This window comes from Amycolatopsis sp. 505, from assembly GCF_031625235.1.
In the GTDB taxonomy this organism is placed as follows: Bacteria; Actinomycetota; Actinomycetes; order Mycobacteriales; family Pseudonocardiaceae; genus Amycolatopsis.
This window is the reverse complement of record NZ_JACKQP010000009.1, coordinates 338,248-395,918: the sequence shown is the minus strand read 5'-3', so window position 1 is coordinate 395,918 and position 57,671 is coordinate 338,248. Positions and strand designations below refer to the sequence as shown.

Below are 57,671 nucleotides of genomic sequence, written 5' to 3'. Positions count from 1 at the left end.
GGTGCGGTGATCGCGGGCGGTGGCGGCTGGGCGGCGGCGGTGTTCTGCACCGGTCCGGGTTCGAACCGCCAGACCGCGATGAACCCGGCGATCGACAGCGCGACGACGAAGATGGTCTTCTTCACAACGTTCCCCTAGGCCGCGAGACTGAAGCGTTCGGCGTGGACCTGGGAGTTCGGCACGCGCAGCTCGCGCAGGCTGCGCAGCACGGCCGAAGTCATCCCCGGCGGGCCGCAGACGAACACGTCCCGCTCGTGCACGTCCGGCACCATCATGTGCAGGTTCGCCGGTCCGAGCAGCACGCCGCGCGGGCCCACCGCCTGGTCCGGCCCGGTGAGCACGTTGACGACGGCGCCGCGCGCCTTGGCCAGTTCGTTCAGTTCCGGCAGCAGCACGGCGTCGGCCTGGTTGCGGACGCGGTAGAGCACCACGACGTGGCCGTCGATGTCCTCCAGCAGCGCGCGGATCGGCGTGATCCCGACACCGCCCGCCACGAGCAGCGCGTCGGGCCGCCGCTGGTGGATCGTCGTGAACGCGCCGTACGGGCCTTCGGCGAACACGCGCGTCCCGACGGGCAGGTTGCGCAGCCCGGCGCTCGACTCGCCGAGGGCTTTCGCCGTCAGCCGCAGGGAACGGCCGTCCGGCGCGGCCGACAGCGAGAACGGATTGGCCTGCCACCAACGGTCCTTGGTCAGGAACCGCCACAGGAAGAACTGCCCCGCCTTGGCCGGCAGCTTGTCCAGGTGCTTGCCGGACATGTACACCGAAACGACGTCCGGGGATTCGGAAACCACCGCCGTGACGCGCAGCTGGTGGCGCAGGTTCCGCCAGAGCGGCAGCACGACGCGCCCGGCGAGCACGGCGGCGCCGGCCCCGAGCCAGAGCGTCCACCAGTACGCCTTCGCCGCTTCCGTGCCGGCGAACGACTGGCCCAGCGCGATCTGGTGGGTGAACGCGAGCAGCACCGCGGCGTAGGTGTAGAGGTGGATGAAGTGCCACGTCTCGTAGGCGAGCCGCTTGCGCGCGAACTTCGCCGAAACGGCGCCGACGACGAGGATCACGGCGAAGGCGACCAGCGCCCGCAGGATGCCTTCGAGCGTGTTGGCCATCTCGACCAGTTCGTCGACGACGCCTTTGTCCGAAACCTCCGCGTAGCCCATGGTGATGAACACCAGGTGCGCCAGCAGGGTCCACAGGAGCGTGAAGCCGGTCCACCGGTGCCAGGTGGTCAGCCGGTCCATCCCGAGCCGGCGGTCCAGCCAGGGCAGCCGGGCCACCAGCAGCAGCTGGAACGCCATCGCCAGCGCGCCGTAGAGGCCGGCCAGCCTGCCGATCGTGATCAGCACGTTCTGCGAAACCCCGGCCTGCACGAACAGGACGGTGACGGCGGCCACATTGGCGCCGAGGAAGAGGAAGAGGCCGGATTTCGCGGCGATCCGGGGGCGGATCGCCGGGCGCGCGGCCTCGACGGTCTGCGTCATGGTGCTCACACGGATCCCCCTTTGATTCGGTTCACAAGGCTAGCGTCGGCACCGAGCCTGTGGGGAGGCTTTGCCCCGACTGTCGGAATACTGTCGGCGGGTCCTCCGGGCACGCCGATCGGCGTGCGCCGGGAGATGATGCAGTGGTGCAGACCCCCGATCCCGTGCGCCTGCTCGTCGTCGACGACGAGCCGCACATCGCCGACCTCGTCGCCACCGTCGCCCGGTACGAGGGCTGGCAGGCGGTCACGGCCGGGACCGGCCAGGCGGCGCTGACCCGGGCCGCGGAGTTCGGGCCGGACATCGTCGTGCTCGACCTGATGCTGCCCGACCTCGACGGCTTCACCGTGCTCGACCGCCTGCGCGCAGGCGGCAACGCGGTGCCGGTGGTCTTCCTCACGGCCAAGGACGCGACGGCCGACCGGATCGCCGGGCTCACCCGCGGGGGTGACGACTACCTGGTCAAACCGTTCTCCGTCGAGGAGCTGATGGCGCGGCTGCGGGCGGTGCTGCGGCGCAGCGCCGGCGTCGCGCACCGGCCCGAAGCGCGCGGCGCCGTGCTGAAGGTCGGCGACCTGACCCTGGACGAGGACACCCGCGAGGTCCGCCGCGGCGACCTCCTGGCCGAGCTGACGCCGACCGAGTACGAGCTGTTGCGGTACCTGATGCGCCGCTCGCCCGCGGTGCTGACGAAGGCGCAGATCCTCGACCACGTCTGGGAATACGACTTCGGCGGCCGGTCCAACGTGGTGGAACTGGTCATTTCGCACCTGCGGCGCAAGGTCGACGCGGGTGACGGCGAACCGCTGATCCACACCGTGCGCGGCGTCGGGTACGTCGTGCGGCAGGCCCACCGGTGACGCGCGCGGTCCGCCGGTGGTACGGGGCGTGGCAGCGCACCCGCCTCGGTACCCGCATCACCCTCGGCCTCGGCGCGCTCGCGCTGGTCGTGTTCGCGGCCGTCGGCGTCACCACGGTCGGGATCATGCACGACTACCTCGACCGGCGGCTCGACGAACAACTGTCCAAGAGCCAGAACACCCAGCTGCCGCTGCTGCGCGAAACGCACGGCTCGCCGCAGTCGGTGTACTCGTGGTACTCGGCGCTGTACCAGGTCCAGGGCGGGATCGCCGTCCCCGAACCGGGCGGACGGCTGCCCGGCGACGCCAAGCAGCTGGCGAAGATCGCCGCCGAAGCGGTGAACGGCGACGTCACCCGCACCGTCTACCTGCACGACGACGGCCCGTACCGGGTGCGCGCGTGCCCGGTGGACACGGATTCGGTGCTGCTGTCCGCCGCGCCGCAGCAGGACCTCGACGCCACGGTCCGGCAGCTGATCGCGGTCGAGGTCGGGGCGTTCGCGCTCGCGCTGGGCGTGCTGGTGGTCGTGGGACGGCTGGTGCTGCGCCGCGGCCTGCGCCCGCTGGCCGACATGGCCGGCACCGCGCACGACATCGCCTCCCACGACCTCACCGCCAACCCGGACCTGCCGGTGCGGGCGGCGGGCACCGGCGGCGGCGCCGAAGTCGAGGAGCTGCGGACGGCGTTCAACGTGATGCTGGCCCACATTGACACGTCACTGGCCGCGAAGACCGAGGCCACCGAGCGGCTGCGCCGGTTCGTCGCGGACGCCTCGCACGAGCTGCGCACGCCGCTGACGTCGATCCGCGGGTACGCCGACCTCTTCCGCTACGCGGCGGCGAACGAGCCGGCCGAGCGCGAGGCGCACCTGGCGAAGATCCGCGAGGAGACGGCGCGGATGACCGTGCTCGTCGACGACCTGCTGCTGCTGGCCCGGCTCGACGCGCGGGCCGCCGAGACGCCGTTGCGGCCCGAGCGCGTCGACCTGGCCGAGCTGGCCGGGGACGCGGCGGACGCGTTCGCCGCCGGCCGGCCCGACCACCCGCTGACCTCGGCGCTTTCGGCGGCGTTCGTGGACGCCGATCCGGTGCGGCTGCGGCAGGTACTGGACAACCTGCTGGCCAACGCGGCCGTGCACACCCCACCCGGGACGTCGGTGCACGTCTCGGTGGCGGCCTCGGGTGGTTCCGCCGTGGTGGAGGTCACCGACAGCGGGCCCGGCATCGCCCCGGCGGACCAGGAGCGGATCTTCGACCGGTTCTTCCGGGTGGACGACTCCCGCACCCGCGGCAACGGCGGCACCGGGCTCGGGCTGTCGGTGGTCCAGTCCTTGGTCACCGCGCACGGCGGCACCGTGGCGGTGTCCTCGGTGCCGGGCCGGACGACGTTCAGCGTGCGGTTGCCGCTCGCGCGGTGACGTGTTCCGGGGTGGCCCAGCCGGGGGAGAGGTCCGCGGACGGCTCGGGCGCGCCGTAGACGGTCCGCACCGGCAGGACGCCGGCCCAGGCGGTGTCGGCCTCGACGTCCTCCGGCTCGTCGTCCGGGCCCTCGGCGCGCATCTTCACCGACGCCTCGGCGAGGTCCAGCGCGAGCACGGACACCGCGGCGAACTCCTTGGCGTTGACTTCGCGCGCGTGCTCCCACGAGCCGGGCGCGAGGTGGTCGGTGAGCACCTTGAGGCCGTGCATCTTCGCTTCGGCGTCGAGGACCGGCTTGGCCTGACCGAGGATGACGGCGCTGCGGTAGTTCATTGAGTGGTTGTTGACCGAGCGCGAGTAGACGATGCCGTCGAGGAGGGTGACGGTCACGCAGACGTCGAGGCCGTGCGCGGCGGTGCGGAGGCTGGCGGCGCCGGTCGAGCCGTGCAGGTAGAGCGTGTCGCCGTCGCGGCCGTAGCCGGTGGGCAGGACCAGCGGCACCCCGTCGCGGACGATCCCGAGGTGGCAGATCAGGCCTTCGTCCAGGACGGCGTGCAGCGCGGAGCGGTCGGTGACGGCGCGGTGCTTCTTGCGGCCGAGCGTGGTGCGGGGCGTGGTCGACAACATGCGACCAGCGTCTCCCGGCATAGTGGCCTCGGAAAACATCCACTTCTCGTACACTTGGGAAGTCCACTCTTTCGTCCGGGGAGGTTCCGTGTCCGACACCGCGCTCCCGGTCAGCCTCGACCGTTCGGCGGTGACGCCGCTGGCCGTGCAATTGGCGGACGCGTTGCGCGAAGCGGCGGCGAGCGGCCACCTGCGCGGCGGCGACCGGCTGCCGTCGACCCGGGCCCTGGCCGGCCGCCTCGGCGTCAGCCGCACGGTGACGTCGGCGGCGTACGAGCAGCTGCACGCCGAGGGCTGGATCGCCGGCCGGCACGGCTCCGGCACATACGTGACGACGCCGCCTTCTTCCACGGCTTCGTCGGTCCCGGTACCCGCGGTCGCGGCTCCCGAGGCGGCTTTGCCGTCGCTGCTGGACCTCGGCCCGGGCACACCGTGGGCGGCCGGGCTGGACCGAGCGGCCTGGCGCCGCGCCTGGCGGGCGGCGGCGGACCCGGAGCCCTTGGTCCGGGCGCACCGGGCGGGCCTGCCGGAGTACCGCGCGGCGGTGTCGGAGCACCTGCTGCGCCACCGGGGGTTGGCGGCGGGCTCGGTCCTGGCGACCGGCGGCACGACGGCGGCGGTGGTCGAGCTGGCGGCGGCGGTGCTGGAGCGCGGGGACGTCGTCGCCGTCGAAGAGCCGGGGTACCAGCGGGCGGTCCAGGCGTTCCTGCGGGCGGGGATGCGGGTGGTGGGAGTGCCGGTGGATTCCGAGGGGCTGCGGCCGTCCGCGATCCCTTCGGACGCTAGGGCGGTGTATTGCTCGCCGGCCCACCAGTACCCGATGGGCAGCAGGCTGAGCGCGGCCCGGCGGGTCTCGCTGGTGGAGCGGGCGCGCTCGTCCGGAATGCTGGTGATCGAGGACGACTACGACGGCGAGCTGCGGTTCGACGTGGCCCCGCTGCCGATGCTGGCCTCGCTGGCCCCGGACGTCGTGGTGCACCTGGGAACGACGTCGAAGATCCTCACCCCGACGCTGGGGGCGGGGTGGATGGTGGCGCCGGAGGCGATCACATCGGCGGTACTGGCGTACCGCGACCTGACGGGAACACGCCCATCGCCGGCGGGGCAGCGGGTGCTGTACGAGTTCGCGCGGAACGGAGATCTGGGTCGTCACCTGCGGAAACTGCGCCGGGAGATGGCCGAGAGGCGCACGTTGCTGGCGGGGGCATTGTCGGGGGCGGGAATCCCGGTGCGGGGGGATGATGCCGGGGCGCACCTGGTGGTGCCGTTTTCGTCGGCGGCGGTGGAGGCATCGGTGATCGCTTCCGCCGAGAGGCGAGGGATCCGGCTGGACGGGCTGGCGCGGCATTTCACCGGGGAGCCTTCGGTGTTCGGGGTGGCAATCGGGTACGCGGGATGTTCGCGGGAGGCGTTGGTGGCGGCTTTGCCGACGCTGGTGGCGCTGCTGCGCTGAGACGCCCGCCGCCGGAGCCCAGCAGGAAAGACGTCACTGGCCGGAACGGGACGTTGACCCCGGACTTGCACCCCGCCCAGACCTGCCCGGCCACCCCGATCCGAAGCCAGCACGCGGACGGTGGTGCCGGGTCAAGGCACGCTTTCCCGCCTTGACGCGGTACCACCGGCCGTAGTGACAATCACGGCTTCGGGGTGGTGGGCACCCGAGCTGCTCGTCGCCCAAAGCGACCCGAAACCGCCCAACTCAGCCGCACCTCCGGCAGAAACCCAACCGGCAGACCCACAGCAGCAGCGACCGACTTCGCCGAAGCCTCACTGGGGGAGGCCGAGCGGGGGGAGGCTGGGCAGGGAGGAGCGGGGAAGGCCGGGCGGGAAAGGCCAAGCGGGGGAGCTTCACCGGGGGAGGTCAAGCGGGGGAGGCGGGGCGGGGAGGAGCGGGGAAGGCCAGCCGGGGGAGGCCAAGCGGCGAGCCTCACCGGGCGAGATCAAGCGGGGGAGGCCGGGCGGGAAAGGCCAAGCGGCGAGCCTCACCGGGGGAGGTCAAGCGGGGCAGGCGGGGCGGGGAGGAGCGGGGAAGGCCGGGCGGGAAAGGCCAAGCGGGGGAGCTTCACCGGGGGAGGTCAAGCGGGGCAGGCCGAGCAGGGAAGGCCAGCCGGGGAAGCCTCACCGGCGGAGGCCAAGCGCGGAAGGTCAAGCAGACCCACCGACCCCTCGATGCACAAGACGTGCCACCCCCGTCACCGGTTGCGTTCACCGCCCACCACGCCCCACCCACCGCACCGGGCTCGGCTGTTCCCCGAGGTCACCGGGTACGGTGGCTCACCATGAGCGAGAAGATCCGGGTGGCCGTCGTGTTCGGTGGGCGTAGCAGCGAGCACACCATCTCGTGCCTTTCCGCCGGCAGTGTCCTGGCCCACCTCGATCCCGCGCGGTTCGAGGCCGTGCCCGTCGGGATCACGCGCGAAGGCCGGTGGGTGCTCGGCACCGGCGACTCCGCCCAGCTCGCCATCCGCGGCCGGGAGCTGCCCTCCGTCGACGGCGGCCAGGGGCTCGTCCTCGCCGGGGATCCGTCCAGCCAAGGGCTCGTCGCCGTGGAACCCGGGCGGGAAAGCGCACTGCTCTCGCAGGTCGACGTCGTCTTCCCCGTCCTGCACGGGGCCTTCGGCGAAGACGGCACCATCCAGGGCCTGCTCGAACTCGCCGGCATCCCCTACGTCGGGCCCGGCGTGCTCGCCAGTGCCGCCGCCATGGACAAGGAAACCGCCAAGAAACTCCTGGCCGCCGAGGGGCTTCCGGTCGGGACCTACATCGGCCTCAAGCGCGATCAGTCCACTTTGGACGACCAGGACAGGGAAACCCTCGGTCTCCCCGTCTTCGTCAAGCCGTCGCGGGCGGGCAGTTCGGTCGGGATCTCGCGCGTCGCGGACTGGGCCGGGCTCGATGCCGCCGTCGAACTCGCCCGCGCGACCGATCCCAAGGTGCTCGTCGAGGCCGCCGTCGTCGGGCGCGAGGTCGAATGCGGTGTCCTCGAATTCCCCGACGGCCGCGTCGAAGCCTCGCTGCCCGCCGAGATCCGCGTGCTCTCCGAAGACGAGAACGCCTGGTACGACTTCGAAACCAAGTACCTCGGCGACGACGCCGAACTCGACATCCCCGCCAAGCTCGACGACGCCCTGACCGAGAAGCTGCGCGCGATGGCCGTCGAAGCCTTCCGGGCGTTGGACTGCCAGGGCCTCGCCCGCGTCGACTTCTTCGTCACCGAAGACCACGAGCTGATCATCAACGAGGTCAACACCATGCCGGGCTTCACGACGAAGTCCGCCTACCCGAAGATGTGGGAGGTCACCGGCATGGACTACGCCACGCTGCTGACCACCCTCGTCGAGACGGCCATCGCCCGCGGAACGGGACTGCGCTAGGAGAACCGCAGCGGCCGCGGAGCCAGCTTCGCGGCCACCGCGTCCGAAATCGCCTGCAGCGGCCCGGTCCCGGCGCTGTCCGGCACCGTCAGCGCCGCGTAGACCTCGCGGTCCACCACGTACCACGTCGACGCGCCCTCGCCCGGCACCTGCAGCCACTGGACCTTGTTCACCAGCCGCAGCTGCGCCGTCGGCGTCAGCTCCGGGGGACGGTCGAGGCCGCACCGCAACACCACGGGATCCGGGGAACCCCAGGCCACCGTGGCGGGCGGCGCCGGGGACGCCAGCGCACGGACCTTCAAAGCCGTCCCGTTCGACGTCAGCTCGGTGGGCACCGCGCCGAGCAGCGTCGTGCAGCCCGGCGAACCCGCCGCCGGCGCCGGCACGGCGACCAACGGGAGCGGGCCTTCGGAATCCGCGGGGGACGGCCGGGTCAGCGCGAACACGGCGACGGCGACCGCCAAGGCCACGGCGAGCGCGGCCGCGGTGACGAGCACCACCCGGGGCGGCGCACCGGTGTCGGAGTCAGGCACCCGACCATGACACCACTGGTCAGAGATGGACCACCGGGCAGGTCAGCGTCCGAGTGATCCCCTCCACGTTCTGCACCTTCGCGACCACGAGCTGGCCCAGCTGGTCCACGTTGTCGGCGGCCGCGCGGACGATCACGTCGTACGGTCCGGTGACATCCTCCGAGCTGGTCACACCCGGGATGCTGGAGATCTCGGCAGCCACCGCGGCCGCCTTGCCGACCTCGGTCTGGATGAGGATGTATGCGTGGACCACGGCGCGCCCTTTCGTCGGGATCGAAAGCTCAAGGTAGGAACGTCTTCAGCAACGTATCGCCAGCTCACGGAAAAACATAGGGCATCCGACTATCGGTGATCGATCTTTGTCCCGGTAGAGAAAGCAGAGGTGACCGGTGTCACCGAACGACGGAACGGTCGCCGAGACCGGCGAGTTCGCGCTCATCCGAGCCGTCACCGAAGGACGGCGCCAGCCCCCGGGCACCCTGCTCGGCCCGGGGGACGACGCCGCCGTCGTCGCGGCCCCGGACGGCCGCGTGGTCGCCAGCACCGACGTGCTCGTCCAGGGCGTCCACTTCCGCCTGGACTGGTCCACGCCCGAGCACGTCGGGCGCAAGGCCGTCGCGGTCAACCTCGCCGACATCGCCGCCATGGGCGCCACCCCGACCACCGTCCTGGTCGGACTCGCCTGCCCGCCCGAGACACCCAGCGACGTCGTGAAGGGGCTCACCGACGGCATGTGGGCCGAAGCCGAACGCGCCGGGATCGGCGTCTCCGGCGGCGACATGGTCCGCGCCGACCAGCTCGTGATCAGCGTCACGGCGCTGGGCGACCTCGGCGACCGCGAGCCGGTGACGCGCTCCGGCGCCCGGCCCGGCGACGTCGTCGCGGTCAACGGGCGGCTCGGCTGGGCGGCGGCCGGCCTGGCCGTGCTCGGCCGCGGCTTCCGGTCCCCGGTCGGCGTCGTCAACGCCCAGCGCTGCCCGGAACCGCCCTACGAGGCCGGGCCGCGGGCCGCGCTCGCCGGGGCCACGGCGATGATCGACGTCTCCGACGGCCTGCTCGCCGACCTGGGCCACCTCGGCGAGGCCTCCGGGGTCGGCATCGACGTGCGCACCGCCGACCTCGACGTCCCCGCCCGGCTCACCGAGGTCGGCGCCGCCCTCGGCGCGGACCCCCTGGACTGGGTGCTCACCGGCGGCGAGGACCACGCGCTGGCCGCCACCTTCCCGCCGTTCACCGAGCTCCCGGACGGCTGGCGCACGATCGGCGTCGTCACCATGGCCGGCTCCGGGATCACCGTCGACGGGAAACCGTTTTCGCGAGAAGGCGGATGGACGCACTGGCGCTGATCTAGGCTCCGGAAGCGTGAGAATCGTTCCAGTCCCCTACGACCACCCCGACGCGGCCAAGCTCATGGCCGCGGTGCAGCAGGTCTACGTCGAGCGCTACGGCAGCGAGGACGCCACGCCGATGAGCCCCGCGGACTTCGACCCGCCGGAAGGCCTGTTCCTCGTCGGCTACCAGGGCGCGGAGGCGGTCGCCTGCGGGGCGTGGCGCGCCCACGACGGCCCCGCGCCCGACTTCCGGGACGGCGACGCCGAGTTCAAGCGCATGTACGTCGCCGATTCCGCCCGCGGCCGCGGGTTCGCGCGGATGATCCTGTCCGAGCTGGAACGCACGGCGGCGCTGTGCGGCCGCAAGCGCGCGGTCCTGGAAACCGGCACCAAGCAGCCGGAGGCCATCGCGCTCTACACGTCGTCGGGCTACGCCGAGATCCCGAACTTCGGCGTCTACAAGAACGAGCCGGAAAGCCGCTGCTTCGGCAAGGACCTCACCTCGGCGTGAGCTTCAGCAGGGCCGCCGCGTGCGGCCGCAGGGTGGCCGCGACGTCCGTGCCGACGTCCTGGTGGGCCCACAGGTCGCGGACGGTCCACGACCCCGGGATCGACGCGGAGACGGTCGCGGTGGTGCTGCCGGTGTTGAGCAGCACCACCGCGAAACCGCCGTCGCTCAACGGTTTCCCCCACACCTGCCGGCCGGGACCCGCGGCGAGCCGCCGCCCCTGGCTGCCGGCGAAGTCCTGGTCGACGGCGATCGCCTCGGCGTTGCCCAGCGTCGCGAGGTCGGTGTCGCTCAGCTTCGCCGGGTCGGTGCCGGCGAACAGCGGCGCGTTCAGCACGGCCCAGACGCTGAAGTGCGCGCGGGATTCGTCGGCGGTCAGCGTGCCGTTGCCGACCTGGAGCATGTCCGGGTCGTTCCAGCCGCCGGGGGAGCCGCTGTGCGCGGCGACGCCGGCCTGCTGGTCGATCGTCGCGAGCACCGAGTCCCAGGTCGGGACCAGGTCGTAGGTGGTGCGCCAGAGGTTCGCCACCGGCCGCGCCCAGGTCCAGGGGCTGGAGACGCCGTACTCGGAGATCGCGTAGACGATCGGGCGCGGCAGCGCGGCCAGTTCGTCGCGCATCTTCTCGAACGCGGCCTTGCGGTCGAGGCCGTCGACGGTGTCGGCGTTGCACCAGTCGTACTTGAGGTAGTCGACGCCCCAGCGGTCGAACGTCTCGGCGTCCTGGCGTTCGTGGCCGAGCGAGCCGATGCCGGAGGCCGGGTAGGCGTCGTTCGCCATCGCGCAGGTCCGGCTGCCGGGCACGGCGTAGATGCCGAACAGCAGGCCGCGCGAGTGCACGTAGTCGGCGAGCTCGGCGATGCCGTGCGGGAACCGCTTCGGATCCGGCTGCAGCGAGCCGTCGGCGGCCCGGGCAGGTGCCTGCCAGCAGTCGTCGACGACGACGTACTCGTAACCCGCGTCCCGCAGGCCGGTGTCCGCCAGCGCGTCGGCGGCCCGCTTCACGACGTCCTCGGTGAGGTCGTAGCAGCGGACCTGGTTCCAGCTGTTCCAGCCCATCGGCGGCGTGCCGGCCAGGCCGTTCGCCAGGGCCGGCGTGGCGACGGGCAGGCTGAGCAGCCACGTCAGCACGACGAGGAGGAGCACGAGCAGGCTGGTTTTCGGCTTGGCGGCGATGGCGTGATCCAATCGCAGAACACGTGAAACCGCAGTCACCCGGAGGCGGCATGCCGATCTACGCACTCGGATCCCTCGAGCCGACGATCCACCCCGACGCCTACGTCCACCCGGACGCGACGGTCATCGGCGACGTCCGGATCGGCGCGCTCGCGTCCGTCTGGCCGCAGACCGTCCTGCGCGGAGACCACGGCTACATCGAGATCGGCGAGCGCTCGAACGTCCAGGACGGCTGCGTCGTGCACTGCACCGAGCGGCACCCGACGATCCTCGGGCCGTCGTCGGCGGTCGGCCACGCGGTGCACATCGAGGGCGCGACGATCGGCACCGGCTGCCTCATCGCGTCCGGGTCGGTGGTGCTGAACGGCTCGGTCATCGAGGACGGCGGCATGGTCGGCGCGGGCGCGGTGCTGTCCTACGGCTCCCACGTCAAGACCGGCGAGATCGCCCTCGGCGTCCCGGGCAAGACGCGGGAGAACAAGTCGTTCAGCGCGGAGAACATCGCCCTCGTCGTCGAGTCCTACGTCGAGCGCGGCCGCCGGTTCAAGGCGGAACTGAGGCGGCTCGACCCGCTCGGGTGACGCCGGCCACGCCCGGTAGGCTTGCGCGCCGTGACCGCACGACCGCTGCAGGACATCGTCGAGGCAGGCTGGGCGAAGGCCCTCGAACCGGTGGCGCCGCAGGTCGCCGCGATGGGAGAGTTCCTCCGCGCGGAGATCGCCGCGGGCCGCACCTACCTGCCGGCGGGTGAACACGTGCTGCGGGCGTTCAAGCAGCCGTTCCACGACGTCCGCGTGCTGATCGTCGGCCAGGACCCGTACCCGACACCGGGTCACGCGGTCGGCCTGAGCTTCTCGGTGGCGCCCGACGTCCGGCCGATCCCGAAGAGCCTGATCAACATCTACAAGGAGTACACCGAGGACCTCGGCCACCCGTTGCCCTCGAACGGCGACCTGACGCCGTGGGCCGAGCAGGGCGTGCTGCTGCTCAACCGGTCGCTGACCGTGCAGCCGGGGAAGTCCAACTCGCACCAGGGCAAGGGCTGGGAAGCGGTCACCGAGCAGGCGATCAAGGCCCTCGCGGCCCGGTCCGAGCCGATGGTGGCGATCCTGTGGGGCCGCAACGCCCGCAACCTGCGCCCGATGCTGGGTGACGTCCCGTGCATCGAGTCCGCGCACCCGAGCCCGCTCTCGGCGCACAACGGCTTCTTCGGGTCCCGGCCGTTCAGCCGGGCCAACCAGCTCCTGGAGCAGCAGGGCGCGGCGCCGGTCGACTGGAAACTCCCGTAGGTTCGGTGTCCGGATCGGGGTGGCGGCTCCGACCGAGGGGAAACGCACCCTTCCCGGAGGAAACCATGAACGTCACCTCGGCCGACGGCACGTCCATCTTCTTCGAGCAGCGCGGCGACGGCCCGCCGGTGATCCTCGTCGGTGGCGCCTTCAACGACCGGACGACCACGGTGGGCCTGGCCGACGTGCTGGCCGGGGACTTCACGACGGTCGTCTACGACCGGCGCGGCCGCGGCGACTCCGGAGACGCGCCCGAGTACGCGATGGAACGCGAGATCGAGGACATCGCGGCGCTGATCGCCCACGTGGGCGGCACGGCGTCGGTGTTCGGCCACTCGTCAGGCGCGATCCTGGCGCTGGAGGCGGCCGCGGCGGGCATCGGCATCGATCGCGTGGTGGCGTACGAGCCGCCGTACGCGACCGACGAGCACCCGCGGGCCGACATCGTGGCGGAGGTCCGGGCGCAGCTGGCGGCGGGCGACCGGGACGCCGCGGCGGCGACGTTCCTGCAGGTCGCGGGCACCCCGGCGGAGATGATCGAGGGGATGAAGTCCGCCCCGGTGTGGGGCTGGTTCACCGCGCTGGCGCACACGCTGCCGTACGACCTGACGATCTGCGGCCCGGACGCCCGCCCGCGGGCCTCCCTGGCCCGCATCGCGATCCCGGCCTTGGTGATCGGCGGCGGCGCGAGCGACGACGCCCTCCGGTCCGGCGCCCGCGCGGCGGCCGCGGCGGTGCCGGGCGCTCGTCACGAGGTCCTGGAGGGCCAGGACCACGGCGTGCTGCAGTACCCGGAAACCCTCCGTCCCCTCCTGCTGGATTTCCTCAAGTGAGCTGAAGCGGCGGCCAGGAAGGTCGCGAATGACTCATTCGGGACCTCCGACGTCCCGAATGAGTCATTCGCGACACTTGCCGGCCCCCGCGCCACCGGGGTGGGGACATGAAAATGGCGGGTGCTCTCGCGAGCACCCGCCACCCAAACTTTCAGCTTCAGCCGCGAACGACCTTGCCCGCCTTGATGCACGAGGTGCACACGTTCAGGCGCTTGCGCTGGGACACACCCACCTTGGCGTGGACGGTCTGGATGTTCGGGTTCCACCGGCGGTTGGTACGGCGGTGGGAGTGCGAGACCGACTTGCCGAAGCCGGGTCCCTTGCCACAGACGTCGCACACGGCAGCCACGTCGAACTCCTTTGGATCTGGGTCATAGAAATGAGCCCAGATGCACTGGGCAACTCGACCATAGTAACTACTGCGTTCCGGGCCCCCGGCACCGGGTCGATACGCTGCCCGGGGACCGGTCAGGAGGTTACGGGGTGCGGGTGCTGGACGCGGCGGCGGTGTCGGCCTGGGCGGCGGGCTGTGTGCACAGTCTTGCGAGCCTGCGGCCGGCCATCGACGAGATCAACGTCTACCCCGTCGCCGATTCCGACACCGGCTCCAACATGCTCTTCACGATGACCGGCGCCGCCCGCGAACTTTCCGGAGCCGTCCCGGAAACCGCCGCCGAGGCGCTGAAGATCCTCGCGCGGGGCGCGGTCGCCTCCGCCAAGGGCAACTCCGGCGTGATCCTCTCCCAGGTCGTGCGCGGGCTGGCCGACCGCGCCGAAGGCGACCTGGACGGCGCGTGGCTGGCTCGGGCGCTGGGGCACGCCGACGAGGTCGCCACCGGCGCCGTCAGCCGCCCGGTCGCCGGGACCATCCTGACCGTCCTGCACGCCGTCGCCCTCGCCGTGCGCGGGGACACGAGCCCGCTGCCCGAAGTCGCCGCGAAAGCCGCGAAAGAGGCCGCGCACGCCCTCGAGAAGACGCCCGAGCAGCTGCCCGCGCTGGCCCGGGCCGGGGTCGTCGACGCCGGCGCCCGCGGCCTGGTCGCCGTGCTCGACGCGCTGGTCGGCGTGCTCACCGGCGCCCCCGTCGAGCACAACCACGCCCTCGAGGCCCCCGCGCACGCCGAGGCCTACGCCTGGGAGGTCATGTACCTCCTGGACGGGGTCGAGGAAGCGAGCCTGCCGACCCTGCGCAAGGAGCTGAGCGGCCTCGGCGACAGCGTCACCGTGGCCGGCGACGGCTCGGGCAGCCACGCCGTGCACGTCCACTGCGCCGACATCGGAGCCGCCATCGAGGCCGGGCTGGCGCTGGGCCGCCCGCGCAAGATCCGGGTCGAACCCTTGCTCACGCCGACGCCGATCGAGCCGGGCGGCGGGATCGACCGCACGGTCGTCGCCGTCGTCCACGGCGGGGCACTGGCCGAGCTGCTGCGCGCCGAAAGCATCCCGGTGCTGGCCGTGCCCGAGGGCGGGACGCCGAGCGTCGAGGACATGATCGGCCTGCTCAACGAGGCCGCCGGGCAGCAGGTGACCGTGCTCCCGGGCAGCGTCGCCCTCACCGCCGCGGCCGACACCGCGGCCGGGCACGCGATGGCCGCCGACCGGGACGTCGTCGTCATCCCGTGCGCTTCGCCGGTGCAGGTGCTGGCCGCCCTGGCCGTGCACGACGCCGGGCGCCGCACCAACGACGACGTCGTCGCGATGGCCGAAGCGGCCGCCGCCACCAGGCGTGGCGAACTGCGGATCGCCCAGGAGGAGTCGCTAACCTGGGTGGGCCGGGCCCAGTCCGGTGACGTGGTCGGCCTGGTCGACGACGAGGTGGTGCTGATCGAGCCCGCGCCCGCGTCCGAGACGAACCTGGTCGCGGCCGCGATGAAGGTGCTGAACCGGATGCTGGCGCTCGGCGGCGAGCTGGTGACGGTGCTGAGCGGGGCGGCGGCCCCACCCGGGGTCGCCGGGGAACTCGCGGAGCAGCTGCGGGTGGAGCACCCGGAGGTGGAACTGACCAGCTACGCCAGCGGCCAGGCGGACGCCGTGCTGCTGATGGGAGTCGAATAGCGGATGGCCGGACTGCGCGACAAGCTGCCGTTGCTGCTGGGCGCCAAGACGGCGAAGGCGCTCGCCACGTCGCTGGACATCGAGACGGTCAGCGACCTGCTGCGCCACTACCCGCGCCGCTACGCCGAGCGCGGCGAGCTCACCGACATCCACGGCCTCGAGCTGGGCGAGCACGCCACCGTGCTGGCGCGTATCGAAAAGGTGAGCAAGCGGCGGATGAAGGCCCGCAACGGGACCATCCTCGACATGGTCATCACCGACGGCAAACGCCGGCTGACCTGCGCGTTCTTCAACCAGGCGTGGCGCGAGAAGGACCTCGTGCCGGGCAAGACCGGCCTGTTCGCCGGCAAGGTGTCGGCCTTCCGCGACACCCTGCAGCTGACCAACCCCGAGTACGAGCTGTTCGACGCCGAGAACGAAGCCGAGGCGATGGACAACTTCCTCGCCGCGATCATCCCGGTCTACCCGGCGGCGCAGGGCATGCCGACCTGGTCGATCGCCAAGTGCGTGCGGCAGGTCCTCGACGTCCTCGAGGTCGGCGACGACCCGATGCCCGCCGAGCTGCGGCGGCTGCACAAGCTGGCCGACCTCGACAACGCGCTGCGCGGCATCCACCGCCCGGAGAACTGGGCGCACCTGGAGGCGTCCCGCAAACGCCTGAAGTGGGACGAAGCGATGGCCGTCCAGCTGATCTTCGCGCAGCGGCGCCACTCGGCCATCTCGCGCCCGGCGAAGGCGAACGCGCACGTCAGCGGCGGCCTCTTGGACGCCTTCGACAAGCGGCTGCCCTTCGACCTGACCGCGGGCCAGCGGGGGATCGGCGACGAGATCGCCGCGGACCTGGCGTCCGAGCACCCGATGAACCGGCTGCTCCAGGGTGAGGTCGGCTCGGGCAAGACGGTCGTGGCGCTGCGGGCGATGCTGCAGGTCGTCGACAACGGGCGGCAGGCCGCCATGCTGGCCCCGACCGAAGTCCTCGCCGCGCAGCACGCGCGGTCGCTGCGGGAGATGCTCGGCGACCTCGGCCAGGCCGGCGAGCTGGGCGCGGCGGAGAACGCGACGAAGGTCACGCTGCTCACCGGGTCGATGGGCGCGAAGGAACGCAAGAAGGCGCTGCTGGAGATCGTCAGCGGCGAGGCGGGCATCGTCGTCGGCACGCACGCGCTGATCCAGGACCACGTCGAGTTCGCCGACCTCGGCCTCGCCGTCGTCGACGAGCAGCACCGCTTCGGTGTCGAGCAGCGGGACGCGCTGCGCACCCGAGGGTCCGGCGACACCAGCCCGCACGTCCTGGTCATGACCGCGACGCCGATCCCGCGCACGGTCGCGATGACCGTGTACGGCGACCTGGAAGTGTCGGCGCTGCGCGAGATGCCGGTCGGGCGGTCGCCGATCGCCACCACGGTCGTGCCGGTCGCCGAGAAACCCGCCTGGTTCGAGCGGATCTGGCAGCGCGTGCGCGAGGAGGTCGGCAAGGGGCACCAGGCGTACGTCGTCTGCCCGCGGATCGGCGACGAGCCGCCGTCGGACAAGAGCGACAAGCGCCCGCCGCTGGCGGTCCTCGAAGTCGCCCCCGAGCTGGAGCACGGGCCGCTGCAGGGCCTGAAGATCGGCGTGCTGCACGGCCGGATGCCGCCCGACGACAAGGACGCCGTGATGCGCGCGTTCTCGGCGGCCCAGCTGGACGTCCTGGTGGCCACCACGGTGATCGAGGTCGGCGTGAACGTGCCGAACGCCACCGCGATGGTGATCATGGACGCCGACCGGTTCGGCGTCAGCCAGCTGCACCAGCTGCGCGGCCGCGTCGGCCGGGGCAGCGTGCCGGGGCTGTGCCTGCTGGTCACCGAAACCTTGGACGGCACGGCGACTCGCGAGCGGCTGGCGGCGGTCGAGTCCACGACGGACGGCTTCGAGCTGTCCCGCCTCGACCTGGAGCTGCGTCGCGAAGGCGACATCCTCGGCGCCGCGCAGTCCGGGAAGCGGTCCACGCTCAAGCTGCTCTCGCTGCTGCGGGACGAGGACGTGATCGCCGCGTCCCGGGCGCTGGCGCAGGAGCTCGTCACGCAGGACCCGGAGCTGACGAAGTACCGCGGCCTCGCGCAGATGGTCGCCGACGTCGTCGACGTCGAGCGCGCGGAATACCTGGAGAAGAGCTGATCCGCGCGGCCACGGCCGCCGACGCCCCGGCGATCGGGCAGGTCCACGTGGCGTCCTGGCAGGCCGCGTACGCGGGTCAATTGCCGGACGACTTCCTCGCGGGCCTCTCGGCCGAGGAACGGGCCGTTTCCTGGGAACGGCGCATCCGCGACGGTGTCGGGCAGGTGCTGGTCCTCGAGGAGGACGGCGTCGTCGAGGGCTTCGCCGCCTTCTCGCCTTCGCAGCTGTACGCGCTGTACCTGCTGCCGCGCTGCTGGGGCCGCGGTCTCGGCCGGGCGCTGCACGACCGCGTCGTCGAAGCGATGTCCGGTGACCGCGCGATCCTGTGGGTGCTCGCGACCAACGAGCGGGCGAAGGCCTTCTACCGGCGGCAGCGCTGGGCGGACGACGGCGAGACCGCGACCGAGACCCTAGAAGGCGTCACCCTGGACGTGGTGCGGTTCAGCCGTCCGCTGCCGTGAAGACGCCGGCTTTCGCGGCAGCCGCGGCGGCCTTGGCGGCGAGGTCGGCGTCCCGCGGCGTCACGCCTTCCCGGGAGACGAACAGGCGGTAGAAGACCGGCCCGCAGGCCACGCGCACCGGCTCCACGGGATCGGTGCCGGGCGGGACTTCGCCGCGCTCGATCGCCCGGGCCACCGCGGCTCCGGAACGGGCGTGGCGGTCGACGTAGAACTCGCGCAGGGCGTCGGCCGCGCGCGGGGAGAGGAAGGCCGCCGAAACCGACGCCGTGGGCAGCTCGCGCTCGCCCGGGGTGGTGAAGTAGCGCACCAGCTCCAGGTTGATCGCGCGCAGGTCGCCTTCGAGGGACCCGGTGTCCGGCACCGCCCACTCCTGCTCGGCGCCCATCAGCAGGGCGGCCGCGACCAGGCCTTCGGCGGACTCCCAGCGGCGGTAGAGCGTCGTCTTGTGCACGCCGGAGCGTTCGGCGACCGCTTCGACGGTGAGTTCCAGGTACCCGCGTTCGCCGAGCAGCTCCAAGGTGGCGTTGAGCGCGGCGAGGCGGGTCCGCTCGGTGCGGCCGCCCGGACGCTTGATCCCGGAAATCTCGGTTGCCAACTGCTACTCCTGTTGCGTTAGTGTGCCCAGTATGACAGGAACCGTCGCCGTTGCCGAAATCGCCGAGCTGATCGGCGACGCCGAAGTCGTCGCCATCGGCGAGAACAACCATCACATCCGCGAGTTCGGTGTGCTGCGCGACCGCCTCCTGCGTCACCTGGTCACCGAACGCGGGTTCACCGTGCTCGGGTTCGAAGGCGGCTTCGCGGAGGGGCACCTGGTCGACGCGTGGCTGCAGGGCGGCCCGGGCGAGGTCGCCGACATCGCCCGGGACGGGTTCACGTTCGGTCTCGGCGACTCGGCCGAGGTGCACGAGATGCTGACCTGGCTGCGCGGCCGGGGCGTCCGGTTCTCCGGCCTCGACGTGCCGAGCTCGGCGGGCTCGCCGGTGCCGTCCCTGCAGGCGTTACGGGCGGAGGTCCTGCGCGTGGACCCGGCCAATGTGTCGCTTGTGGACAACGCACTGGCCGCGTGCGAGCCGTATGCGTCGGTGAGCAGCGCGGTCGCGCCGGGGCGCTACGGTGCCATGAGCACGGAAGCGCGGGATGCCGCGACGACGGCGTTGACTGTCCTCAAAGGACACGTGGCGTCCCTCGGCTACGGTGCGGTGGCCGCGCACCACGCGGAGGGCGCGCTGCGCGTCGACCTGTACCTGCGGGAGCTCGACGCGCTGATGGCGGGCCGCGCACCCGAGCCGCAGAGCTCGTCGCGGGACACGTACATGGCGGCCACCGTCCGCCTGCTGCGGCGGCGGTTCCCGGGCGAGAAGATCGTGCTGATGATCCACAACGGACACCTCCAGCGCGTCCCGTTCTCGCCGATGCCGGGCATGACGGCGCCGTCGGCGGGCACCCACCTGGCCGCGGAGCTGGGGGACCGCTATTTCGCGCTGGCCCTGACCGCCGTCTCGGGGACGACGACCGGCCTGGCCCCCGACCCGGCGTACCCGCTGGGGTTCCGGATGTTCGAGCAGGCCTTGGGCGAGCCGGTTTCCGGGAGTGTCGAGGCGGTGCTGGCTCCGCGGGCACCGTGCGTGGTGGCGCACCCCGCGGCGTCGAGCATCCGGCACGCGCACATGACGCCCGCGGTGGACGTCGCGGCCGCCTGGGACGCCGTCGTCTGCCTGGAGGAGCAGGAAACGATTTTCGCGGGCACTGCCGAATAGGTGTGCCCGTTCGGCTGATTGCCGCAGCGCGCGCGAAGGGCGTTTCCTACCGGTATGGCCGGGCGGAGGCGCGCGCTGATCGTCGCCAACGGCGAGTACGACAACGCGGGGTTGCAGCGGCTGGGCTCGCCCGCGGCGGACGCCGACGCCCTGGCCGGGGTGCTCGCCGACCGGGCGATCAGCGACTTCGAGGTTTCCGTGGTGCGGAACGAGACCGCACACGTGGTCCAGGCGGAGATCGAGGACCTCTGCCTGGAGGGCAAGCCCGACGACGTCCTCCTGATGCACTTCTCGTGCCACGGGTTGAAGGACGACGCGGGCGGGCTCTATTTCGCGGCCCGCAACACGCGCCCGGACCGCCTGCGGTCGACGGCGGTGCCGGCGGACTTCGTGCAGCAGTGCATCCGGCAGAGCCGGTCGCGCAGCATCGTGCTGCTGCTGGACTGCTGTTACGGAGGGGCGTTCGGCCAGGGCGTGGCGGTCCGCGCGTCGGGCGACGCGAACGTCCTGGACAGCTTCCGCGGCGGCCGTGGGCGCGCGGTGATCACGGCGTCCAATTCGATCGAGTACGCGTTCGAGGGGGCGACGCTGGCCTCGGACCAGCCGGCCCGGCCATCGGTGTTCACCTCGGCGTTGGTGGAGGGCTTGCGCACGGGCGAAGCGGACCGCGACGAGGACGGCTTGATCGCGCTGGGCGAGCTGTACGAGTACTTGTTCGACCGCGTCCGCGAGCGCAATCCCAAGCAGACGCCGAGCCGCGACATCGAGATGCAGGGCGAGCTGTACCTGGCCAAGAGCAGGCGCCGCCGCATCAAGCCGTCCCCGATCCCCCCGGACCTGGCGGCGGCGATCGCGGCGGAGAACCCGTTCACCAGGCTGGGCGCGGTGGCAGAGTTGCGCCGGCGCTTGTCGAGCCCGAACCTCCCGGTGGCCATGGGGGCATTCGAGGCGCTCCGGGCAATGGCCTCGACGGACATCGAGCACGTGGCAGCGGCGGCTTCGGACGCGCTGTCGTCCGCGGTGGTGCGGGTGGACGTTCCGTCGGTGCGCTTGTCGGCTGCGGCGGGATCGTCGGCATCGGGGACGTTGAGGGTGCTGGGCCCACCGGTGGCGCGGGAGGTGCGGTTCGAGGCCGCGGAGCCGTGGATCGGAGTGAGGGAGGTGCCCGGCGGGGCGGAGCTCGCGGTGACGGCGGGGTCGTCGGGGGTGCGGAGCGGGCAGGTGGTGGTGCGCGGGCCGACCGGGGATGTCGTGGTGGCGGTGGAGATCGAGGCGCTGCCGGTGGTGGGGCCGGAGGTGGTCGCGGGGGAAGCCGCGCCTGCGCCCGCGACCGCTGGGGAGGCTGAGCCCGCGCGAGCCTCCGGCCCGCCCGCCACCGGCCCCGCGGCGACCGCGGCCGCGACCGCGGCCGCGGCGGAGCCGGCGCCGGTGACACCCGAGCGCCCGCAAGCCTCCGAACCGCCCACCACCGCGCCGGGCACCGTGGCCGCGCCGGTGGCGGCCGGGGAAGCCGCACCTGCGGTCCCCGGCAAAGTCGAGCCCGCGCGAGCCTCCGAACCGCCCGTCACCCAAGCCCTTGCTTCCGGGCTACCCAGCCGGCCGGGTGCCGTGGATCCCGTGGGCGGGTTCGCCGGGGTGGCCGCGGTCGCCGGCTCGGTGTTCGCCGTGGTCGGGTTGCCGCTCAAGTACCGCTGGGACAGCTACACCCTCGCCGAATACCGCCCCGGCATGGAGTACTACGTGTGGCTCGTGGCCGCCTGCGCCCTGCTCGCCGGGCTGCTCACCCTCGCCCCGCGAACAAGAGCGCGGACCGGCCCCGCCCTCCTGGTCGGCGTCGGGCTCGGCGCGCTGTTCGGGCTGGCCCGGTTCGTCGGCGAGAGCGTCACCCTGTCCGCGGCCACGGCCGCCGGCCCGCCGGGCACCGGGATCACCCTGGCCGGGTTCGTCGCCTCCGACTCTTCGGGCACCGGGCTGAACGCCGGCTTCACCTTCGTCCTCCTCGCGCACATCGCGTGGGTGCTCGCCGGGGCCTGCGCGCTGGTGGCGCTGCGCCGGAACCGCGCCGTCGCGCTGGGGCCGGTGCGCGGGTGGGCGGCCTGGGCGGCGATCGGGCTCGGCGTGCTGCTCGGCGCCGGGTGGATCGCCCAGCTCGTCGAACTGTCCGCCTACGACGCCGACAGCGCCGGCCGCAACGCCGCCTACTACGTGCTCGGCGCCCTGCTGGCCGTCCTCGTTCCCGTCGTCGCCGTGGTGCTGAGCCCGCGTCCGGTCGGCTGCCTGGTGCTGGCGTCGGGCGTCGCCGGCCTGGCCGGGATCCTCGGGCCGACCTTCGCCGTGCTGGTGGACTACTCCTCGCTGACCTACGCGGGCCAGGTGATCGCCGTGTCGGCGCTCGTGCTGCTGGCCGTCGACACCGCGGTGCTCGCGCGGCGGAATCAGCCGAACGGGCGACAGGCCTGAGTTGTCCCCCGGGGCCCACCGGGGTACCACGACGATCATGAGGATGCTTCTCGCGGCGGTGGCCGTGCTCGCCGGGCAGGTCTCGACCGGCGGGGTGCAGCCCGATCCGCCCAGCTGGGGGCTCGACCGGATCGACCAGCGGACCGGCCTCGACCACGCCTACCACTACGCGAGCGACGCCTCGGGCGTCACGATCTACGTCATCGACAGCGGCGTCGACGCGAAGCACCCCGACTTCCAGGGCCGCGTCGCGCCCGGGCGGGACTTCCTCAAGGGTGGGTCCGACACGTCCGACGTCAACGGCCACGGCACCCGCCTCGCCGGCATCGCCGCGGGCAAGGACTACGGCGTCGCGAAGGGCGCGCAGATCGTGCCGGTGCGGGTGCTCGACAAGGACGGCGGCGGCGCGACCGACCAGATCATCGCGGGCATCGACTGGGTCGCGCAAAACGCCCAGCAGCCGGCGGTCGCGGTCCTGGGCATCGGCGGTGTGCCGAACGACCAGCTCGACGCGGCGGTGAAGCGCCTGGCGGCGGTGGTCCCGATCGCGGTGCCGGCGGGCAGCGAGACGGCCGACGCGAGCGGCTTCTCTCCGGGCCGGGTGCCGGAGGCCCTGACGGTGGCGGCCGCCGACGCCCAGGACCGCCCGGACAAGACCTCGAACTCGGGCCAGGACGTCGACCTGTACGCGCCGGGGAGCGACATCCCGTCCCCGATCGCGGGCGGGACGAGCGCCGGGCCGGAATCGGGCACCTCGATGGCGGCGGCCTTCGCGGCGGGGGTGGCGGCGGTGTACCGGGCCCAGCACCCGGAGGAGACGCCGGCGCGGGTGGACGAGGCGTTGGTCCGCGCGGCGACGCCGGACGTGCTGACGGGCGTTCCGGACGGGACGGCAAACCGGCTGCTGTACGCGCCGCCGGCGGGCTGAGGTGCGGTATCGGCACCGCCGACCGGCTCCGGCTCGGGGTTGTCCACAACGCGGCCGAGGTGTGGACGGTCTGCCTGATCTGCGACTTTTCTGGCTTCAGTGGCGGTCGAGCCCGATAGGATGGACCTCGTTCAGGACTGCCACCAGGGCTGACCACCGAACCCCCTGGTCCGCATGATGTCCATCACCCGGGACTGAACTCCCGCAGAGCGGGAAGAACCGGGTAACGTGCGTTGACTTACCGATCCAAGAGGGAAGGACCGGGCATGTTCCGCAAGGTTCTGGTGGCCAACCGCGGGGAGATCGCGATCCGGGCGTTCCGCGCCGGCTACGAACTCGGTGCCGGCACGGTTGCCGTGTTTCCGCACGAAGACCGCAACTCGCTGCACCGCCTGAAGGCCGATGAGGCGTACGAGATCGGCGAACCCGGTCACCCCGTGCGCGCCTACCTCTCGGTCGACGAGATCGTCGCCGCCGCGAAGAAGGCGAAAGCCGATGCCGTCTACCCCGGCTACGGCTTCCTCTCCGAGAACCCCGATCTCGCGCGCGCGTGCGAAGAAGCGGGTATCACCTTCGTGGGCCCGAGCGCCGAGATTCTCGAACTCACCGGTAACAAAGCCCGTGCCGTCAAGGCCGCGCGCGAGGCCGGTGTTCCGGTGCTCGGTTCGTCCGAACCCTCCAGCGACGTCGACGCCCTGGTCGCGGCGGCCGACGAGCTCGGCTTCCCCGTCTTCGTCAAGGCCGTCGCCGGCGGTGGCGGGCGCGGCATGCGCCGCGTCGAGGACCCCGCCCAGCTGCGGGAGTCCATCGAGGCCGCCGCGCGGGAGGCCGAGTCCGCCTTCGGCGATCCGACCGTCTTCCTCGAGAAGGCCGTCGTCGAGCCGCGGCACATCGAGGTGCAGATCCTCGCCGACGGCGAAGGCAACGTCATCCACCTCTTCGAGCGCGACTGCTCCGTGCAGCGGCGCCACCAGAAGGTCGTCGAGCTCGCCCCCGCCCCGAACCTCGACCCCGAGCTGCGCGACCGCATCTGCGCCGACGCCGTCAAGTTCGCCCGGCAGATCGGCTACCGCAACGCCGGCACCGTGGAGTTCCTGCTCGACAAGCACGGCAAGCACGTCTTCATCGAGATGAACCCGCGCATCCAGGTCGAGCACACGGTCACCGAAGAGGTCACCGACGTCGACCTCGTGCAGTCGCAGCTGCGGATCGCCTCCGGCGAGACCCTCGCCGACCTCGGGCTGTCGCAGGACAAGATCTACCTGCGCGGCGCCGCCCTCCAGTGCCGCATCACCACCGAAGACCCGGCCAACGGCTTCCGCCCGGACACCGGCATGATCTCCGCCTACCGCTCGCCGGGCGGCTCCGGCATCCGGCTCGACGGCGGCACCGCTTTCTCCGGCACCGAGATCAGCGCCCACTTCGACTCGCTGCTGGTCAAGCTCACCTGCCGCGGCCGCGACTTCAAGACCGCCGTCGGCCGCGCGCGCCGGGCCGTCGCCGAGTTCCGGATCCGCGGCGTCGCCACGAACATCCCGTTCCTGCAGGCCGTCCTCGACGACCCGGACTTCCGCGCCGGCCGCGTCACGACGTCGTTCATCGAACAGCGCCCGCAGCTGCTCACCGCGCGGCAGTCCGCCGACCGCGGCACGCGGCTGCTGACCTACCTCGCCGACCAGACGGTCAACAAGCCGCACGGCGAGCGCCCGAAGACGCCGGACGCCACGATCAAGCTGCCGAAGCTCCCGAAGGACGCCCAGCCCGCGCCCGGGTCGAAGCAGAAGCTCGCCGAGCTGGGCCCGGCCGGGTTCGCCGAGTGGCTGCGGAAGTCGCCGCACATCGGCGTCACCGACACGACCTTCCGCGACGCGCACCAGTCGCTGCTCGCCACCCGCGTCCGCACCAAGGACCTCCTGGCGGTGGCGCCGGTCGTCGCGAACACGCTCCCCGAACTGCTGTCGCTGGAGTGCTGGGGCGGCGCGACCTACGACGTGGCGTTGCGGTTCCTCGCCGAGGACCCGTGGGAGCGCCTGGCCGCGCTGCGCGAGGCCGTGCCGAACATCTGCCTGCAGATGCTGCTGCGCGGGCGCAACACCGTCGGGTACACGCCGTACCCGACGGAGGTCACCACCGCCTTCGTCCAGGAGGCCACGAAGACCGGCATCGACATCTTCCGGATCTTCGACGCCCTCAACGACGTCGAGCAGATGCGCCCGGCCATCGAAGCCGTGCGCGAGACCGGGTCCGCCGTCGCCGAGGTGGCGCTCTGCTACACCTCGGACCTGTCCGACCCGGGCGAGAAGCTCTACACGCTCGACTACTACCTCAAGCTGGCCGAGCAGATCGTCGGCGCCGGGGCGCACGTCCTGGCGATCAAGGACATGGCCGGGCTGCTGCGCGCGCCCGCGGCGACCAAGCTGGTCACCGCGCTGCGCAAGGAGTTCGACCTGCCGGTGCACATCCACACCCACGACACCGCGGGCGGCCAGCTGGCCACCTACCTCGCGGCGATCAACGCGGGCGCGGACGCCGTCGACGGCGCGGTCTCGTCGATGGCGGGCACGACGTCGCAGCCGTCGCTGTCCTCGATCGTGGCGGCCACCGACCACTCGGCCCGCACCACCGGGCTGGACCTGCGGGCGATCGGCGACCTGGAGCCGTACTGGGAGAGCGTGCGCAAGATCTACGCGCCGTTCGAGGCCGGGCTGGCGTCGCCCACCGGGCGCGTCTACGACCACGAAATCCCCGGCGGGCAGCTGTCGAACCTGCGCACCCAGGCCATCGCGCTCGGCCTGGGCGACCGGTTCGAGGACATCGAGGCGATGTACGCCGCCGCGGACAAGATCCTCGGCCACCTGGTGAAGGTGACGCCGTCGTCGAAGGTCGTCGGCGACCTCGCGCTGCACCTGGTCGGCGCCGGGGTCTCGCCGGCCGACTTCGAGGCGGAGCCGAACAAGTTCGACATCCCCGACTCGGTGATCGGCTTCCTGCGCGGCGAGCTCGGCGACCCGCCGGGCGGCTGGCCGGAGCCGTTCCGCACCAAGGCCCTCGAAGGCCGCGCGGCGGCGAAACCGGTCGTCGAACTGTCCGAAGAGGACCGTGCCGCGCTGGCCGCGGAACCGCGCCGGACGCTCAACCGGCTGCTGTTCCCCGGCCCGACGAAGGAGTTCGAGGCGCACCGCGAGGCCTACGGCGACACGTCGGTGCTGCCCAGCAAGGACTTCTTCTACGGGCTGCGGCCGGGCGAGGAGTACCCGGTCGACCTCGAGCCGGGCGTGCGGCTGCTCATCGAGCTGGAAGCGATCGGCGAGGCCGACGAGCGCGGCGTCCGCACGGTGATGTCGACGCTGAACGGCCAGCTGCGGCCGATCCAGATCCGCGACCGCTCGATCGCCTCGGACGTCCCGGCGACGGAGAAGGCCGAGAAGGGCAACCCGAAGCAGATCGCGGCGCCGTTCGCGGGCGTGGTGACGTTGCAGGTCGCCGAGGGCGACACGGTCGAAGCCGGCGCGACGGTGGCGACGATCGAGGCGATGAAGATGGAGGCCTCGATCACGGCGTCGGCCGGCGGCAAGGTGGCCCGGCGGGCGATCACCGCGGTGCAGCAGGTCGAAGGCGGTGACCTCCTGCTGGTCCTCGAGTGAGCGTTGCGCCGGGCGATACGCTCGGCGGATGCTCATCAACGCGGTACCGCAACGGCAGGGCGCGGCCGGGCCGCGCGCGGCGGAGCTGCCGGACGGCTGTGTGGCCCTCGCGGAGCTGGCCGGGCACGTGCTCGGCCGGCCCGTGCACCACGTCCGGCAGACCCGGGCGGTGTCCGAAGTGGACCGTGGGGTGTTCTCCCGCGCGGTGCTGACCGGCCCGAACCGGGCGGCCCAGCTGGCGGCCCTGGAGGCCCCGGGCGGCCCGGTCCTGACGATCGGCGGCGACTGCGGTGTCGAGCTGGTCCCGATCGGCGTCGCGCGGTTCCGCCACGGTCCCGCCCTGGGCGTCGCCTGGTTCGACGCCCACCCGGACCTGAACACGGCGGAATCGTCGCCGTCGGGGGCGTTCCACGGGATGGTGCTGCGGTCGCTGCTGGGCGAGGGCGACCCGGAGTTCGCGGCGGACCCGGCCCTGGAGCCCGGCCGGGTGGCCCTCGCCGGGACGCGCGTGTTCGACCCGGAGGAAGAGGCGGCGGTGGGCCGGGGCCTGGCGGTGCGGTCCGTGGCCGCGTTGACGGGCGTGGAGAAGCTGTACGTGCACGTGGACCTCGACGTGCTGGACGCGCGCGAGTTCGCGGGGCTGAACTACCCGGAACCGGACGGCTGGACGATCGAGCGGCTGGTGTCGGAACTGGACGCCCTGGCCCGGTTCGAGGTGGTCGGGGCCGGGATCACGGAGTGCGTGGGGACACCGCGCGAGGTCGAGGTCCTGGAGCCGGTGGTCGCCGCGATCGGGCGGCTGCTCGTGAGTGGCAAAGCGGGTTAGAACCCGCCTTACCGCTCACGACCGGCGGGGCGTGGCGGTGTCGTGCGCCCTCAGCCCGGCCAGGCGGGGCGCTGCGGGCGCCGGGGAGTGCGGCTCAGCGCGGCCAAGCGGCCCGGATCGCCTTCACCGCGGCCTCCTCGTCCGCGCCGAGGTCCCGGGCCTGGGCCGTGAACTCCGCGGCCGCCGCGGCCAGCAGGGCCTCGCGGTCGGGGCGGCCCGACGGGACCGTCACCACCGTGCCGCGGGCGCGGGCTGTCGCCACCCAGCCCGCCGCCTCCAGCTCGCGGTACGCCCTCGCCACCGTTCCCGATGCCAAGCCCAGATCCCGGGCCAGCTGGCGGATCGGCGGCAATCTGGTCCCCTCCGGCAGCGCACCCGTCGTCGCCGCGCGGATCACCTGGTCGTGGACCTGCCGCCACGGCGGTACGCCGTTCTCGGTGTCGACGACGATCTTCACGCCGTCGCCGGCCGGTGTTTCGCCGGGGCCGTCACCGCCAGGAACGCCGCCAGGCCGGCCACGACCGCCAGGAACGACCCGAAGTCGCCCACCGGCCAGCCGATCGCCGTGCACGCGCCGATGCCCAGGCCGACCGCCACCCGCGCGCTGCGGCAGCGCAGCGCCAGATCGGCCCGCGCCGCGCCCACCGCCGGGCGGCGCACCGCCAGCAGCGTGATCGCCGCGCTGACCAGCGCCGTGCCCGCGGCCACCGCCAGCAGCTTCCACTGCGCCGTCAGCCCCAGGTGCAGCAGCGATCCCGCGGCCGCCAGCACGCCCAGCACCAGGATCCACGCCGGGACGACCCCGAGCAGCGTCCGCGGCGCCAGTTCGGCCTCGCGGCGCGGGCCGCGGGACGGGCGCTGCGCGAACAGCTCGGCGATCAGGCCACCCAGCAGCAGCGTCGCCAGGATCGAGCCCGTCGTCGTGTCGTCGAGCAGCGGCGGGATCGCCAGGAACAGCCACGGGTACCAGAGCCGCCGCCGCTTGAGGTAGCGGACGGCGAGGTCGACCTCTCCGGCGTCGGGCTCGGCCACGCCCCACCGCTCCAGCAAGCGCTTACCGTGCTTCTGCCCCGGCCAGAGCACGATCAGGATCGCCAGCCCGATCACGCCCGTGAACAAGGCGACGGCGAGCACGTTGTCCCACGGCATGCGGTACCTCCTCGGCTTGTATCAACCACATGATACAAGATTCCGGCGTAACCGCAGCGCGGGCCGGTCGTTGGAGGTTCGTCCGTTCGTACGCACGCCACCGTGCAGTCGGCGGGACACTTGTCAGCCGATCGCAGCCGAGCGGCGAAAAATTGTCACGGCGATGACAACAAATCGGTTTTCTTTCACGGGTGTGACACGTTTGGCGTTAGTTTTTCGATGTGTCGGTTGTCATCCGTGCAACAGGCACGGTCACCCGGCCGTGGGAACCCGCGACCGGAGTCCCGGGGCGGAGCAAAGGAGCTGCGATGTCGGTGGAGCGCGGATTCGATCACGCTGCGCCGCCGCCCACCGCCGCTCTACCGCGCAAGCTGGCCGACATCCTGCGGCCGGAACTGGCGAGTCTCGCTGCTGAAATCGTCGAAGAAATCCGCGCGACCATCCCGGCGTACGCGCGTCCGCTCGACGGCCCCTACGGCAAGTCGATCCGGGCCGGCGTCGAATACGCGATCACGTTGTTCGTCGCGCAGATCGCCGACCCGACGGTGTCGAAGGAACAGTCCCACGAGGTGCACCACCGCCTGGGGCAGAACGAAATGCGCGAAGGCCGCAGCCTCGACACGCTGCAGTCGGCCTACCGCGTGGGCGCGCGGGTGTCGTGGCGGCGCATCATGCGCGTCGGGCGGCGCAGCGGCCTTTCCTCGGCGGTGATGTCCCAGCTGGCCGACGCGATGCTGGCGTTCATGGACGAGCTCGCGTCCGTCGCGCTCGACGGCTACCTGGAAGCCAAGGCGCGCACGGCGGGAGCGCTGGACACCTGGCGCCGCAAGCTGCTCCACCTGATCCTCGAGACGCCACCCGCCTCCCCGAAAGCGATTGCCGAGCTGGCCCAGCTGATCGGCTGGCCGGTCCCGTCCGACGCGACCCCGGTCGCGGTCTGCCCCGCGGGCGGTGTCGCCCCGGCCCGCCGGCACGCGGGACTGGACGCCGACGTCCTCGCCGAACTCGACACGCCGGACCCGAAACTGGTCGTCCCGGGCGAGCTGAGCAGCGCCCGCCTGGCCGCGCTGCAGGTGGCGCTGCCGGACTGCCGCCTGGCGATCGGCCCGTGCGTCCCGCTGGCTTCGGTCGCGGATTCCCTGCGCTGGGCCCGGAACGCGCTGCAGCTGGCCGAGCGCGGCGTCCTGGCGGCGCGCCCGGTGCTGCGCGCGGAGGAGCACCTGGCGACGCTGCTGGTCAACTCGGACACGGGCCTGGTCGGCACGCTGCGGCACCGCTTGTTCGCGCCGCTGGCCGACATGACGGGCAAGCAGCAGGAGCGGCTCCTGGAGACCCTGCGGGCGTGGCTGGACAGCCAGGGCAACGTGGTGGAGATCGCCGAGCGCCTGGGCGTGCACCCGCAGACGGTCCGCTACCGCATGCGCCAGCTGCAGGCGACGTTCGGCGACAGCCTGCGCGACCCGGCGGCGCGCTTCGAGATGGAACTGGCGCTGCGGGCCGGGGCGGCGCCGCTGCCGCTGCGGTACCCGGTGAGCGAGCTGCTGCCGTCGCCGAGGACGGGCGGCTCGCGTCCACAATGGACGTCGCAACAGCCGTGACGGCGAGGTCCACAGTGGACCCCCGGTGGCCGGTAAGGTCACCGGGATCGACGGGCTGAACGCCGGGTCCGCCGGTCGCCGCCAGGCCCAGGTCGACGCGACCGCGGAAGCCGTCGCCGGAGGCGGTCAACGGCGGCGCACGACACGGTGGTGAGGACGCGACTCCCCTCGATTGTCCGCGAAGGGTGCTTCAGGTCACCGGCAGGTCCGGGGTGATCGGGAGCCCGGTGGAACTGCAGTGTGCCTCAGTTCGGGTGCTTCGCGACCGCCTTGTCCGCCGCCGCCCCGGCCGTGCCCGGGAGGGGCGGGAGGGTGTCGGGCGGGCAGTTGGTGTGGTCGGGCTCGGTGCACCCGTTCAGGTTGTAGGTGTCGATGAAGGCCTGGTTGCCCCAGCCCGTGCTCATGCCGCTGAGCAGCGGGCTCAGGTCCTGGCCGCCGGAACCGCAGTCGCGGAAGGGCGGCAGGTAGAAGCCCTTTTCCGGATCGGTCCGGACGTGGCCGGTGGTGAACGGGTCGTAGCGACCGGTGATCTCGAGCGACACCGGCTCCTTCGTCACGCAGCCGGGGCCGACCTCGAGCGGGACACCGTTGACCTTGGCGCCGCTCAGCTTGCCCATCACCTTGAGCTCGGTGCGCAGGTTCGTGTAGCCCTCGTCGTCGGTGAACAGCCCGCCGCCCACTTCGATCATCTTGCTGTTCTGCCAGTCGACCGGCAGGAACTCGACGGTCGCGGTCACCGGTACGAACCCGAAGCCGAGGAACGTGGTGGTGGCCGGTTTGAACACCGCCGACCCGGACACCCGGGACTCGCCGGTGTCGATGTTCACCGTGAAGAACGCGTTGACCAGGAGGGCGGGGTCGGCGACGACGGTCGCGCCCAGCCTCGCGACGGTCGACCTCGTCATGATGGTGATGAGGCCGAGCGGCACGGTGTATTCGTTCGGCGGCGGGTCGTCCTCCAGCGCGGCCGCCGAACCGAGCGCGGCCTTCTGCTCGGCACCCGGCTTCGCCGTCGGCTGGACGAGGATCGTGCCCAGCGTCGCCTGCTGGCCGGGATCGAGGGTGCACGCGATCGGCGGGGCGGCCTCGGGCGCGGCCGGTGCATCGGCCGCGGGAACGGCCGCCAGCGCGAGCTTTGGCGCGGTGACGTCGAACGTGACGGGGCCGAAGGTGTTGATCGCGATCTCCGGCACGTCGCCGGTGGCGGTGAGGGTGACGTCGCCGGTCTCCGGCAGGGGCGTCGGCGCCACGGTGAGGGCGACCGGGATCTGGTCCGAGCGCTCGCCCTGGTGCACGGCGAGGGCGAGCTGCACGGCGCCCTGCAGCGAACCGGCGGTGGCGCCGGCGGGCAGGAGTGACAGGGCGACGTCGCGGGGGAGGCTGAACTGCGTGGCGTACTTGCCGATCGTCGCCGAGGTGCCGGTCTTCGCCACGGTGGGCAGGGTCGCCGTCGTTTCGACGGTGAGCTTGCGCGGGCCGAGCGGATCGGCGAAGGGACAGGTGACCGAGACCGACGCCGTCGCCGTCTTCTCCGGCGGGTCCGCGGGGGCGGGGGCGGCCGAACCGACCCCGGTCAGCGCGCCGTTCGCCGCGGACAGCAGGCCGGCGGCCGCCAGCGCGGTCACCGTGACGGAGCGGGGCCGGAGTCGACGTGGCATCGGTTTCCCTGTGTGTTCGGTGGTGCCGAAGACGGAAACCCGGTGCGGGCCCCTCTCGCGAGGAGGCCCGCACCGGGAACCGGCGTCAGTTGACGGTGATGCTCGGGCTGAACGCGGTGTTCTGCGCCGGGTTGGTGACCTTCAGGGTGCAGTTCATCGACCACGGCGTCCAGGTGTTGTTGGCCTTCTTGTGGAACTCGAGGGCCGCCGTGACCGTGGTGCCCATCGACAGCGTGTCGGTGCCCGCCGCCGCCGGCGCGGTGTAGGTCGGGACGGTGGAGGTCGCGACCTGCGAGATGTTCACCGTGATCGGGCCGCCGGCCGGGTAGATGGTCTCCGGGATGTCCAGCCCGGTGGCCGCCGGCTGCGACAGGGTGCCCGACGCTGCCGTCACCGGCACCGTGGCGGTGCCGCGGATGCCGTCGTAGCCGACCGCGGTGAGCAGCGCGTGGACACCGGCGCTGATCGTCGCGGAGCCGCCCACGTTGGCCGGGGTGAGGGTGCCGCCGGCGGCGACGGAGTCCTCGGCGTCCAGGTGCGAGGTCACCAGGACCGGCTGCGGCGTGACGCCGGGGAAGGTGCAGGTGTAGGTCAGGGGCGTGGTGCCACCGGCGGTGTAGGTGACCGTGGCGGCGGCCGCGGTGCCGGCGGTCAGCACCGCGATGGCGCCGACGGCGGTAGCGGTGGTCGCGATTCCGGCGGACAGCCTGCTGAGTCGGGACATACCCATCTCCTTTGATTCAGTACAGTCTCGGCTTTGGCTGATCGATTGCTCGCCGTCGTAGCGCTGTCGATCACGTTCGCCCGCCCCCATTGCCCCGAGCGGCGGGACGTGAATTCACCGACGTGCGAGGTGGAGGTCCATCTGCCGGGAATGAGGCTACTCGCGAGTTCATTACGGAACAAGAGTTTGTGGCATCGTCAGTGCGCCGCACCGGGACGGCTCGGCTTTCTTGTCCGCGGTCGCGCAGGACCGGCGGCGGTTTCATCGGATTTTGACAAAGAACCACCGCGCGATCGAACACTCTCGGGAACGGTCTACCATTCACGATCTTGCCGAAGCAATCTGGGATAACGAAACGCGAGAAAGGAGGCTACCGTGCCACTTGCTTCACGTTGTGAACGGGTATCGCTCAGGGGGGCCGCATTGACGGTCTCGGCGGCGCTGGCCCTGTCGCTCTTCGCGTCGCCGGCGTCCGCGGCCACCGCCGGCGGGGTGCTCGGCTGGGGGAAGCAGGACTTCGGCGTCGTGGTCCCCCCGGCGGCGGCGCTGACCGGGGTCACCGCCGTGTCCGCGGGCTCCACGACGGTGCTCGCGTTGAAGGGCGGGACGGTCCTCGCGTGGGGCGCGAACAACTGGGGCGCCAACGAAGTGCCCGCCGCGGCGCTGTCCGGCGTCAGCCAGATCGCGTCGGGCTGGGGGCACGAGCTCGCCCTCAAGAACGGTCAGGTCCTGGCCTGGGGCAACGACTGGTACGGCCAGACCGACCTGCCCGCCTCGGTGGCCGGTGGCGTCACGGCGATTTCGACGTCGTACATGCACAGCCTGGCCCTCAAACAGAACGGCCAGGTGGTGAGCTGGGGCAGCCGGACCGACGTGCCGGCGGCCGCGCAGTCCGGGGTGACCGCGATCGCCGCCGGGTCCGACCACAATCTGGTGATCAAGAACGGCGCCGTGCTGGCGTGGGGGAACAACGCCTACGGGCAGGCGACCGTGCCGGCGGGCCTGACCTCGGGCGTCACCGCGGTGTCCGCCGGCGCCCAGCACAGCCTGGCCCTGAAGGACGGCCGCGTCTACGCGTGGGGCCGCAACAACTACGGCCAGGTGACCGTCCCCGACGCGGCCCTGTCGGACGTCGTGGCCATCGACGCCGGTGCCAACCACAACCTGGCCGTCAAGGCCAACGGCGACATCCTCGCCTGGGGTTCGAACCTGGTCGAGGAAACGGCCCCGTACCTGCTCCCGTGCGGGCCGGTCTTCGGCATTTCCGCCGGGGAGAACGACAGCTTCGCGCTGAAGGAAAACCCGGGCGCGCCGTGCTGAGCGGGCGGGTGGCGGGCGGTGTGCCCGCCACCCGCCGGGTCAGCTCGCCGCGTTGGGCGTCAGGGTGAGGTTGATCTTGTTGCCCGGACCCGAAACCAGCGCGCCGAGGGCGAGGTCGGCGACCCAGCAGTTGGTGAACTCCGGGATCGTGTAGTCGGCCGAAACCGTGATCGGCGAGAAGATGTCGATGTCCTTCGCCACCAGGTTCAGTTCGATCGGGGTCTTCGTCTTGCAGGAGCCCGGCACCGTGGGCAGCGGGATGACCGGCGTGAGCAGGCCGACCCAGATGTCGCTGATCTCCATGTTGGCCTTGGCGTGCGTGGTCAGGGTGGCGTCGGCCAGCGTGCCGGTGGCCGGGCCGAGCGGGATCACCTTCACCGTCGCCTTGATCTTGAACAGGCCGGAGACCAGGGAGATGTTCGCCTGCGACGGCGGCAGGCTCAGGTCCGCGCTCAGGCCGACTTCGCCGGTCTCGTCGTTGACGAGCAGGTTCCCGGCCAGGGTGCCGGGGCCGAGGTTCATGGTGCTGCCGGTCTTCTTCACCACCGTGTTGCCGGTCACCGCGAAGGAGACCGGGAACGGGATGACCTCGGCCGACGCCGGGGTCGCGGTGACCACGGTCATCGCCACGGTCGCCGCCGACGTGAGCACGGCCAGTCTCTTCAGCTTCGTTGCCACGGACATGGTTGTCCTCCTTGTGCGTTTCCCGGCCGTTTCCGGGTGCTCCCGGAAACGGTGACGTGCGGTATTGCTGCGGACCGGGTCAGCGAGGTTCGAGATCGGTGATGACCCAGCCGCCGGTGGTGTGCTCCGCGGTCACGGAAAGCTGCGCCGCGGCGCTGTCGGTCGCATTGTTGTCGGCCCGGACGGCCGATTGATCGAGAAAGACGAGTAACCGCGCGTGACCATTCTTGAGTTCTTGGACGGCGCTGGCGGAAACGCGCGAAGTGAGCACGAGTTTCTGTTCGGGAGCTTTGCGCCTGACTTCGGCGAAGAGCTTGTCGTAGGAATCCTTGGCCGACCCGCGCAGCACGGCGGCGGCGGCCTTTTCGGTGACGTCGGTCCGGTCGTAGGAATAGGAGAAGATCCGGTTCACCGCGAGGGTGACGGCGGAGGTGACATCGGCGGTCGCCCCGACATCGGTGAGCGCCAGGTTCGCCGCGGCGGGGTTGGCGGCGGCGGAGCGGGCTTCGAGGGTGAACCAGACCCCGGCCCCGGCGAGAACGACGGCGGCGGCGAGGAGGAGCACGGGAAGGCGGCGCCGGCCGGGGCGGGGCTTGACGGGGGTGGCGCCGGCTTCGGCCGGGCCGGTTCCGGCGGCTTCGTCCTCGGCTGGCTCGCCGTCGAGGGTGGTGGTGGGCTCGCTGTCGAGGGTGGCGGCGCTGCCGGGCTCGGCCGCTTCGGCCTCAGCGGCGGCCTCGCTGCCGGGTGCGGGTTCGGTGGGCGGCTCGCCCGCGGTCGCGCGAGTCACCTCGGCAGCCGGTGGGCCGTCGGCGGCGTCGCCGACGGCCCACCGGCCGTCTGCGGTGGCCGAGCTGCTCTCTTCGTCCGCGGCGGCGGGACCACCGGCGGCCCCACCCGTGCCGGACTCGCTTGCGCCGGACCCGCTTGCGCCGGTCCCGGTGCCGCCGGACTCGATGGCGCCAGACCCGCTTGCGCGTGTCCCGGTGGCGCCGGTCCCGATAGCGCCAGACCCGCTTGCGCCGGTCCTGCTTGCGCCGGTCCCGGCGGCGCCGGACCCGCTTGCGCCGGTCCTGCTTGCGCCGGTCCCGGCGGCGCCGGACCCGCTCGCGCCGGGCCCGCTCACGCCGGGCCCGCTCACGCCGGGCCCGCTCGCGCCGGGCCCGCTCGCGCCGGGCCCGGTGCCGCCGGGCCTGCTCTCGGCGGTGTTTGCGTTAACGGCCCCGGTCTCCGCCGCCAACCCCTCCGCGGTCGTCTTCGTGCGGCTCATCGGGCACCCACCGGCAGCTGGTCGAGCGCGCTCAGCTTCCACCCCTCCGGCGTCCGGCTCAGCGCCGCCGCGAAGCGGTTGCGCTTGACCGCCGGAGCCGTTCCTTGCTTGGCCATCGTGATCTCCACCGAGGCCAGCAGCTTCGCCGTGCCCGCGTGTTCGTCCAGTTCGCTCAGGCCGGCGTCCAGCACCCGGCCCGTGGCCACCGTGGCGTTCGCCGCCAGGGTCTTCTTCGTCGTCTCGTCCGTGCGGGCCAGCTGGTCGTGCAACGGGCCCGTCGAGGCCGCCAGCCACTTGCCCAGGCCGCCGTCGACGTCGTGGTAGTCCAGCGTGTTCAACTCCGCCACCAGCGTGCGGCCGGCGGTCAGTGCCTCGTCGCGGGCCGTCCCGTACGTCACCGACGACGCGTGGGCCGCCGAGTACCACGAATAGCCCGACCAACCCGCGAACACGGCCGCCGACGCGGCCAGCACCACCGACGCCACCTTCACCGCAGCCACAGCATCTCCTCGAGGCTCGTCGCCGTCGCCTGCGTCCCGAGCCCCAGCGGGCTGGTCAGCCCGCCCGGCAGCACCGCGGCCGGGACCGGCGGGTGCGGCGCGTTCTGCGAGCCGCGCACCGAGCTCGGGTCGCCGTAGGGCAGCGTGCAGGCCGCGTCGGTGTTGAACGGCATCGGCGAGACGTCGTTGCTGGGCCGGCGCGGGGTCTTCTCGTAGCCCTGGGTGCACGGCGGCGGGTCGTTGAAGTTCAGCACCAGGCCCATCCGCAGCTGGTCGCCGCGGTCGTTCAACGCCGACCCGACCGTCGCGACCGCGCGGGGCACGTCCGACAGCAGCTGCTCCTCCGCCGCGGTGCGGGTGCCGAACACCCGGGCCGTGGTCAGCAGGTTGGCCAGCAGGATCGGCAGGCCCGGGTCGTTCTCCTTCAGCAGGCCGCCGAGCTCGGACGCCGCCGGCGGGGCGGCCGCGATCAGCCGCCGCAGGTCGCCGTCGGAGCTCGCCAGCTGCTGGGCGAACACCTTGGCGTTGCTGCTGAACGACCGCCACTGCGCGGAGGAGTCGATCTGCGTCCGCAGCACCGTCGCGCCGTCGCCGATCAGCTTCGACGTCTGCGGCAGGTGGTTGCTCGCCTCCTGGGTGAACGTCATCGCCGAGTCCATCAGCGTCTGCAGGTCCGGGCCCGCGCCGCGCAGGGCGTCGTCGAGCTCGTTCACCACCGTGCGCAGGTCCTGGGTCGGCACCGACGCGGTGAACGAGTCCAGGTCGGTCAGCAGGCTGTTCACCGGCAGCGGCAGCGTCGTCGACTCGCGCCGGATGACCGAATTGCCGTCGAGGTAGGGCGCGTTCGCCGTGCGCGGCTGCAGGTCGACGTACTGCTCGCCGACCGCCGAGCGGTTCGCGACCACGGCCCGCGAGTCCGCCGGGATGGGCGGGGCGTCGTCGTCGATCAGCAGGTCCGCCTCCATGCCGGCGACGGTGAGCCGCAGCTCCCCGACCCGGCCGACGGCGACGCCGCGGTAGGTCACCTCGCCGTTGGTGAACAGCCCGCCGCCTTCGGCGAGCTCGAGCTTCACCGTGTAGCTGCCGGACCCGAACAGCCGGCCCAGCCCGGCGTAGTTCGCGCCGACGAACGCGGTCGTGGCCAGCGCGATCACGACGAACAGGACGACCTGGACGCGGACTCTGGTGCTCAGCATCAGCGGCCTCCGGTGGCGACCGGGGTGGTGCTGCTCGGCAGCGGGAAGACGGGCAGCCCCGGCGGGACACCCTCGCCGAGCGGGGGCAGCGGCACGCCGGGCGCCGGGATCATCGAGGCGTAGGCGTTGACGTAGTCGCCCTTGATCGCGCCCAGCACCGAGTCCGGGAACGGGAACGTCGGCAGCATCTGCAGCGACTGCGGCAGGTCCTTCCCGGCGTCGGCCAGCTGCTGCAGGATCGGCGCCAGCGCACGCAGGTCGGCCACCATGTCGGCGCGGCTGCGGTCGACCACGTCGGTGGCCACCGTGCCGAGCCGGTCCAGCGCCTGCAGCATCGACACGAGCTGGGTGCGCTGGTCGGTGAGCGTTTTCAGGCCCGGCGTCAGGTCGGTCAGCGCGCCGGAGAGCTGCTCGTGCCGGTTGGCCAGGGTCGCCGAGAGCCGGTTCAGCCCGTCGAGCGCTTCGGTGATGTCCGACCGGTGCGCGTCCAGGTCGGTCATCAGGGTGTTCACCCCGGAGAGGAACGACCGGATCTGGTCTTCGTTGCCGTCCATCACCTTCGACAGTTCCCGGTTGATCGTCTGCAGCTGCCCGATCCCGCCGCCGTTGAGCAGCAGGGAAAGCGCGCCGAAGATCTCTTCGAACTCGGGGTTGCGGTTGGTGCGGTCCAGGGTGATCGTGGCGCCGTTCGCCAGCCGCCCGGTGCCGGCGGTCTTCGGGTCACCGTCCGGTGGGGCCAGTTCGACGAACTTCTCGCCGAGGAGGCTGGACTGGCGGAGCCGCGCGACCGCGTTCGCGGGCAGGACGACGTCGCCGTTGACCTCCAGGACCGTTTCGGCCGTCCAGCCGTCCCCGCCGAGGCGGACTTCGCGCACCCGGCCGACCGGGACGTCGCCGACCTTCACCGCGGCTTGCGGCACCAGGTCGAGGACGTCGGCGAACTGCACGGTCACCGAGTACGGGTGGTCGCCGACGTCGGCGCCGCCCGGCAGCGGCAGGTCGTAGACGCCCTTGAACTCGCCGGAGGAGCAGCCCGCGAGCGTCAGGCACCCGACGGCGAAGACCGCGAGTACGCGTTTCACCGGCCGCCTCCGTTCGTATAGGTGTCACCAGTCACCGGCAGCGGCAGCGGCGGCTGGGGGTAGTACTCCAGCAGGTTTCCGCGGCCGAGCACCCGCCCGGTGGCCGGGTCGACCGACTGGAGCACGTTCGTCACCGCCAGCGGCGCGACGTCGAGCGTTTCGGCCAGGGACGCGCGCTGCTCGACGAGGGTCCGCGTGGTCGTCACCAGGTTGTCCACATTGGCCTTGAGCGCGCCGCGGTTGTCCCGGATGAACGCCTGGACGTCGCCGAGCGCGCGGCCGAGGCCTTCGAGCGCCTGGGCCAGCTCGCCGCTGTTGGCGGCCAGGGTGCCGGAGATCTGGGCCAGCTGCTGGTTGACGTTGCTCACCTGGCTGTCGTTGGTGGCCAGCATGGTGGTGAACTGCTGCAGCTCGGTCACCGTGCCGAACAGGTCGTTCGAGTTGCCGGCCAGCGTGCGGGCCAGCTGGGCGAAGTTGCGGACGCTGTCGTTGAACGCGCGGCCGTTGCCCTGCAGGGTCTGCGCGCCGGTCTTCAGCAGGTCGGACAGCGCGCCCTGGGAGTTGGCGCCGTTCGGGCCGAGAGCCTGGGAAATCGTGTCGAGGCTGGCGTAGAGCTGGTCGAGCTCGACCGGGGTGGCCGTGCGCTGGACCGGGATCGTCGCGCCGTCCGGCAGCCGCGGCCCGCCGCGGGCCGGCTTGCCGAACTGCAGGTACCGGTCGGCGACGACGCTGGGGGCGATGACCAGGAGGGTGGTGTCCTCGGCGACGCCGACCGAGCCGTCGACGCTCATGTCGACCTGCACCTGCTCGCCGCGCGGGGTCACCGAGTCGACCTGGCCGATCCGGACGCCGAGCACGCGGACGTCGGAGCCGGGGTAGACGCCGACCGCGCGGGTGAAGAACGCCGTGACGTGGTGCTGGCCGGAGCCGGAGAACACCCACCACAGCGCCGCCGAGACGACGAGGGCGAGCAGCAGGGCGGCGGCGACGAACCGGCTCGCCAGGACGCCGGCGCGGGTGGTGGTCAGCGCGCTCACTTCGCTCCTCCCTGGGATTTCGGCGGGGTGCAGGGGTCGTGGTTCTCGGGCAGCAGCCCGCAGAGGTAGGCGTCGATCCAGTGGCCGTTGCCGGTCGTGTTGGTGAGCACCCGGAAGTACGGGCCGGCCAGCTGCAGGCCCCTGGTGAGGTTGTCGTTCTGCCGCTTGAGCAGGTCGGTGACCTGGTCGAGCGACTGCAGGGCGGGCTTGAGCGCGTCGGAGTTGTCCCGCACCAGCCCGCTGAGCTGATCGGCCAGCCGGGCCGAGCCGTCCAGGAGGTCCCGGATCGCGTCGCGGCGGCTGTTCAGCTCGGTGAGCAGCAGGTTGCCGTCGCCGATCAGCTTCTCGAAGTCGTCGTTCGAGTTCGCCAGCGTCGTGGTCAGCTTGCGGGCGTTGGCGAGCAGTTCGGCGATCTGGCTGTCGCGGCCGGCCACCGTCTTCGACAGCCGGCTCAATCCGTCGAGGGCGCTGCGGACGTGCTCGGGGGAGTTGCGGAAGGTGTCCGACAGCGTGGTGAAGCTGTCCGCGAGCTGCTTGGTGTCGATCGCGCCCACGGTGTCGGCGAGGCCGTTGAAGGCGTCGGTGACGTCGTAGGGCGTGACCGTCCGGGTCCGCGGGATCGGCCGGTCCGGGTCCTGGACGTCGTCGCCGGTGGGGTTCAGCGCGAGGAACTTGCGGCCCAGCAACGTCTTGATCTTGATCTCGGCGGACGTGCGGTCGCCGATCCAGGCGTTCTTGACCCGGAAGGAGATCAGGACGTGGTCGTCGGCCAGCGCGACCGTGCGGACCTCGCCGACCTTGATGCCGGCGATCCGGACCTCGTCCTCGGGCTGCAGGCCGGCGGCCTCGGAGAACTCGGCCTCGTACGTCGTGCCGCCGCCGACGATCGGCAGGTTGTCGTAGTTGAAGGTGAGGGTGAGCAGGGCGGCCAGCCCGACACTGCCCACGACGCCGAGGGTGATCGGGTTGCGTTCCTTGAAGGACTTCACGATCCGCACCTCGCCGTGTCGGTCCGCACTCCGCGCGGGGGCGTGGCTTCGAGCGTGGCGCCGCAGAGGAAGAAGTTCATCCACGATCCGTAGGAGGCGGTCCGGCCGATCTCGCCGAACTTCACGGGCAGATTGGTCAGAAAGCTGTCCACATCGGACTGGTTCTCGGCCAGCGTGCCCGCGACCTTCCGCAGGCCGTCGATGCTGTCCTTCAGCGGCGGGCGGGCCTGCTCGAACAGCCCGGCGGTGGACTCGGTCAGCGCGCCGATCCCGCTGATGGCGTCGCCGATCGCGGCCCGGTCGCCGGCCAGCCCGGAGACCAGCCGGCGCAGGGTGGACACGAGGTTCGCCAGCGCGTCGCCCTTGCCGTTGACCGTGGTCAGCACCGTGTTGAGGTTCCCGATCACCTCGCCGATCACCTTGTCGCGCGAGGCGAGGGTGGTGGTCAGCGAACCGGTGTGCTGCAGCAGGCTCTCGACGGTGCCGCCTTCGCCCTGCAGCACCTGGACGATCTCGCCGGAGAGCTCGTTGACGTCGTTCGGCGACAGCGCCTGGAAGAGCGGTTTGAAGCCGTTGAACAGGTCGGTGAGGTCGAGCGCGGGAGTCGTGCGGTCCAGCGGGATCTCGGCGCCCACGGGCAGCTGCTCCCGGGTGCCGGTGTTCCCGCGCTCCAGGGCGACGTACCGCTGGCCGACCATGTTGCGGTACTTGATGACCGCGTGGACGTCGGCGGGCAGGCGGCGGCCCTGGTCGAGGGAGAACGCGACCACGGCCCGGTTGCGGTCGCCGATGTCGAGGGACTCGACCTGGCCGACGCGGACCCCGGAGATGCGCACGTCGTCGCCGACGTTGAGCGAAGTCGCGTCGAGGAACTTGGCCGTGTAGCGCTCGTCGGCGCCGACACCGGAGTTCGTGATGGAGATGGCGAGCAGGGCCGTGGCCAGTGCCGTGACGGCGATGAAGACGAGGCTCTTGATCAGCGGGCCGGCGATGTTCCTCACTTGAGCGTCACCTCCGTGCCGCGGTAGAGCGGCCCGACGAGCACGCTGCTCCAGGCCGGGACCTCGGCGGCGGGCACCCCGACCGACGGCGCGAGCAGCGTCGACAGCAGCTGCTCCTCCTGCGGTGAGTTCGGGAGCCCGAGGTCGCCCTGGCCGCCGGTGAGGAGCGGGTGCGCCGCGGTGCCGGGAGCCGTCGCGGCGGTGCCGATCGTCGGGGAGACGCCGGACGGGTAGCACCGCGGCTCGCCGCCGCCGGTGAACCGCGGGTCGTCCCGGCCCGGCCGGTACTTGCCGCTGTCGGGCAGGACCGCGACTTCGCCGTGCAGGCCCGGTTCCTTCGTGCCCGCGCCGAGCACCTTGTCCATGGAGCCTCTCAGTGCGTTGAGCGAGCCGATCGTGCAGGCGAAGCTGGGGGAGTACTTCGCCGCGATCTCCAGCGGCGCACGGCTGTCGGCGGCCAGGGAGATGAGGTTGTCCCGGTTGGCGGCCAGGAACGTGGAGATCTCCTGCGACGACGACGTCACCTGCTGGTACACCCCGGCCAAGTCGGCCTGCTTCTCCTTGATCGTGCCGAGCGTGACGGCGGAGTCGGTGAGCGCGTCGAGGAGATCCGGGGCGATGTCGCCGTAGAGGCGGGAAACCGTCGCGAGGTCCCGGACGTCCGAGGTCAGCTGCGGGAGGTCGGGGTTGAACTCCTTGAGATAGTCCGCGGCGGTGTCGATGGTCCGCCCGAGCTGCTCGCCGCGTCCTTCCAGGGCCGTCGAAACCGCGGTCAGCGTCGTGGCCAGCTTCTGCGGCTGGACCGCCTGCAGGACCGGCAGCAGGTTGTCGAAGACCCGTTCCAGCTCGACCGCGTTGGCCGAACGGTCCTGCTCGATGACGTCGCCGGCGACCAGGTGCGGGGCCCGCTCGCCGTCCGGGATGGACAGCTGGACGTACCGCTCGCCGAACAGCGTCTTCGGCACGAGCAGCGCGGAGACGTTGCGGGGCAGCATGTCCACCTTGCCCGGCTCGAGAGCAAGCGCTATCTCGGCGCCCTGCGGCGTCGCCCGGACGTCGCGGATCTCGCCGACGAGCACGCCACGGGCCTTCACCTGGCCGCCCGGGGAGAGCTGGTTGCCGATCCGGCTCGCCTTGAGCGTCACCGGGACGGTGGTGACGAAGTCCTTGTCGTACACCTTGATGGACAGCGTCACGAGGACGCCCATCACGACCAGGAACAGCACGCCCGCGGTGCGGACCCCGGCCTTGTGGCGGGTTTCGCGTCTCATCCGGCCACCTGCACGGTCGTCGTCGCGCCCCAGATTGCCAGGGACAGGAAGAAGTCGAGGACGCTGATCGCGACGATCGCGGTCCGGACCGCGCGGCCCACCGCGACCCCGACACCCGCCGGGCCGCCGCTCGCGCGGAAGCCGTAGTAGCAGTGCGCCAGGACCACCACGACGCTGAACACCAGGACCTTCCCGAACGACCACAGCACGTCGCCGGGAGGCAGGAACAGCAGGAAGTAGTGGTCGTAGGTACCGGCGGACTGGCCGAAGAACCAGACGGTGACCTGCCGCGAAGCGAGGTAGCTCGACAGCAGCCCGATCGCGTAGAGCGGGATGACGGCGAGGAAACCGGCGATCACCCGGGTCGTCACCAGGTACGGGACGCTCGGGATGCCCATGACCTCGAGGGCGTCGATCTCCTCGGAGATCCGCATCGCGCCGAGCTGCGCGGTGAAGCCGCAGCCGACGGTGGCGCTCAGGGCGAGGCCGGAGACCAGCGGCGCGATCTCGCGCGTGTTGAAGTAGGCGGAGACGAACCCGGCGAACGCCGACGTCCCGACCTGGTTCAGCGCGGAGTAGCCCTGGAGGCCGACGACCGTGCCGGTGGCGACGGTCATCCCGATCATCACGCCGATCGTGCCGCCGATGACGGCCAGCGCGCCGCTGCCGAAGCTGACCTCGGCCAGCAGGCGGACGACCTCGCGCAGGTAGCGGTGCAGGGCGCGCGGGGTCCAGGCGATCGCGCGGAGGAAGAAGAGGATCTGGTCGCCGAGCGTGTCGAGGAAGCCGAACCGGCGGTCGACGGCCTCGCGTACCCGAGCCGTTCTCGGGAGGTCCGTGGTCGTCACTTCTAGCTCCCCTTGGGCGGGACGAGTTGCAGGTAGACGGTGGTGAGGATCAGGTTCAGCACGAACAGCAGCAGGAACGTGATGACCACGGACTGGTTGACCGCGTCGCCGACACCCTTCGGGCCGCCCTTGGGGTTGAGGCCGCGGTAGGAGGCGACCACCCCGGCGACGAAGCCGAAGATGAGGGCCTTGATCTCGCTGATCCACAGGTCCGGCAGCTGGGCCAGGGCCGAGAAGCTCGCGAGGTAGGCGCCGGGGGTGCCGTGCTGCATGATCACGTTGAAGAAGTAGCCGCCGAGCACGCCGACGACGCTGACCATGCCGTTGAGGAAGACCGCCACGCCCATCGCGGCGAGCACCCGCGGCACGATCAGGCGCTGGACCGGCGAGACGCCGAGCACCTCCATCGCGTCGATCTCTTCGCGGATGGTGCGGGAGCCGAGGTCGGCGCACATCGCGCTGCCGCCGGCGCCGGCGATGAGCAGCGCCGTGACGATCGGGCTGGCCTGCTGGATGATCGCCAGCACGCTCGCCGCGCCGGTGAACGACTGCGCGCCGATCTGCGTGGTCAGCGACCCGATGTGCAACGCGATCACCGCGCCGAACGGGATCGAGACGAGCGCCGTCGGCAGGATCGAGACGCTCGCGATGAACCAGAACTGCTGGATCAGCTCGCGTACCTGGAACGGGCGGCGGAAGGTCAGCCGGACGACGTCGAAACCGAGCCCGTAGAGCCGGCCGGTCTGCCGCAGTGCGGCCGCCCCCGGGAACGACGCCGTCGTCGTCCGTTCGGCCATTCGTGTGCCTCCAGCGGTTTCGGCGGCACGCCGAACACACCCGAGTCGACCAAGGGGAAATGGTCCGAATGGGGTAACAAATCCCAGTCATTCACGGTCTCGGGGGCACCGTGCCGTTTCCTACTGGTCGGTACGCTAACGACGGCCTTGCTGGGAGACAAGAACTTGAGCAGGATCACGGGGTCACGGGCTGGTAACCGCACATTTCTTGTCCGGTGCTGACAAACGGTCCCGATCTTGTTGTCAGAGAAGGAAAAGAAACTTACCTCCGGCTCGCGCCCCGCCTTGACAATACGTCCCCGCTTGTCAATTCCCCTGTACCTGGCCGGACGACACGCGTATCCCGCTGGACGACACGCGTACCCAGCCGGACGACACGGGAAACCGGGCGGGTGCGGCCGTGTCGTCCATCCCGGTACGCGTGTCGTCCGTTGGTGTACGCGTGTCGTCCGGCCAGGTACGGGTCAGGACTTGAGGGTGGCGAGGAGTTCGTAGGAGCGGATGCGGTCGGCGTGGCCGTGGACCATCGTGGTGACCATCAGTTCGTTCGCGCCGGTGTCGGCCAGGAGCTGCTCGAGTCCCTTTTGGACGGTTTCCGGCGAGCCGACGATGCTGGACCCGAAGCGCTCGGCCAGGAACGCGCGGTCCATCTCGGTGTACGGGTACTCCGCGGCCTCTTCCGGTGTCGGCAGCGCGATCGGGCGGCCGCGGCGGAGGCTGAGGAACGTCAGCCCGGACGGACCGGCGAGGAACCGGGCGCGCTCGTCGGTTTCGGCGGCGACCACGGACACGCCGAGCATCACGTACGGCTCGTCGAGCACGCCGGGCCGGAAGTTCTCGCGGTACAGCTGCACGGCCGGGATCGTGTTCTCCGCGGCGAAGTGGTGCGCGAAGGAGAACGGCAGCCCGAGCCGTCCGGCCAGCTGGGCGCTGAAACCACTCGAACCGAGCAGCCACACCGGCGGCTGGTTGCCCTCCGCCACCACCGCGTTGACGCCGCGCGCCTCCGAGTGGGTGAAGTAGCCGATCAGTTCCTGCAGGTGCTCCGGGAAGTTCTCCGCGGACAGCCCGCCCGGGCCGCGCAGCGCCAGCGCCGTCCGCTGGTCGGTGCCGGGCGCGCGGCCGATGCCGAGGTCGATCCGGCCGGGGTGGAACGCCTCCAGGGTGCCGAACTGCTCGGCGACGACCAGCGGCGCGTGGTTGGGCAGCATGATGCCGCCCGACCCGACGCGGATGCGCTCGGTGGCGTCGGCGACGTGCCCGATCAGCACGACCGTGGCCGAGCTGGCGATGCCGGGCATGTTGTGGTGCTCGGCCAGCCAGTAGCGGTGGTAGCCCAGCCGTTCCGCGGCGCGGGCGAGGTCCAGGGTGTTGCGCAGCGTCTCGCCGACGGTGTTCCCCTCCGAAACGGGGGACAGGTCGAGCACGGACAGCGGCACGTCAGGCAGTGAGCTCACAACCGGGGTCAACGCCCCGGTGCCGCCAATGCTTCCCGCAGGGCCGCCGGATCACCGCCGCGGAACGTCACGACGCCGTCCGGGCGCACGAGCAGCGCGTCGGCCGGGGCGTCCGGGCAGGCGGCGGTGACGATCTTCACGCCCGGCCCCGCGGCTTCCCGCAGGTCGGAGCGGTCGGCGAAGTCGAACAGCACGGTCCGCGCGGCCCGCATGATCTCCGCCACCCTGGTCGGCTCGCCGCCGACCGTCAGCGGCAGGTCGGGGACGTACGGCAGCTCGTCGGCGTCCCGCAGGAGCCCGCCCAGGTACCGGGCCGCCTCGGGAAGCGCGGCCAGCTCGCCGAAGAGCGTCCGCAGGGCGTCGCCGTCCTCGCCGGTCAGGCGATCCAGGAGGGCCTGGACGCGGGTTTGCGTCAACGTCCGCGCCGCGACCGGGTGCCGTTCGGCGTGGTAGCTGTCGAAAAGGCTTTCCGGCGCCGAACCGCGGACGACGGCGGCGAGCTTCCAGCCGAGGTTGACCGCGTCCAGCAGCCCGACGTTGAGCGACGACCCGCCGGCGGGGAAGAGGTGGGCGGCGTCGCCGGCCAGGAACACATGCCCGGCCCGGTACCGCTCGGCGAGCCGCGCCGAACTCGCCGTCCGCGAGAGCCAGAGCGGTTCGCCGAGCGGCAGGTCGCTCCCGAGGACCCGGCGGACGGCGTCGCGGAACTCCTCCAGGGTCGGCTCGCCGACCGGCTCGGGGGCGACCTCGCGGACGCCGGCGATCACCACGCCGGGCGCCAGCGACGTCACCAGCACGCGCCCGCCGGGACGGCGGTTCCAGCCGCGCGCCAGCCCGGAGCCGAACAGCGGGAGGTTCCCGCGGAAGTGGCCGAGGCGCAGGAGTTCGCCGTCGGTGGTGCCGGGGAACCCGATGCCGGCCAGCTCGCGGACACGGCTGTGCGCGCCGTCGCAGCCGACGACGTACCGCGCGTCCAGGCGGTGTTCGCCGTCCGGGCCGCGCACGGTCCCGAGGTCGACGAGTTCGTGCCCGCGCCGGATTTCGGCGCCGAGTTCGCGTGCGCGTTCGGTCAGCAGCGCCTCCATGCGCGGCTGCTGCAGCATCAGGCCGGGTACGGGCGCGTTCACCGGCACCGGCCCGAACGGGAAGCCGGGGAAGGGGCCGGCGAACGCCGTCTCGGCCCGGAACCGGTCCAGGAGCCCCCGGTGGTCGAGCTGCTCGACGATCCGGCCGACGAGCCCGTTCGCCCGCGGCCGCTCGTCCGGCGCGGCCCGCCGGTCGAACACCACCACCTCGGCCCCGCCGAGCCGCAGCTCCGCTGCCAGCATCAGGCCCACCGGGCCCGCTCCGATCACCGCGACATCCATGACACCCTCCCGATTGTCAGTTCAAACTGACGACCATGTCAGGCTAGACTGACACACCGTGGAAGCGGAAGAGCTTTCGGGACGCGTCTCGGAAACGGACCCGGCGGTGGCGTTGCGGGCGGTGGGTGCCCTGCACCGGCTCGCCGAGCAGGTCGAAGCGGCGGCCGTCGCGCACGCGCGGCAGCAGGGCTGGTCGTGGGAGCAGATCGGGGACGCGCTCGGCGTCGCCCGGCAGTCCGTGCACGCCAAGTACGGGAAGTGAAGTCCTCGTGCTGGACCGGCTGATCGCCAAGAGCCCGTTCGCCGCGGTGGTGACGGCGGCCCTGGAGGAGTCCCGCCGCCGCGGCGACCGGCGGCTCGGCACCGAACACCTGCTGCTGGGCCTGCTGCACGACGCCGCCAACGCGCGCACGCTCGGCACGAGCCTGGCCGAGGCCCGCGCGGCCCTGGACCGCCTCGACCGGGCCGCCCTGGCGGCGCTCGGCATCGAGGTCGAAGGCCTCCGCCCATCCGAAGTCCCGGTGCGGCGCGGGAAGCTGACGCCGGGTGCGCTGACGTCCGGGGCGCGCGCGGTCGTCAACGAGGCGATCCGCGGGACACCGCGGCCGCGTGATCCGGCGCGGCTGCTGCGGGTGCTCGTAACGCTGTCACCGCCGGATCCGGCGGCCGATCTGCTGGCCGAACTGGGCGTGCCCGCCGAAGCCGTTCGCCGGCGGCTGGATTCGCCTCCGTGACCGCGCGGGATTGGCTACGGTGGGCCAATCGGAAAATGGACAACAGGAGGACCGGTTGCCGCGTCCCGAGCGCCCCTTGGATCCCGGAGACGATCTGCTGATCGAATTCGCCGCCGATCTCCGGCGGTTGCGCGAGAGCGCCGGGAATCCGACCTACCGCGAGCTGGGACGGCGGGCGCACTACTCGGCCGGGACGCTGTCGGAAGCCGCCGGCGGGCGGAAACTCCCCAGCCTGGCGGTCACCTTGGCCTACGTCCGGGCCTGCGGTGGGGCGACGGCGGAATGGGAGGAACGCTGGCACGCCGTCGCCGACGAGTCGCGGGCGGGCGGTGCCGATTCACCGTCGGAGCCGGAATCCGGCGAAATTCCGCCGTACGTCGGGCTGGCCGCTTTCACCCCGGCCGACGCCGGCCGATTCTTCGGCCGGGAACGACTGGTCGAAAAACTTGTCGAACGACTCGCGAGACAACGTTTTCTCGCCGTCCTCGGCGCGTCCGGCTCGGGGAAATCGTCCCTGCTGCGGGCCGGTCTGCTGCCGTCGGTGAAGGGGCCGGCCGTGCTGCTCACGCCGGGGCACCGCCCGCTGCAGGAGTGCGCGGTCAAGTTCGCCGCCGCGCTCGGCGTCGCCCCGGGCGCCCTGCTCGACGACTTCGCCGCCCACCCGCGCAACCTCGGCCTCGCCGCCCGCCAGCTGGCCGACGGCGAGGAGGAGGACGTCGTGCTGGTCGTCGACCAGTTCGAAGAGGTCTTCACCCTCTGCCAGGACGACCGGGAGCGGGCCCGCTTCCTCGGCGCGCTCGTCACCGCGACCACCGAACCCGGCAGCCGCACCCGGGTCGTCCTCGGCATCCGCACCGACTTCTACACCCACTGCGCGCGGCACGCCGAGCTCGCCGAGGCCATGCAGGACGCCCAGATCCTGGTCGGCCCGATGACGACCGAAGAGCTCCGGCAGGCGATCTCGCGGCCCGCCGTCGACGCCGGCTACCGCGTCGAAACCGGCCTGGTCTCCCGGCTCGTCGCGGACGCCACCGGCCAGCCCGGCGTGCTGCCCCTGCTTTCGCACGCGCTGCTGGAGACGTGGCGGCGGCGCCGCGGCACCACGCTGACCCTCGCCGGGTACGAGTCGACCGGCGGCATCGAGCGGGCCATCGCGCAGACGTCCGAAGGCACCTTCGCGAAGCTGTCACCGCGTCAGCAGCGGCTGGCGCGGCAGATCTTCCTCCGGATGACCGCGCTCGGCGAAGGCACCGAAGACACCAAGCGGCGCATCGGCCGGGCCGAGCTCGACGCCGACGACGAGGACACCGCCGTCGTCCTCGGCGAGCTGGCCGCGGCCCGGCTGGTCACCCTCGACGACACCGGCATCGACATCGCCCACGAAGCCCTCATCCGAGGCTGGCCGCGGCTGCGCGAGTGGCTCACCGAAGACCGCGAAGGCCTCCGCGTCCACCGGCAGCTCACCGAGGCGACCGGCGCCTGGGAAGCCGTCGGCTCCGACCCCGGCTGGCTCTACCGCGGCACCCGGCTGGCGATCGCCCGGGAGTGGGCCGCGCGCCAGGACTCGGCGCTGTCCCAGCGGGAACGGCGGTTCCTCGACGCCAGCCTCGCCGTCGAGCACGCCGAACAGGAACGCGACCGCCGCCGCACCCGCCGGCTGCGGCAGCTGGTCGCCCTGCTCGCGGTGCTGCTGGTCTTCGCCGTGGCCGCCACCGTCTACGCCGTGCGCGCCGAGACCACGGCCACCGAGCAGCGCAACGACGCGCTCGCCCAGAAGGTGGCCGGCCAGGCGCTGGCCATGCGCGCCACGAACCCGGCGCTGGCCGCGCAGCTCGCGCTCGCCGCGTACCGCCTGGATCCCGGGGCCGACGAGCGCAGCGGCCTGCTCGGCATGTTCGGCTCGCCGTACGCGACGCGCCTGTCCGGGCACACCGGCCGGGTCAACACCGTCGCCCTCCGCCCGGACGGGCAGGTCATCGCCACGGCCAGCTGGGACGGCACGGCCCGGCTCTGGGACACCCGCGACCCGCACCACCCGGTGCCGCTGGGCGTGCTCGCCGGGCACCAGGGCAACGTGAACAACGTCGCCTTCGCGGCCGACGGCCGGACCGTCGCCACCGCGGGCTTCGACGGCACCGTCCGCGTCTGGGACGTCTCGGACCCGGCGCGGCCGGGCCCCGGCACGACGATCGAGCGGCACGAGGGCAAGGCCTACGCCGTGGCCTTCAGCCCGGCCGGGCCGCTGCTGGCGACCGCCGACGTCAAGGGCACGATCCGGTTTTACGACACGACCGACCCCGCGCACCCGCGGCCGTCGGGGGAGCTGACCGGGCACACCTCCTACGTCAACAACCTCGCCTTCAGCGGCGACGGCCGGCTGCTCGCCTCGGCTTCGGCCGACAAGACCGCGCGCGTCTGGGACGTCGCTTCGCGGACGCAGCTCGGCGTCGTGGCCGGGCACACCGACGTCGTGCACTCGGTCGCCTTCAGCCCGGGGCGGCCGGTCCTCGCCACGGCGAGCCAGGACCAGACCGCGCGGCTGTGGGACATCGCCGACCCGGCCCACCCGGCGCCGCTGGCGTCGCTCACCACGCACAAGGCGACCGTGCGCTCGGTGGCGTTCACCGCGGACGGGCGCACCCTCGCGACCACCGGCTTCGACCGCACGGCCCGGCTGTGGGACGTCGCCGACCCGCGGCAGCCCCGCGAGCTGCAGTCGCTGTCCGGCCACATCGGCGCGGTCGTCTCGGCGGTGTTCACCCGCGACGGCCGCACCCTCGCGACGGCCAGCGACGACCAGTCGGCCCGGCTCTGGGACCTGCCCGGCCCCGCGATCCCCGCGCACACGGCCCAGGCATGCCACGTCGCGTACGGAGCCGGGGGCAAGCTGCTTGCCTCCGGCAGTTACGACCAGACGGTGCGGCTGCACGACCTCACCGACCCGCGCGCGCCGCGGGACCTGGCCACGATCGGCGGGTTCGGCGACGCGGTCTGCGGCGTCGCCGTCAGCCCGGACGGCCGCACCCTGGCCACCGGCAGCTGGGACCACACGATGACGGTGCGGGACATCACCGACCCGGCCCGGCCGGGGCCACCGGTGGTGTTCAACCGGCTCCACGACGACATCGACGCGGTGGCGTTCAGCCCGGACGGCCGCCTGCTCGCCACCGCGGGCGACGGCCACACGGCCCGGCTGTGGGACCTGGCCGACCGCCTCCGGCCGGTGGAGATCGCGAAGCTGGAGGGCCACGACGACGACGTCCACACGATCGCGTTCAGCCCCGACGGCCGGACGCTCGCCACGGCGGGCTGGGACCACACGGCGCGGCTCTGGGACATCTCGGCGCCCCGCGCCCCGCGGCCGCTCGCGAAGCTGGCGGGCCACACGGACACGATCTTCTCGATCGCCTACAGCCCCGACGGCAAGCACGTCGCGACGGCGAGCGCGGACCGCATGGTCCGCCTCTGGGACGTCACGGACCCGCACCGCGTACCGCCCTCGGTGGTGCTGGACGGCCACGCGGACGTCGTCATGTCGGTGTCGTTCAGCGGCGACGGCCGAACGCTGGCCTCGGGGAGCTACGACCGCACGATCCGGCTGTGGGACGTCGCGGCGGCGGCGCCGTACGCGGTGTTGCCCGAGCAGCGCGACCGCGTCTACGTCGCGCAGTACGCGCCGAACGGCCATACGCTGGCGGGAGGAGGCGCGGACGGCGCGGTCCGGTTCTGGGAGGGCGACCCGGACCGGGCGGCCGAGCGCATCTGCGCGGCGGTGTCACCGCGGATCAGCGAGGCGGAGTGGAGCGAGAGCTTCCCGGACCTCGACTACGCCCCGCCGTGCCCCTGACCGGGGCGGCTGTGGTTGTTCGGCGTTGTTGTTCGGTGCGTGAGCGCGGACACCGAACAACCCGGATCGACTAGACATGCCCTCGGACGATGTCGTCCCACGACGTTCATTTCACCGGGGGTCTGAAGGGCTCCTTCGAGGAAACGGGAACCCGCCACCCGCTCCGCGAAGGGGCCCTTCAGCGTGTCACCGGTCCTTTGGGTACGCCGGCCGATCTCGGCCCGGAGGTGCGGTGACTTGGGCGGGGTTCGGGTGCCCACCACCCCGAAGCCGGGATTGTCACTACGGCCGGTGGTACCGCGTCAAGGCGGGAAAGCGTGCCTTGACCCGGCACCACCGGCCGTGTTCTGGCTTCGGATCGGGGCGGCGGGGCAGGCCTGGGCGGGGTGCAAGTCCGGCGTCAACGTGCCGTTCGAGCCGGTGAAGCGCCTGGTAGGCGCTCCGACTTGGCCGCAGCGCCGCAGAGCCGCAGAGCCGCAGAGCCGCAGAGCCGCAGAGCCGCAGAGCCGCAGAGCCGCAGAGCCGCAGAGCCGCAGCGCCGCAGCGCCGCAGCGCCCACCCTCCCTGGGGGAGCCGCCCCGCTCCAGCGTATCGAGGGGGTCCGACTTCGATGCCGGAAAACCGCTGCCGGGGCCGGAGCTGTCCCCAGCCCCACCGGGTTGTGAGCAACCCCGTCAGGCACCCCGGTCCTTCGGAACCGACCAGCCTCAGGCCGCCGGGATCCAGTCCGGGTTCGAGGCCAACACGATCAGCTGCTGCGTCGCCCGGGTCAGTGCCACGTACAGCACCCGGCGCCCGGTCGTCGACTCCGTGATCAAGTCGTTCGGCTCCACCAGCACCACCGCGTCGTACTCGAGGCCCTTCGAGTCCAGGCTGCCCACGATCTTCAGCCGCTCGTCCGCCTGCCCCGACAGCCAGCCCGCGACCTCCGGGACCCGGTCCATCGCCGTGATGACGCCGACCGTTCCCTCCACCGCGCCCAGCAGCTCCTTCACCGCCGCCTGGGTTGCCGCCGCCAGGCCCGGTGCCTCGACCGGGCGGACCTCCGGCTCCACTCCGGTGCGGCGGACCGCCACCGGCAGCTCGCCGGACTCCGCGTGCCCCGCCACCACCTTCGCCGCCAGGTCGAAGATCTCCGCCGAGTTGCGGTAGTTCGTGCGCAACGTGAACCGGCGCCGGGCCGTCTTGACGCCGAACGCCTGGTCGCGGGCCGAAGCCGCCTCCGCCGGGTCCGGCCACGAGCTCTGGACCGGGTCGCCGACCACCGTCCAGCTCGCGTACTTGCCGCGCCGGCCGACCATGCGCCACTGCATCGGCGACAGGTCCTGGGACTCGTCGACGACCACGTGCGAGTACTCGTCGTAGTGCTCCGGCCGCGTCGGCGCGCCGCCCGAGCGCTCCGGCTCGACCTCGATCACCTGGCGCCGCTTGCGCTTCGGCGGGGGCCCGACCAGGACGCGCAGCTCGTCGAGCAACGCCACGTCCGCGATCGACCAGCCCCGCGAGCGGTCCGCGAAGTCCGCGGCCAGCATCGAGATCTCCTGGCGGTTCAGGATGCCCTTCGCCGCCGCGGCCAGCCGCTTCTCCTCGCCCAGCCACTTGAGGATCTGCGCCGGGTACAGCACCGGCCACCAGACGACCAGGAAGCGGTGGAAGTCGATCCGCTCGCCCAGGTCGGTGATCAGCTCGGCGCGGTCGATCTGCCGGCCGTCGTCCTTCGCGTGCTCCTCGGCCTTCGCGGCGAGGGCGTCCAGCAGCAGCTCGGCCGCCCGGATCCGCGACCGGTTCGGCGGCGCGCCCTGCGTGTGGGCCTTGCGACGCACCTTCTCCAGCTCGCGCGCGCCCAGCTTCAAGACTTCGCCGCGGTAGACGATCCGCATCTCCTCCGGCGCCTCCGGCGGCGTGTCCCGCAGCGCCCGCAGCAGCACCTTCCGCATCCGCAGCGACCCCTTGACGGCGGCGAGCGGCGAGGCGTCCTGCCGCGTCGCCTCCAGGCCGTCGAGGACTTCGCCGAGCGCGCGCAGTTCGACGTTCGTCTCACCCATGGAGGGGAGCACCCGCGAGATGTAGCTGGTGAACACGCCCGACGGCCCGATCACGAGCACGCCGGCGCCGCCGAGCTGACGGCGGTAGCGGTACAGCAGGTAGGCCGCGCGGTGCAGCGCCACCGCGGTCTTGCCGGTGCCCGGCCCGCCGGTGATCTCGGTGACCCCGCGCCACGGCGCCCGGATGACCTCGTCCTGCTCCTTCTGGATGGTCGCGACGATGTCGCGCATCTTCTCGCCGCGCGAACGCCCCAGCGCGGCCATCAGCGCGCCCTCGCCGACGATCTGCATGTCCTCGGGGACGGCGTCGGCGATCAGGACGTCGTCGTCGACGTCGAGGACGTTCTGGCCCGAGCAGCGGATCACCCGCCGCCGCACCACGTCCATCGGTTCCTCGGCCGTGGCCTGGTAGAACGCCGCCGCGGCCGGCGCGCGCCAGTCCGTGACGAGGTTGTCGAACTCGGCGTCGCGGATGCCGAGCCGGCCGACGTAGGTGCGTTCTCCCTCGCGGTCGTCGAGCCGGCCGAAGACCAGGCCTTCGTACTCGGCGTCGAGCGTCTGCAGCGTCTGGTTGGCGTGGTAGACCATCATGTCGCGCTCGAACAGCATGGACGCCTGCTCGAAGATCGCCTCGCGCTGCGCTCCCTGGCCGATCTCGTAGCCCTTCGTCCGCATGGCCTCGGCCTGGACCCGCAGTTCGTCCAGACGGGTGTACACGCGATCGACGTGGGCTTGCTCGATGGCGATCTCGGCCCGTCTGACCCGAGGTTCGGACACGCATGGCTCCTTGACAGCTTTGGGATCGCCTCCGAGGGCGAAGAACGACTCTACGCGGTGGCCCGGGCGGGGACACCCGTGTCCCGGTCATCCGCTCGGCAGGCCGTCCCCGCACAATCGGGGGGTGACCAGGATCGTGGCCGGGACGGCGGGCGGACGGCGGCTGAAGGTGCCGCCGAAGGGCACCCGGCCGACGTCCGAACGCGTGCGGGAAGCCCTGTTCAACGCTCTGGAGACGGCGGGCGAGCTGGACGGCGCCCGCGTCCTCGACCTCTACGCCGGCTCCGGCGCGCTCGGCCTCGAAGCCCTCTCGCGGGGCGCGGCGGACGCGTTGTTCGTGGAGTCCGACCGGCGTGCGGTGGACGTCCTGCGCGGCAACGTCGCGGCGCTGCGCCTGGGCGGCACGGTCCGGGCGGGGCAGGTCGAGGCGGTGGTCGCCGCGCCCGCGCCGTCGCCGTTCGACCTCGTGCTGGCCGACCCGCCGTACGCCGTGGACGCGGCCGCGCTCGGGTCCGTGCTGGCCTCGCTGGCCGCGGGCGGCTGGCTGACGGCATCGGCGCTGGTGGTGATCGAGCGCGCGGCCCGCGACGGCGAGCCGGACTGGCCGCCGGGCTTCGAGCCGGCGCGCGCGAAGAAGTACGGCGACACGGCCGTGTTCTGGGCGGAGTACACGGCTGTGGCGTGAACCACGCGGCGGAGACCGGGTGCGGCACGGTAGCGTCCGCGCCATGCGGCGTGCGGTCTGTCCCGGTTCCTACGACCCGGCCACCAACGGCCACCTCGACATCATCGAACGGGCCAGCCGGCTGTTCGACGAGGTCGTCGTCGCCGTCGGGGTCAACCGGTCGAAGAAGGGGCTCTTCGAGGTCTCCGAACGGCTCGAGATCCTCGGCGAGATCACCGCGAAGCTCGGCAACGTGCGGATCGACTCGTGGGAGGGCCTGCTGGTCGATTACTGCCGCGACAACGACATCGCGGCGGTCGTCAAGGGCCTGCGCTCGGTCAGCGACTTCGACTACGAGCTGCAGATGGCGCAGATGAACCGCGAGCTCACCGGCGTCGAGACGCTGCTGATGGCGAACAACCCGGCGTACGGCTTCGTGTCCAGCTCGCTGGTCAAGGAGATCTCGGCGCTCGGCGGCGACATCGAGCGCTTCGTGCCGCCGGTCGTCTACGAGCGGCTGTCGGAGAAGTTCCCGAAGCTGAGGCCCTGACCCTCCGTTCGTCGGGACTTCGACCCGGAGTTCATGTCCACGTCTCCTGCAAATCATCCGATCGGGTTACGGTCCGAAAATGACCAACTACCGATCGCGCCTGGCTGCCGTCCTGTTCGCGCTCTTGGCGACGCTGTTCGCCGGGGTCACCGCGCCGTCCCCGGCCGTCGCCGCGCAGAACGCCTGCGGGAACCTGTCGGGCTTCTCGCACACGACGCTCTCGGCGCTGCCCGCCGAAGCGACGACGACGTACCGGCTGATCCAGACGAACGGGCCGTTCCCGTACCCGAAGAACGACGGCGTCGTCTTCGACAATCGGGAAGGCATCCTCCCGGCCTGCGCGTCGGGCTACTACCACGAGTACACGGTGCCGACGCCGGGCTCGAGCACCCGCGGCACGCGCCGCATCGTGACCGGCAGCGCCGGCGAGTACTTCTACACCGGCGACCACTACGCCACCTTCAAGGTCATCGACATCAGCGGCGGCACGACGCACGCCTGCGGCGACCTGTCCGGCCTGGCCGAGATCGGCTACTCGCAGCTGTCGTCGGCGGCGAAGACCGTCGTGAACAACGTGCGGAACGGCACCTCGGCCGGGACGACCTACGAGAACCGCGAAGGCGTGCTCCCGGCCTGCGCGTCCGGTCACTACAAGCTCTTCGCCGTCGCCGCGAACGACCGCGTGATCTCCGGCAAGGCCGGCGAGCTGGCCTACACGCCCGACCGCTACGCCACCTTCGAGCGGATCGACCTGAATTCCTGAGCCCGTGCAACGCGCCGCGCCCCCTCGTCCGTGAGGTACACCGGAAGACGGACGAGGAGGCGCGATGCGGGCTGCGGACGACGCGGACTTCCGGGAGTTCGCCCGGGCACGCGCCTTCGCGCTGAGACGGACGGCGTACCTGCTGTGCGGCGACTGGCACCTCGCGGAGGACCTCGTCCAGCTGACGCTGATCAAGCTGTACCGGGTCTGGCCGAAGATCACCCGGCGCGGGCCCGTCGACAACTACGCCCGGCAGGTCCTGCTGCGCTGCTGGCTCGACGAGTCCCGGCGGCCGTGGCGGCGCCGCGAACGCCGGGACGGCGTCGTGCCGGACCGGCCCGCCGTCCTGACCGAGACCGGGATTTCCGGCCCGCTCCTGCGCGCCCTCGCCGAAGTCCCGCCGAAGCAGCGCGCCGCCGTCGTCCTCCGCTATTGCGCGGACCTGCCGGCAGCGGCGGTCGCGGACGTGCTGCGCTGCTCGGAGGGAACCGTCCGGAGCCAGGCCGCCCGCGGGCTCGAGACCCTCCGGGGCCTGCTCGAGCACAGCGCGGAGAGGAGCGCGTGATGACCGACCTCGAGACCCGCCTGCGCGAGGTGGCCGTCCCGGAACCGCCGCTGGGCTTCGA

General features: G+C 72.2%; 53 protein-coding genes (2 of these 53 only partly in view). 27 read left to right on the top strand and 26 right to left on the bottom strand.

The window, feature by feature from the left end; translation table 11 throughout:
• Positions 1-125: the start of an FMN-binding protein gene (locus tag H5965_RS32730; protein WP_310974634.1), read on the bottom strand. Its footprint begins 358 nt before the window's first position; only the first 125 of its 483 coding nucleotides appear in the window; its start codon is at positions 123-125; its stop codon lies beyond the left edge, outside the window.
• A 9-nt stretch (positions 126-134) separates the two neighbouring features.
• Positions 135-1,481, bottom strand: a complete 1,347-nt coding sequence (locus H5965_RS32725; protein WP_310974769.1) for a ferredoxin reductase family protein — start codon at positions 1,479-1,481, stop codon at positions 135-137.
• A gap of 146 nt (positions 1,482-1,627) precedes the next feature.
• Between H5965_RS32725 and H5965_RS32720 the strand changes: the two genes are divergently transcribed.
• Positions 1,628-2,341 carry a response regulator transcription factor gene (locus tag H5965_RS32720; protein ID WP_310974633.1) on the top strand — a complete coding sequence of 238 codons (714 nt, stop codon included), beginning with the start codon at positions 1,628-1,630 and terminating at the stop codon, positions 2,339-2,341.
• Positions 2,338-3,759, top strand: coding sequence for a HAMP domain-containing sensor histidine kinase (locus tag H5965_RS32715; RefSeq protein ID WP_310974632.1), 1,422 nt, complete (start codon positions 2,338-2,340; stop codon positions 3,757-3,759). The genes H5965_RS32720 and H5965_RS32715 overlap by 4 nt, the downstream gene beginning before the upstream one ends.
• Here the strand turns inward: H5965_RS32715 and H5965_RS32710 are convergent.
• Positions 3,731-4,387, bottom strand: a complete 657-nt coding sequence (locus H5965_RS32710) for a pyridoxamine 5'-phosphate oxidase family protein (RefSeq protein WP_310974631.1) — start codon at positions 4,385-4,387, stop codon at positions 3,731-3,733. The two genes, H5965_RS32715 and H5965_RS32710, sit on opposite strands and share 29 nt — an antisense overlap.
• An 88-nt stretch (positions 4,388-4,475) precedes the next feature.
• On the opposite strand from H5965_RS32710, the gene H5965_RS32705 reads away from it, so the two are divergent.
• Together H5965_RS32705 and H5965_RS32700 are read left to right on the top strand one after the other, a co-directional pair.
• Positions 4,476-5,840 (top strand): PLP-dependent aminotransferase family protein, encoded by a 1,365-nt coding sequence (locus tag H5965_RS32705; RefSeq protein WP_310974630.1) that lies wholly within the window; start codon positions 4,476-4,478, stop codon positions 5,838-5,840.
• 826 nt (positions 5,841-6,666) lie between these two features.
• Entirely contained in the window at positions 6,667-7,761 is a 1,095-nt protein-coding gene (locus tag H5965_RS32700) for a D-alanine--D-alanine ligase family protein (protein WP_310974629.1), read from the top strand.
• Here the strand turns inward: H5965_RS32700 and H5965_RS32695 are convergent.
• A complete protein-coding gene (locus tag H5965_RS32695; protein WP_310974628.1) occupies positions 7,758-8,294 on the bottom strand; it encodes a DUF3515 domain-containing protein in 537 nt (178 codons plus the stop codon). The two genes, H5965_RS32700 and H5965_RS32695, sit on opposite strands and share 4 nt — an antisense overlap.
• Before the next feature lie 19 nt (positions 8,295-8,313).
• Positions 8,314-8,547 (bottom strand): Lrp/AsnC family transcriptional regulator, encoded by a 234-nt coding sequence (locus tag H5965_RS32690; RefSeq protein WP_003091994.1) that lies wholly within the window; start codon positions 8,545-8,547, stop codon positions 8,314-8,316.
• Between the two features lie 136 nt (positions 8,548-8,683).
• Between H5965_RS32690 and H5965_RS32685 the strand changes: the two genes are divergently transcribed.
• Positions 8,684-9,640: a thiamine-phosphate kinase gene (locus H5965_RS32685; protein WP_310974627.1), complete on the top strand. Its 957-nt coding sequence runs from the start codon at positions 8,684-8,686 to the stop codon at positions 9,638-9,640.
• A gap of 16 nt (positions 9,641-9,656) precedes the next feature.
• Positions 9,657-10,136 carry a GNAT family N-acetyltransferase gene (locus H5965_RS32680; protein ID WP_310974626.1) on the top strand — a complete coding sequence of 160 codons (480 nt, stop codon included), beginning with the start codon at positions 9,657-9,659 and terminating at the stop codon, positions 10,134-10,136.
• On the opposite strand, the gene H5965_RS32675 is transcribed toward H5965_RS32680, so the two are convergent.
• On the bottom strand, positions 10,123-11,319 hold the full coding sequence (locus tag H5965_RS32675) for a glycoside hydrolase family 27 protein (protein ID WP_310974625.1): 1,197 nt from the start codon (positions 11,317-11,319) through the stop codon (positions 10,123-10,125). The two genes, H5965_RS32680 and H5965_RS32675, sit on opposite strands and share 14 nt — an antisense overlap.
• Before the next feature lie 38 nt (positions 11,320-11,357).
• Here H5965_RS32675 and H5965_RS32670 point away from each other — a divergent pair, with 38 nt between their 5' ends.
• The 3 genes from H5965_RS32670 to H5965_RS32660 all read left to right on the top strand — a co-directional run bounded on the left by H5965_RS32670 (position 11,358) and on the right by H5965_RS32660 (position 13,429).
• Entirely contained in the window at positions 11,358-11,888 is a 531-nt protein-coding gene (locus H5965_RS32670; protein ID WP_310974624.1) for a gamma carbonic anhydrase family protein, read from the top strand.
• A gap of 30 nt (positions 11,889-11,918) precedes the next feature.
• The gene (locus H5965_RS32665) at positions 11,919-12,596 is read left to right on the top strand and encodes a uracil-DNA glycosylase (RefSeq protein ID WP_310974623.1); all 678 of its coding nucleotides are present in this window, start codon (positions 11,919-11,921) and stop codon (positions 12,594-12,596) included.
• Between the two features lie 65 nt (positions 12,597-12,661).
• Complete coding sequence (locus H5965_RS32660; protein WP_310974622.1) at positions 12,662-13,429, top strand: alpha/beta hydrolase; 768 nt, start codon at positions 12,662-12,664, stop codon at positions 13,427-13,429.
• Between the two features lie 157 nt (positions 13,430-13,586).
• On the opposite strand, the gene rpmB is transcribed toward H5965_RS32660, so the two are convergent.
• Positions 13,587-13,778, bottom strand: a complete 192-nt coding sequence (gene rpmB / locus H5965_RS32655; RefSeq protein WP_003091970.1) for a 50S ribosomal protein L28 — start codon at positions 13,776-13,778, stop codon at positions 13,587-13,589.
• A gap of 134 nt (positions 13,779-13,912) precedes the next feature.
• Between rpmB and H5965_RS32650 the strand changes: the two genes are divergently transcribed.
• From H5965_RS32650 to H5965_RS32640, 3 genes are read left to right on the top strand one after another with little or no spacing between them, the layout of a single operon-like run.
• Complete coding sequence (locus H5965_RS32650; protein ID WP_310974621.1) at positions 13,913-15,484, top strand: DAK2 domain-containing protein; 1,572 nt, start codon at positions 13,913-13,915, stop codon at positions 15,482-15,484.
• A gap of 3 nt (positions 15,485-15,487) precedes the next feature.
• Complete coding sequence (gene recG / locus H5965_RS32645) at positions 15,488-17,641, top strand: ATP-dependent DNA helicase RecG (RefSeq protein ID WP_310974620.1); 2,154 nt, start codon at positions 15,488-15,490, stop codon at positions 17,639-17,641.
• A 47-nt stretch (positions 17,642-17,688) separates the two neighbouring features.
• Complete coding sequence (locus H5965_RS32640; protein WP_310974619.1) at positions 17,689-18,102, top strand: GNAT family N-acetyltransferase; 414 nt, start codon at positions 17,689-17,691, stop codon at positions 18,100-18,102.
• On the opposite strand, the gene H5965_RS32635 is transcribed toward H5965_RS32640, so the two are convergent.
• The gene (locus tag H5965_RS32635; RefSeq protein WP_310974618.1) at positions 18,083-18,697 is read right to left on the bottom strand and encodes a TetR/AcrR family transcriptional regulator; all 615 of its coding nucleotides are present in this window, start codon (positions 18,695-18,697) and stop codon (positions 18,083-18,085) included. The genes H5965_RS32640 and H5965_RS32635 overlap by 20 nt on opposite strands.
• Before the next feature lie 31 nt (positions 18,698-18,728).
• On the opposite strand from H5965_RS32635, the gene H5965_RS32630 reads away from it, so the two are divergent.
• The 5 genes from H5965_RS32630 (at position 18,729) to H5965_RS32610 (ending at position 27,720) form a co-directional block, all read left to right on the top strand.
• Positions 18,729-19,862 carry an erythromycin esterase family protein gene (locus tag H5965_RS32630; protein ID WP_310974617.1) on the top strand — a complete coding sequence of 378 codons (1,134 nt, stop codon included), beginning with the start codon at positions 18,729-18,731 and terminating at the stop codon, positions 19,860-19,862.
• Positions 19,863-19,916: 54 nt separating this feature from the next.
• Positions 19,917-22,322 (top strand): caspase family protein, encoded by a 2,406-nt coding sequence (locus H5965_RS32625; RefSeq protein ID WP_310974616.1) that lies wholly within the window; start codon positions 19,917-19,919, stop codon positions 22,320-22,322.
• 43 nt (positions 22,323-22,365) lie between these two features.
• Positions 22,366-23,250 (top strand): S8 family peptidase, encoded by an 885-nt coding sequence (locus tag H5965_RS32620; RefSeq protein WP_310974768.1) that lies wholly within the window; start codon positions 22,366-22,368, stop codon positions 23,248-23,250.
• A 266-nt stretch (positions 23,251-23,516) separates the two neighbouring features.
• Positions 23,517-26,894, top strand: coding sequence for a pyruvate carboxylase (locus H5965_RS32615; protein WP_310974615.1), 3,378 nt, complete (start codon positions 23,517-23,519; stop codon positions 26,892-26,894).
• Positions 26,895-26,922: 28 nt separating this feature from the next.
• On the top strand, positions 26,923-27,720 hold the full coding sequence (locus tag H5965_RS32610; RefSeq protein ID WP_310974614.1) for an arginase family protein: 798 nt from the start codon (positions 26,923-26,925) through the stop codon (positions 27,718-27,720).
• A 94-nt stretch (positions 27,721-27,814) separates the two neighbouring features.
• Here H5965_RS32610 and H5965_RS32605 read toward each other — a convergent pair whose 3' ends face one another.
• Both H5965_RS32605 and H5965_RS32600 read right to left on the bottom strand, forming a co-directional pair.
• The gene (locus H5965_RS32605; RefSeq protein ID WP_310974613.1) at positions 27,815-28,177 is read right to left on the bottom strand and encodes a GntR family transcriptional regulator; all 363 of its coding nucleotides are present in this window, start codon (positions 28,175-28,177) and stop codon (positions 27,815-27,817) included.
• Positions 28,174-28,869 (bottom strand): hypothetical protein, encoded by a 696-nt coding sequence (locus H5965_RS32600; protein ID WP_310974612.1) that lies wholly within the window; start codon positions 28,867-28,869, stop codon positions 28,174-28,176. Before H5965_RS32600 ends, H5965_RS32605 begins: the two co-directional genes overlap by 4 nt.
• A 308-nt stretch (positions 28,870-29,177) precedes the next feature.
• Here H5965_RS32600 and H5965_RS32595 point away from each other — a divergent pair, with 308 nt between their 5' ends.
• Positions 29,178-30,467 (top strand): helix-turn-helix domain-containing protein, encoded by a 1,290-nt coding sequence (locus H5965_RS32595; protein WP_310974611.1) that lies wholly within the window; start codon positions 29,178-29,180, stop codon positions 30,465-30,467.
• A 245-nt stretch (positions 30,468-30,712) separates the two neighbouring features.
• Here H5965_RS32595 and H5965_RS32590 read toward each other — a convergent pair whose 3' ends face one another.
• Positions 30,713-32,125, bottom strand: coding sequence for a DUF6801 domain-containing protein (locus H5965_RS32590; RefSeq protein ID WP_310974610.1), 1,413 nt, complete (start codon positions 32,123-32,125; stop codon positions 30,713-30,715).
• 85 nt (positions 32,126-32,210) lie between these two features.
• Positions 32,211-32,849 (bottom strand): DUF6801 domain-containing protein, encoded by a 639-nt coding sequence (locus tag H5965_RS32585; RefSeq protein ID WP_310974609.1) that lies wholly within the window; start codon positions 32,847-32,849, stop codon positions 32,211-32,213.
• Between the two features lie 423 nt (positions 32,850-33,272).
• Between H5965_RS32585 and H5965_RS32580 the strand changes: the two genes are divergently transcribed.
• Positions 33,273-34,169: a hypothetical protein gene (locus H5965_RS32580; protein ID WP_310974608.1), complete on the top strand. Its 897-nt coding sequence runs from the start codon at positions 33,273-33,275 to the stop codon at positions 34,167-34,169.
• A 39-nt stretch (positions 34,170-34,208) separates the two neighbouring features.
• Here the strand turns inward: H5965_RS32580 and H5965_RS32575 are convergent, their stop codons facing one another.
• From H5965_RS32575 to H5965_RS32515, 13 genes are all read right to left on the bottom strand, one after another.
• A complete protein-coding gene (locus H5965_RS32575; RefSeq protein WP_310974607.1) occupies positions 34,209-34,853 on the bottom strand; it encodes a hypothetical protein in 645 nt (214 codons plus the stop codon).
• 79 nt (positions 34,854-34,932) lie between these two features.
• Entirely contained in the window at positions 34,933-36,120 is a 1,188-nt protein-coding gene (locus tag H5965_RS32570; RefSeq protein ID WP_310974606.1) for a hypothetical protein, read from the bottom strand.
• Entirely contained in the window at positions 36,117-36,620 is a 504-nt protein-coding gene (locus tag H5965_RS32565) for a hypothetical protein (protein WP_310974605.1), read from the bottom strand. Before H5965_RS32565 ends, H5965_RS32570 begins: the two co-directional genes overlap by 4 nt.
• The gene (locus H5965_RS32560; protein ID WP_310974604.1) at positions 36,608-37,816 is read right to left on the bottom strand and encodes an MlaD family protein; all 1,209 of its coding nucleotides are present in this window, start codon (positions 37,814-37,816) and stop codon (positions 36,608-36,610) included. The genes H5965_RS32565 and H5965_RS32560 overlap by 13 nt, the downstream gene beginning before the upstream one ends.
• Positions 37,816-38,898 (bottom strand): MCE family protein, encoded by a 1,083-nt coding sequence (locus H5965_RS32555; RefSeq protein WP_310974603.1) that lies wholly within the window; start codon positions 38,896-38,898, stop codon positions 37,816-37,818. Before H5965_RS32555 ends, H5965_RS32560 begins: the two co-directional genes overlap by 1 nt.
• Positions 38,895-39,935, bottom strand: coding sequence for an MCE family protein (locus tag H5965_RS32550; protein ID WP_310974602.1), 1,041 nt, complete (start codon positions 39,933-39,935; stop codon positions 38,895-38,897). The genes H5965_RS32555 and H5965_RS32550 overlap by 4 nt, the downstream gene beginning before the upstream one ends.
• A complete protein-coding gene (locus H5965_RS32545; protein ID WP_310974601.1) occupies positions 39,932-40,924 on the bottom strand; it encodes an MCE family protein in 993 nt (330 codons plus the stop codon). The genes H5965_RS32550 and H5965_RS32545 overlap by 4 nt, the downstream gene beginning before the upstream one ends.
• Positions 40,921-41,925 (bottom strand): MCE family protein, encoded by a 1,005-nt coding sequence (locus tag H5965_RS32540; protein ID WP_310974600.1) that lies wholly within the window; start codon positions 41,923-41,925, stop codon positions 40,921-40,923. Before H5965_RS32540 ends, H5965_RS32545 begins: the two co-directional genes overlap by 4 nt.
• Positions 41,922-43,196 carry an MCE family protein gene (locus tag H5965_RS32535; RefSeq protein ID WP_310974599.1) on the bottom strand — a complete coding sequence of 425 codons (1,275 nt, stop codon included), beginning with the start codon at positions 43,194-43,196 and terminating at the stop codon, positions 41,922-41,924. The genes H5965_RS32540 and H5965_RS32535 overlap by 4 nt, the downstream gene beginning before the upstream one ends.
• On the bottom strand, positions 43,193-44,044 hold the full coding sequence (locus H5965_RS32530) for an ABC transporter permease (RefSeq protein ID WP_310974598.1): 852 nt from the start codon (positions 44,042-44,044) through the stop codon (positions 43,193-43,195). Before H5965_RS32530 ends, H5965_RS32535 begins: the two co-directional genes overlap by 4 nt.
• A 2-nt stretch (positions 44,045-44,046) precedes the next feature.
• Entirely contained in the window at positions 44,047-44,841 is a 795-nt protein-coding gene (locus H5965_RS32525) for an ABC transporter permease (protein ID WP_086843216.1), read from the bottom strand.
• Positions 44,842-45,305: 464 nt separating this feature from the next.
• Positions 45,306-46,298 carry an LLM class flavin-dependent oxidoreductase gene (locus H5965_RS32520; RefSeq protein ID WP_310974597.1) on the bottom strand — a complete coding sequence of 331 codons (993 nt, stop codon included), beginning with the start codon at positions 46,296-46,298 and terminating at the stop codon, positions 45,306-45,308.
• 8 nt (positions 46,299-46,306) lie between these two features.
• Positions 46,307-47,665 (bottom strand): FAD-dependent monooxygenase, encoded by a 1,359-nt coding sequence (locus H5965_RS32515; RefSeq protein WP_310974596.1) that lies wholly within the window; start codon positions 47,663-47,665, stop codon positions 46,307-46,309.
• A 58-nt stretch (positions 47,666-47,723) separates the two neighbouring features.
• Between H5965_RS32515 and H5965_RS32510 the strand changes: the two genes are divergently transcribed.
• From H5965_RS32510 to H5965_RS32500, 3 genes are all read left to right on the top strand, one after another.
• Positions 47,724-47,927: a helix-turn-helix domain-containing protein gene (locus H5965_RS32510; RefSeq protein ID WP_310974595.1), complete on the top strand. Its 204-nt coding sequence runs from the start codon at positions 47,724-47,726 to the stop codon at positions 47,925-47,927.
• Between the two features lie 7 nt (positions 47,928-47,934).
• Positions 47,935-48,399: a Clp protease N-terminal domain-containing protein gene (locus H5965_RS32505; RefSeq protein ID WP_310974594.1), complete on the top strand. Its 465-nt coding sequence runs from the start codon at positions 47,935-47,937 to the stop codon at positions 48,397-48,399.
• Positions 48,400-48,475: 76 nt separating this feature from the next.
• Positions 48,476-52,246: a hypothetical protein gene (locus tag H5965_RS32500; RefSeq protein ID WP_310974767.1), complete on the top strand. Its 3,771-nt coding sequence runs from the start codon at positions 48,476-48,478 to the stop codon at positions 52,244-52,246.
• 707 nt (positions 52,247-52,953) lie between these two features.
• On the opposite strand, the gene H5965_RS32495 is transcribed toward H5965_RS32500, so the two are convergent.
• Positions 52,954-55,068: an ATP-binding domain-containing protein gene (locus H5965_RS32495; protein WP_310974593.1), complete on the bottom strand. Its 2,115-nt coding sequence runs from the start codon at positions 55,066-55,068 to the stop codon at positions 52,954-52,956.
• Between the two features lie 124 nt (positions 55,069-55,192).
• On the opposite strand from H5965_RS32495, the gene rsmD reads away from it, so the two are divergent.
• The 5 genes from rsmD to H5965_RS32470 form a co-directional block, all read left to right on the top strand.
• Entirely contained in the window at positions 55,193-55,753 is a 561-nt protein-coding gene (rsmD, locus tag H5965_RS32490; RefSeq protein ID WP_310974592.1) for a 16S rRNA (guanine(966)-N(2))-methyltransferase RsmD, read from the top strand.
• Positions 55,754-55,796: 43 nt separating this feature from the next.
• Positions 55,797-56,282 (top strand): pantetheine-phosphate adenylyltransferase, encoded by a 486-nt coding sequence (coaD, locus tag H5965_RS32485; protein WP_310974591.1) that lies wholly within the window; start codon positions 55,797-55,799, stop codon positions 56,280-56,282.
• A 79-nt stretch (positions 56,283-56,361) separates the two neighbouring features.
• A complete protein-coding gene (locus tag H5965_RS32480) occupies positions 56,362-57,045 on the top strand; it encodes a ribonuclease domain-containing protein (RefSeq protein WP_310974590.1) in 684 nt (227 codons plus the stop codon).
• 64 nt (positions 57,046-57,109) lie between these two features.
• Entirely contained in the window at positions 57,110-57,610 is a 501-nt protein-coding gene (locus tag H5965_RS32475) for a sigma-70 family RNA polymerase sigma factor (RefSeq protein ID WP_310974589.1), read from the top strand.
• Positions 57,610-57,671 carry the start of a hypothetical protein gene (locus H5965_RS32470; RefSeq protein WP_310974588.1) on the top strand. The gene runs 643 nt beyond the window's last position, so the window shows 62 of its 705 coding nt (coding positions 1-62); its start codon is at positions 57,610-57,612; its stop codon lies off the right edge, out of view. Before H5965_RS32475 ends, H5965_RS32470 begins: the two co-directional genes overlap by 1 nt.

Bases quoted from the DNA above. Each gene is read 5' to 3' on its own strand.
- H5965_RS32725 (WP_310974769.1), bottom strand. From the start codon at position 1,481: ATGACGCAGACCGTCGAGGCCGCGCGCCCGGCGATCCGCCCCCGGATC.
- H5965_RS32710 (WP_310974631.1), bottom strand. From the start codon at position 4,387: ATGTTGTCGACCACGCCCCGCACCACGCTCGGCCGCAAGAAGCACCGC.
- H5965_RS32700 (WP_310974629.1), top strand. From the start codon at position 6,667: ATGAGCGAGAAGATCCGGGTGGCCGTCGTGTTCGGTGGGCGTAGCAGC.
- H5965_RS32670 (WP_310974624.1), top strand. From the start codon at position 11,358: ATGCCGATCTACGCACTCGGATCCCTCGAGCCGACGATCCACCCCGAC.
- H5965_RS32660 (WP_310974622.1), top strand. From the start codon at position 12,662: ATGAACGTCACCTCGGCCGACGGCACGTCCATCTTCTTCGAGCAGCGC.
- recG (WP_310974620.1), top strand. From the start codon at position 15,488: ATGGCCGGACTGCGCGACAAGCTGCCGTTGCTGCTGGGCGCCAAGACG.
- H5965_RS32630 (WP_310974617.1), top strand. From the start codon at position 18,729: ATGACAGGAACCGTCGCCGTTGCCGAAATCGCCGAGCTGATCGGCGAC.
- H5965_RS32625 (WP_310974616.1), top strand. From the start codon at position 19,917: ATGGCCGGGCGGAGGCGCGCGCTGATCGTCGCCAACGGCGAGTACGAC.
- H5965_RS32620 (WP_310974768.1), top strand. From the start codon at position 22,366: ATGCTTCTCGCGGCGGTGGCCGTGCTCGCCGGGCAGGTCTCGACCGGC.
- H5965_RS32615 (WP_310974615.1), top strand. From the start codon at position 23,517: ATGTTCCGCAAGGTTCTGGTGGCCAACCGCGGGGAGATCGCGATCCGG.
- H5965_RS32610 (WP_310974614.1), top strand. From the start codon at position 26,923: ATGCTCATCAACGCGGTACCGCAACGGCAGGGCGCGGCCGGGCCGCGC.
- H5965_RS32600 (WP_310974612.1), bottom strand. From the start codon at position 28,869: ATGCCGTGGGACAACGTGCTCGCCGTCGCCTTGTTCACGGGCGTGATC.
- H5965_RS32595 (WP_310974611.1), top strand. From the start codon at position 29,178: ATGTCGGTGGAGCGCGGATTCGATCACGCTGCGCCGCCGCCCACCGCC.
- H5965_RS32590 (WP_310974610.1), bottom strand. From the start codon at position 32,125: ATGCCACGTCGACTCCGGCCCCGCTCCGTCACGGTGACCGCGCTGGCG.
- H5965_RS32585 (WP_310974609.1), bottom strand. From the start codon at position 32,849: ATGTCCCGACTCAGCAGGCTGTCCGCCGGAATCGCGACCACCGCTACC.
- H5965_RS32575 (WP_310974607.1), bottom strand. From the start codon at position 34,853: ATGTCCGTGGCAACGAAGCTGAAGAGACTGGCCGTGCTCACGTCGGCG.
- H5965_RS32570 (WP_310974606.1), bottom strand. From the start codon at position 36,120: ATGAGCCGCACGAAGACGACCGCGGAGGGGTTGGCGGCGGAGACCGGG.
- H5965_RS32560 (WP_310974604.1), bottom strand. From the start codon at position 37,816: ATGCTGAGCACCAGAGTCCGCGTCCAGGTCGTCCTGTTCGTCGTGATC.
- H5965_RS32535 (WP_310974599.1), bottom strand. From the start codon at position 43,196: ATGAGACGCGAAACCCGCCACAAGGCCGGGGTCCGCACCGCGGGCGTG.
- H5965_RS32525 (WP_086843216.1), bottom strand. From the start codon at position 44,841: ATGGCCGAACGGACGACGACGGCGTCGTTCCCGGGGGCGGCCGCACTG.
- H5965_RS32515 (WP_310974596.1), bottom strand. From the start codon at position 47,665: ATGGATGTCGCGGTGATCGGAGCGGGCCCGGTGGGCCTGATGCTGGCA.
- coaD (WP_310974591.1), top strand. From the start codon at position 55,797: ATGCGGCGTGCGGTCTGTCCCGGTTCCTACGACCCGGCCACCAACGGC.
- H5965_RS32480 (WP_310974590.1), top strand. From the start codon at position 56,362: ATGACCAACTACCGATCGCGCCTGGCTGCCGTCCTGTTCGCGCTCTTG.
- H5965_RS32475 (WP_310974589.1), top strand. From the start codon at position 57,110: ATGCGGGCTGCGGACGACGCGGACTTCCGGGAGTTCGCCCGGGCACGC.